This window comes from Dickeya fangzhongdai (genome assembly GCF_002812485.1).
GTDB lineage: Bacteria > Pseudomonadota > Gammaproteobacteria > Enterobacterales > Enterobacteriaceae > Dickeya > Dickeya fangzhongdai.
This window is the reverse complement of sequence record NZ_CP025003.1, coordinates 1,035,316-1,092,986: the sequence shown is the minus strand read 5'-3', so window position 1 is coordinate 1,092,986 and position 57,671 is coordinate 1,035,316. Positions and strand designations below refer to the sequence as shown.

The window sequence follows — 57,671 nt, the reverse complement described above, 5'->3', positions numbered from 1 at the left end:
CGTTGTATCATCGACATCAATATCCGCTGGGTAAGGAATAAAGATGGATGCTAGTTTTTTAGCCTGTTTCTTATGTGCATCCAGTTTGCTCACGAGGTGTGTTGCACGAAGGTGGGTATAGCGTTTCAACATATTCATTGATTTATGACCTGATATCGCAGCCACTTCCATAACATTTAACGTTCCCAGTTCAAAGAATCGGCTGATTGCCTCATGTCTGAGATCGTGAAAATGTAGATCGTCGATAGCCAGAGCCTTCAAAGCCACACGCCATGCGCTTTTAAACCCACTCGACGTGTAGCTAAAAATATAGCCATTCTCATGATGTGGCCGTTCACCCAAGCCACACAGAATTTGCCGTGCTTTTGATGATAATGGAACGTCTCGCGATGTCCCATTTTTCGTCAAAGGCAAATGGGCAACACCAAGGCGAAGATCGGTATATTCCCATCTCAACGACAAAATTTCGCCTTGCCGCATTCCCGTTTCCAATGCGATCTGAAAAATAGCCAATAATTCAGGATTTTTATCTTTGAAGTATCTGGTTAGCTGTCGTTCTTCCTGAGTGGTTAACCTTCGGGTACGGCCTGACGATACGGTAGGCTTACGAACATTTTCAACAGGGTTTATAGAGCATGTGCCCCACTCAACTTTTGCCAGATTATAAAGCGCCGATAACAATGCTAATTCCAGTCGCACAGTATTCGCACTTATAGGCTTTTGCGTTCTGGCGTTAAATTCCGATAATCTATTATCTCTATATTCCGCAATGTCTATGGATGAAATTTCATCCATATTTCTATTAGCCAAACGCGAACGCTTGATAACATTGATTCGATAGAACTCCTGCAATTGTCCTCGTTTATGTCGCGAAACCGTGGAAAAATACTTATCCAACGCTTTACTTAACAGTATCTTTTTTATACGTTTTTTCACTACTATTGTCTTCCCTATTGGTCAAAGGGAAAGACAATACAACAAATTAGAGCGCACATTTAGGTCTCTGCTCGCATGAACCTTCCAATGCGGCGTGGGGTGGCTCAGGGGCTGAGCTCATTTTTTCTGTTCCCACGGTGCAAGTGTTTGCATGGTGTTGCAAAGTGAGGCATTTGGTGCAGGAGGCTGACCCAAGCGGACGAGGAATTCCTGATAAGCATCTGGACCTGCCATGATAATCGGCTGATCGATCAACGTCTCCTCAGTAACGGCTTGTTCATCAGGCTCGGTACGTAAATTTAATGCCACGCGTTTAGCAGAAACGTCTTTTGATGCCGACATAATGTCATCCCTCGCGGTTCCTTCTGGATAATAATTATACAGTTTGCATAAGGCTTATATCATTACGATTTGTAGCTTGGGAATCGAACCGAAGGAGCGAGCCGGGCGTTTTTCGCATATATGCATCCCATCATTCTGATCTATCTATGAAAATACGGGTCAACCTACGGGTCTTGACAACAACCACGGTTAAAATTTATGCTACATTTCAACTTAATAGAAAGCTGAATGATCCCGAGTCCGGGCACCACTTATTCAGAAAAACCAGCCTACAGGCTGGTTTTTTGCTTTTCAGCTTGCGGACTCTCCATCGAACTACGTTCGATGACTCGCTTCTACGAAGGGATTATTGCGTCTCCCCTTCCCCATGATTCTGGCCCATATCCTGATAGCGTGACGGCCAGATATCCTCCGGCTGCTTTCCCAATGCACCAGCAATTAATCTCTCACCTTTCGGCCAATGTCTTATCAATGCGTTAGCGAGTGTTGAAGATGCTAATCCAGATGCTCTTGATACCGCCGCCAGCGTTGTTCCTTTCTTTCTTAACCCGGCAATGATGTCTGCCGGATGCCAATCGTGCTTATCCATTTATCTAACCTCTCCCTCTAGATGAACCGACCCAATTATCCCATTTTGGGATAAAAAAGAAAATGGTTGATATTCGATTTTGGGATATCAATCAAGGTCACCAAAATGGCATCAATTTATTCATTAGAATATCAATCAGTTATAAAAATTTTGCGGGAAGCCAGAATCAAGCAAGGCATAACCCAAGAAAATTTAGCCAATGCTTTAGGTCGACCTCAGTCCTTTGTAGCCAAAATCGAGAATGGGGAGCGCAGGCTGGATGTTGTCGAATTTGCCCACATAGCTCACCTGCTATCTGTAGATGCATCCACAGTTTTAGAAAAAATAGTGCATAAAATACAGACAGATAATATTAAGTAATCAACGCAAACATCTATTTATCCCATTTTGGGATAAAGCGCTAAGCAACTGATATTTGATCCCAAATGTTATGGGGTTGAATTGATGGCTTCTATTTACTCTGATGAATATCAAATCGTTATCAAGGCATTACGTGAAGCACGGATTGCCAAAGGCATCACACAGGGAAACCTGGCGCTCGCGCTAGATCGTCCTCAATCGTTCATCGCTAAAGTTGAGAATGGAGAAAGAAGGTTAGATATCGTGGAATTTATCCATATCGCCCGTTTACTTTCTCTAGACCCCTCCAGCATTATTGCTAAGATCCCTATAAAATACAAAGCGCTTGGATAAAGAAGAGCACGGCAATGAAACACCGGATTAGCATTGTCGTATACAACGACGATTATCAGGTTCCTAATGGTAATGAGATAAATATTTCTGTTCTGGAGAATAACGTCATAGATGAAGGAGCCAGTCATCTAAAGGCTGAGGCGTGGAAGAAGGAAAACCGCGAAGGAATGGAGGAAGTCGCCAAATTTATCGCACAGCATAGTCCTCTCTCTGATGAAAACAGGAACTGGTGATCGTGTAGTTTCTTGTTTATCCATACAAACAAGTCAGTCATTACAAAATATTTGTCGATGTGCAAAGCGATATTGTTGAAACACCAAAGCGGCGCATGGTCATTCTGTAAGTATCCCACTAAACCAAACCATTCACTTTTAGCGATCTTCCGACATACTGATTATGTCCCTCTGAGGAGATCGCTATGCGTAAAGCTCGATTCATTGCACACCCGGTCATCGCTGTTTTGAAGTCCACCGAAGCAGGACGTACCATAAAAGATGTCTGCCGCGAAGCGCTGTTATCTAAAAGTAATAATTCTACAATTAATGCCTACTTCACAAATCAGGAATAAACCCTTCCTCCCTCAGAACCTTAATCACCCCACGAATCAAATATGAGTTAGAAAACTTCGCCGTATAGGAACGAGCGCCCTCTTCCACTGGCTGGAGCAGTCCCCGGTCGATCAGCTTACCAAGTTGATAAGTCACCTGTGCCGGTTTTAGGTCAGGTAAAGCGGTACGGAGATCACCCGCTTTTATCGTGCCTAGCTCAACGGCGCGTTTCAGAACTTTAGATTCCAGCGGGTTTATCAGCCCTCTTTCAGATGAGAAGTCGAGCGCCGGATACAGTATTTTTGTACTCAAAAAAGCATGGTTTGTCAGTTGATCGACTTTCTTCAACTCAGATGAAATACCCGAAAGTACATACAAACACCATTCTTCTAAACCCTGCTCAGTTCCTTTATCCGCTAATGAAAGCATGGCGTAATAACGCTCGCGATCATTACAAAATACCGCTGTCGGATTGAGAACCCGGCCACCTGCCTGCACATTAAAACCATACTTGATCAATAACGCATAGGTCAGCAGTCTGACCGTTCTGCCATTACCGTTGCCAAATGGGTGTATCCAGCCAAAACGATGGTGCACCAGCGCAATCTTCATCAGATCATATTTTGGTTTATCAGCACGGTTAATAAAGGCGGTCAGTTCTGCCATATAATCAGGAACGCGGATGTGATCCGGCGGTAAATGGTCAGACTGAGCGATGCTGACGTTATGTTGTCGATAGGCACCGGGAGTTTTATCACCTTCCTGTTGCAACCCGACAACCGCCAGACTATGTAGCTCGCGGATAAAATATTCCGTTATGTCATCACCATTATTTAGATGCACGTCGATGAATTCCATCGCAGCTTCAATATTGTTGATTTCTTTCAGTTGATCCGTCGAACTTTGCGTCCCTTCGACTTTGCTTTCAACATAATCGGCAAGCGTGGTGTGGTTTCCCTCAATCCTCGCAGAGCCCAGACTTTCCAGCATGTGGAAAACGGCCTTCAACTGCGCAAACAGGATAGGGTGAACATCCGTTTCCAGCCTCAGATGCCGGAGTAACTCCAGTTCCGTCAGCGCGTCGACTAAAGGGGAGTCAAAACTGGGGTTCAGAAGCGAGAGTTCAAAGTGATTAAATTGAGCCATGATATGTAGTTATCTCAAACCGAGCATGACGACATCTCAAAATGATAGCAAAAATATCAATATAATCCATAAATTACAAATCACATTATTTATGATTATCTCAAAAAATACAAAGCCGACATATCAAATCTACGTTTAAAAGATGTTCAATATGGAGAGAAACAGGCCGTTGCCTGTGCAAATATCCCACTAAAACAAACCATTCATTTTTAATGATTCACGAGCACAACATCAATTTCAAATTGATAAACTCCCCAGCAAATCCCCCAACGTTACCATCAGCATCATCGGGTCTATCGGTGAAGGCTCAAACCCCACTCGCAGATAAAATTCCCGCGCATCATCAGACAACGCATGGACCAGCATCCCGCGAATGCCGATAGTTTCAGCAACCTGAATTACCCGCAGCCCGGCATCGCGCACCAGCGCCCGACCAATGCCCTGACCATACAATGATGTATCTACCGCCAGACGCCCCAGCACCACCACCGGGATCGGATCGGGCATGTTGCGGCGAAAGCGTCCGGGAGCGGCATTCGTTGCTACAGCACGGAGGCCAATGAGTAATACGCCAGTACCTTAGCGTCATCGCAGCAAACGAATGAACCGAAGGAACGAACTGGGCGTTTTTTATCGTATGCATCCCATCATTCTGACCTATCTATGAAAACACGAGTCACGCCATGATTCTTGACAGCAAAGCAGGCGGGACCAAACGGTTTCGGTCCCCCCTCCCCCAATGGCCCGACAACACCTGTTCCTGTCACGACGATGCGCACAGCGTTTCCCGTACTCATGGCGTATATCTCTAAGGTGCTGATGGGTTGAGGACTAACTGGATTTTCAACTGAGCCCGAAGGTTTTGCGTAAACTGGCGTCGACAGGCCCGGCAGGCATAAAGCGGCGCAATTTGCGCAATAGAGAGGCTTGCCCCGCCGGGGTACGGCGCATCTGCCACGGCCCCAGAGCAGCATCAACAATCGTGGTTGCCACCCCCTCAGGATCGGGAGCACTTTTGACACTGTTGACGATGGTTTGTGATGCCTGCCCCCGCTCGCGATCGTAGCTGTCGATTTTGGCGCTGGCCTGCGACGCATTGATATCCAGGTTGGTTCGGGTGAAGGACGGTTCCACCAGCGTGACGCGGATACCAAACTGGCGTACTTCGTGATCCAAACTTTCCATAAGTCCTTCCACCGCATGTTTGGAGGCGGAGTACAACCCCATGTACGGCGCCGGGAGGAAACCGAGTACCGAACTGACATTGACGATCCTCCCGCTACCCTGTGCCCGCATATGCGGCAACACCGCCTGTACCGTGCGCAAAAGACTGAACACGTTGGTATCGAACAGCGCGGCGGCCTCCACTATCGATGTCTCTTCCACTGCGCCGACTAAGCTCGTTCCTGCGTTATTGATAAGCACGTCAATGCGTTGAGTTCGCTCAACGATAGACTGAATACCGCGCTGTACGGCGTCATCGTCACGCACATCCATGTCGATAAGCTCCACACCGGGCAAGGTATTCGCCGTATTGATGTTGCGCACAGTACCGAAGACGACACAGCCCTGGCTGGCAAATTTCTGTGCTACGGCACGTCCTATGCCTGATGACACCCCGGTAACCACCACAACCTTTTGTTTTGACATAGCAAGTCCTCTCAAATCAGATAATAGGAGTGAATTTATGGATCATTAGTGACGGACCGCCTTGATCCTGAACCAGATGGAATACATGGCCGGCAGGAACACCAGTGTGAGGATCGTTCCGGCCAGGGTGCCGCCAATCAGCGTGTAGGCCAGCGTTCCCCAGAACACCGAATGGGTGAGCGGGATAAACGCCAGAATTGCCGCCAGCGCCGTCAGGATTACCGGTCGAGCCCGCTGCACGGTGGCTTCGACGACTGCACGGAACGGATCCAAACCAGCCTGTTCGTTGTGGTGAATTTGTCCAATCAGTATCAGCGTGTTGCGCATCAGGATCCCCGACAACGCGATAAGACCAACCAGTGCGTTGATGCCGAATGGTTGCTGGAACAGGATCAGCGTCGGCACCACGCCGATCAACCCCAGCGGGCTGGTCAGGAACACCATCACCATCGCCGAGAGTGAGCGCACCTGTAAGACGATGATGAGCAGTGTGATAGCCAGCATGATGGGGAAGATCGGCAACATGGCAGCCGTTGCCTTACCTGACTCTTCAATCGACCCTGCTTCTATGATGTGGTAGCCACTCGGCAGCTTTTCGATGATGGGCTGAAGCCGGCGGGTTATCTCGGTTGATACATCCGGCGGCTGTAAACCGTCGGCGATGTCGCCCCGGACGGTGATGGTCGGCATGCGGTCGCGCCGACGCATAATCGACTCTTCCATACGCACATCCACCGCGCCCACTTGAGATAGCGGGATGCGCTGCCCGTTAGCGCCTGCCAGCGTGAAGTCGCCAATTTGAGCCGGGTCGAGTCGGGTATTTCCTGCCGAGCGCGCCACAACCTGCACGGTGCGGATATCCTCTCGTACCGAGGTGACAGGCACGCCGGTCAGCAAGAATTGCAGTTGCTGCGCCACCGCGCTGGAGGTCAGCCCGACAGCCTGCAATCGATCCTGCTGCAAGGTGAAGTGCAGCGTAGGCGTGCGTGTGCCCCAGTCGGCGTTGACGGTGCGCATCATCGGGCTGGCATCCATGACCTGCTGCACCTCAGCGGCGATGTGGCGTAATTGGTCAGGATTCGGCCCCGTAACCCGATAAGCCACCGGGAACGGTGAATAGGGCCCGAATACCAATTGAGTGACGCGTAAGCGGGCCTCAGGGGCCAGGCCATCGGCGATAGCCTGACGCAGCCGGTATTTCAACGCTTCGCGTTCATTCTGGTTGTCGGTGCGCACCACAATTTTGGCAAACGACGGATCAGGTAACTCAGGTCCCATTGAGAAATAGAAGCGTGGCGCTCCCTGGCCGATGTAGGTGGTGACGATCCTGGCCTCCTTTTGTTTGGCCAGCCAGGCTTCCACTTTCGCCGCGCTGGCGCTGGTTTGGGTGATCGCCGTGCCGTAAGGCATCTGTACCTCGACCAACACTTCCGGACGATCAGAGATCGGGAAGAACTGTTTCTTGACCACAGACATACCGAGTATGGCCAGGGTGAACAGGCCTACGACTGAACCGGCAACCAGCCACTTGCGGGTGATGACGCGTCCCAGCAGTTGACGGAAACGGTTATAGCGCGGCGTATCGTAGAGTGCCTCATGGCCGCCTTCGACCTTCCTGAAATCGGGCAGTAGTTTGACGCCGAGATAAGGCGTGAACACCACCGCGACCACCCATGAGGCAATGAGCGCGATGCCGACGATCCAGAACATGTTGCTGGTGTACTCACCCGCAGTAGATCGGGCGAAACCATTCGGCATGAAGCCGACGGCCGTGACCAGCGTGCCGGAGAGCATGGGTGCCGCGGTATGGCTCCAGGCATAAGCAGAAGCGGCGATGCGACTGTAGCCTTCTTCCATCTTCACCACCATCATTTCAATAGCGATGATGGCGTCATCCACCAACAGTCCCAGCGCCAGAATCAGCGAGCCCAGGGTGATGCGGTCGAAGTTCTTGCCTGTCGCCAGCATCACCACAAACACCACAGCCAGCGTCAACGGCACGGCGGCAGCAACCACAACACCCACACGCCAGCCCATGCTGAGGAAACTCACCAGCATCACCACCAGCAGTGCGGCGAAGAATTTCATCATGAACTCATCGACCGCAGAGCTGATGTTTACCGCCTGATCGGTCACTTTGGTCAGGCTCATGCCTAAAGGTAAGCCAGCGTTGATCGTTTTGACCTCGCCATCCAGCGCCTTGCCCAGATCGAGCCCGTTCCAGCCGTCGCGCATGATGATGCCGAGCAGCAGGGCCGGTTCGCCTCCGCTGCGAACCATGAAGGTAGCCGGGTCTTCATAGCCACGCTTGACGGTGGCGATATCCGACAGTTTCAGGGTTCGACCTTGCGTCACCACCGGCGTATCACGGATTTTCCGTAATTCATCGAACGCGCCGTCCAGACGAATAAACACCTCCGGACCGTTGGTCTCAATGGAACCAGCAGGTGTCAGGGCGTTCTGGTTATTGAGCGCGGCGAACACGTCCTGCGGGCTGATTCCCAGCGTTGCAAGCCGCTCATGCGAGAACTCAACATAGATGCGTTCCGATTGCTCGCCGATAATATTGACCTTTTTTACGCCGGGAACATGCAGCAGCCGCTGGCGCAGCGTCTCCGCGTCGCGCACCAACAGCCGCTGTGGTTCGCCTTTCGCCTTGAGTGCAAACAGGGCGAACGTCACATCGGAATACTCGTCGTTCACAAACGGCCCGACTACGCCGGGCGGCAGATTACGCACCTCGTCACCGACCTTTTTACGGGCCTGATAGAACTCTTCCTGCACGTCGGACGGCGGCGTGCGGTCCTGCAATGTCAGCGTGGTGAAGGCAAGACCGGGGCGGGTGTACGTCTCGGTACGGTCATACCAGCGCAGTTCCTGCATGCGCTTCTCGATCTTTTCAGCGACCTGATCCTGCATCTCCTGTGCGGTAGCGCCGGGCCAGGCCGTGATGATCGTCATCACCTTGATCGTAAATGCCGGGTCTTCGGCACGGCCCAGTTTGACGAAGGAGATCCCCCCCGCCAGCGAGATCAACAGAATCAGGAACAGGGTGATGGCGCGTTCGCGTACAGCGAACGCCGACAGGTTGAAACGGCTTTCGCTCACGGGCGACCTCCAGCAACAGTCGTAGCGGCAACCTCAGCGACCCGCACCGCTTCACCTTCGCGCAGCAGATGTGCGCCGAGCGCAACTATCCGTTCACCCTGCTGTATCTGCCCAGTGAGTCGGATGTCGTCGTCCCCCATGTGCTGGACGGCTACCGGACGCCAGGTTACCGTCGCCGGTTCACCACGAATGACCCATACGCCCGGCCCTTTGCCGGCGTCAAATAAGGAACCTATCGGCACCTGCAAGCTATCTTGTGTGGAGGCCTGTTCTTCTGGTACCTGGATCGTAACCGTTGTTCCCAACGGGGCGTCGGCCAGTTCACCTTGCAGTACATAGCGCGCTTCGAATGTGCGCGTCAGCTTGTCTGCCGTGTTGGAGAGTTGTCGCAGGGTGGCCGGACTGCCGTTGCCTGCTTTGCCGAAACGTGTCGCCAGCCCGGTTGATCCGAGCGAGGGGCGCAACGTTTCCGGTAACTGAATAACCGCTTCACGCTGCCCAGCCTGAGCCAGGCGAACCACAGTCTGCCCGGCATTGACCACCTGGCCCGGCTCGGCCAGCGTGTCCATGACGATGCCATCACCATCGGCGATCAGGACGGCATAGCGGCTGGCATTGCGGGCAACGTCGGCCTGCGCTTGTGCCGCACTGAGCTGGGCTTTGGCCGCATCTGCCGCCGCTTTCACCTGGTCATAGGCTGATGCCGATATCGCCCCGGTTCCGCGCAGGCCGCGATAACGGGCTTCATCTTCGGCAGTTTGCAGCGCTCGCGCACGGGCGGCGGCTACCGCCTCCTGCTGCGCACGCGCGGCGAGATCCAGATCGACAGGGTCAAGACGCATGAGCGGCTGACCACGTTTGACCGCTTGCCCCGTATCCACCAGCCGCTCCAGCACTTTGCCGGAGACACGAAATCCCAGCTCACTCTCTATCCGGGCAGCCACAGTCCCCGTGAAAGATCGTGATTCAATCCCTGCTCCCCGGACGATTGCGGCGCGCACCAGCGGTGCTTCAGTACGTGGATCGGATGGTGCTTTTTCACCGCAAGCGGCCAGGGCGAGCGGCAATGTGCAGATGACTGCAAATGAAAGGAAGCGGCGACGAGCCATAGTAGAGTCCCCTTGGCTGATTAATCAGGAGACTCATCTTTAATCACGTGACCAATTTAGTCAATAGTCACTTAATGGCATCGTAACCGCTGTACTATGGCGATAAGCTGCGGAGTATCAGGCTGGACAATTGCGCCGGCGCCTCATCGGTGTGGTCAAAACTATGCTGCAAAATCAGTGGATTAAGATAAGGTCGCATGACGAGATAAATCGCTGCTGTCGTTTCATCAAGAGGGGTCTTGCGTTCAAAATCCCCGCTCTTCCGACCTTCCTGCAAGATGTCCTGCAGTAATATCTGGATGCGTTCCTCATAGGCGCGTGCTGCCTGCCAGCGTTCGGTTGCGGCCGAAGCTGCAATTTCATAAAGCTTTCGATCCTTGAAGAACAAACGAAGGCTCGCTTCAACGATGGCCTTAAACATCCGCCGCAACTTCTCCGGCGGCCGCCCGGCTTCCTCAACAGCAGCACGCACTTCAGCTTCGATCTCTCGCAGGCAGTTGGCGCAAATCATCTCACCAATCACCTGCTTAGATGAGAAGAACTTATAAATATAGGCCTTGGAAAAACCGATGGCTTTGGCGAGGTCAGAAACGGTGGTCTTTTCGTAGCCATACCGGCTGAAGTGTTCGGTCGCTGCGCTAACTATTTGATCTCGAACATCATGGTCAGCCGGGCCCCGGTTCGAAACGGGATAAGGGTTTTCTTTACTCATGGTCTGCAATTTACCCCTGACGTAATACATAGGGGGCAGTTTACCCCCCTGACCTACCCGTTGACAACGAGTGACTATTTTGTAATATGGTCACAACTCAGCACTGTGCCTACATGGGAAAAATATGTTACCCAAGCCTCCTTTTATCGTACTTATCGTGGCTGGTCTGTTAGCCGGTTGCGCCGTCGGCCCTGATTACAACCGGCCCGATACGCCAATGCAGGAAAAATACCTTGGTCAGGCGGCAGTCAATCAACGACATACTGCCACCCGTGCTGAGCTTCTTACATGGTGGGAGGGATTCGGCGATCCGCAATTAACCCGATTTGTCACCCTCGCGCAGGAACAGAATCTCGATCTCGCGCAGGCATCCGCACGGGTGCTGCAGGCTCGTGCCGGTCTTGGTGCGGCGAATGCCGCACTACTGCCTTCCGGCAATATTTCCGGTCAGGCGAGCAGAGCTTACCAGTCTGTCGAAACCCCGTTGGGGAAAGTATTGAATTCGACACCTAATTTTGACCGCTACGGCAATGCTTACGAGGCCAATCTCGGCGCCAGTTGGGAACTGGATGTGTTCGGCGGTTTGCGCCGTGGACGAGAAGCCGCACTCGCTGAGTATCAGGCATCTGAAGCGGGGGCGGTAGCAACGCGTCTGGCGGTAGCCGCACAGACCGCCGACATCTACATCACCATTCGTGGATTGCAGGCTCGTCTGAACGTTGCCCGTCGGCAAGTACAGACGGAACAGGAACTGCTCTCGACCGTTAATCGCTTGTATGACCAGGGGCTGGCGGCGGAACTTCAGGTGAGGCAAACCGAAGGCGTACTGGCGCAGGTGCAAGCATCGGTACCCGTTTTACAAACGGCGCTGGATGCGGCCATGAACGCACTGGATGTGATGCTGGGTTCTGTACCCGGTACGCACCGGGCAGCGCTGGCTGACGCGGGATCCATTCCAGCCGCTCCGCAAATCGCCGCGACCGGATCGCCGGGCGAGCTGCTTCGGCGCCGGCCAGACCTGATCGTGGCTGAACGTCGCTTAGCCGCATCCAACGCGCGTATTGGCGTCGCCGTTGCCGAATATTACCCCAAATTTTCCCTGAGTGGGCTGCTTGGCAGCACGACGACGGTATCCAGCGGCAACCTGTTTACCGGTGGCGCGAGCCAATCGTCCGGTGTGATAGGCCTGCGCTGGCGGCTATTCGACTTTGGCCGCATCAACGCACAGATCAACCAGGCCAAAGGCCAGGAAGCCGAGATGCTGGCAGCCTATCGGCTGGCGGTACTACGGGCCGCTGAAGATGTGGAAAACGCCTTCTCGGCGCTGGTTAACCATGAAGAGCAAGCCCGTGTGCTTATGCGAGGAGTTGACTCATTGAGCCGGGCGCGGGATGCCGCGTTTACGGCTTATCGGCATGGCACCCTCAGCCTGATAGAGGTGCTGCAAGCCGACGAAAATATGCTGCGGGCTTCCGATGCGCAACTGCAGGCACAAACCGAATCCGCACGCGCGGCGGTAGCGGCTTTCAAAGCGCTCGGCGGCGGCTGGCAACCCGGTGAAACGGGAACGGTCGCGCCCGGTCAGCGCGGCCATAACGGCGTTTAAATTTTATACATAACACTGAGTGTCGGGCCTGAATGATGACTAAGTTATTACCGAACGTAAACCGAAGCCATGAGCCGACCGCAAGACAATTGACCACGGATATGCTGGCCGGACCCATCCTGCCGGTCATGCTTCGTCTGGCGTTGCCGACGGTTGCGGTTATGGTGGTGCAGACGCTGGTAGGCGTGATAGAAACCTACTTCGTGAGTTCGCTTGGAGCTGATGTTCTGGCTGGGGTGGCTGTTGTATTTCCCGTGCTGATGCTGATGCAAATGATGACGAACGGCGGCATTGGCGGCGGATTATCATCGGCGGTGGCGCGGGCATCCGGCGCGGGTCAATGGCAGGATGCTCAGGCGCTGGTGTGGCATGGCGTTATTATTGCTGGTGTTATGGGAGCCGCCTTTGCCGCCCTTGTCCTCATTGGCGGTAATACCTTGTATCACTTGATGGGCGTTAAAGGGCCAGCGCTTGCGGCGGCGGTTACCTATTCGAGCGTTGTCTTTGCAGGGGCGCCGCTGATCTGGGTAGTTGCGTTGTTGTCAGCCGCGCTACGTGGAGCGGGCGATACTAAGACTCCTGCGCGTATCACCCTGTTGGGTGCCGCGATCCTACTGCCTTTGTCACCAGCCTTGATTTTAGGGTGGGGGCCAATACCATCATTTGGCGTCGCCGGGGCTGGCCTGGCGATTCTGGTCTATTACCTCTTCGCCACCCTATTGCTGGCAAAGCACATGCGGTCAGCTAAAAGCGTTATCAGGCTATCAACGGCGCCGCTGCGCTCACGGTTGTTCAAGGATATTCTTGGCGTTGGTCTGCTATCCGCTATCGGTACCGTGCAAATCAATTTGACCGTTGCCGTAGTGACCGCCGCGGTAGGTCGGTTTGGACCTGATGCTATTGCCGGGTATGGCATCGCCTCAAGGCTGGATTATCTACAAATCCCTCTGCTGTTTGGTCTTGGTACGGCCATCATGACCATGGTCGGCGTCAATCTTGGAGCGAAGCAAGTGCGACGCGCGCAACGCATTGCCTGGGTTGGCGCAGCCGTCGCGTTTACGTTTACGGAGCTAATCGGACTTGGCGTGGCGGCCTATCCACACCTCTGGCTCACTCTTTTTAGCGCAGATCAGCCCATCGTGACGGCGGGAACCCGCTACCTACAGAACGTAGCGCCGTTCTATGGCGCTATAGGCATCGGCATGGCACTCTATTTCGCCGGTCAAGGTGCGAAACGCGTGCTCTGGCCCGTATTAGCCGGAACCGCACGCATGGCTATCGCGGCTTTGGTGGGATGGCTGGCTGTTACACAGTTTGATGCTGACTTGTCATCGCTTTTCAAGATCGTCGCGCTGAGTGCTTTTGTTTATGGCGCCATAACTGTAGCGGCCAGCTTAGGCATTGGACGGTCAAACCGTTTGGCCATATCGACTGGGGCTTGATTTGGCAAAGTAACATCAAGCTTATCGGGGTAGCCTAATACATCGCCACGGGTTTACAGACACCTCAAAGTCATTTGAAATGACTTAAAAAAAGAGGTGCCTATGAGCGGTAAACGTTATCCCGAAGAGTTTAAAATCGGAGCGCTGAAACAGGTTGTTGGTCTCGGCCATTCTGTTTATAGCGTGGCAACACGCCTTGATATCACCACCCATAGCCTTTACGCCTGGGTAAAGAAGTACGGCTCGGGCTCTTCCACCAATAACGTTCAGTCAGATGCTCAGGCTGAGATCCGACGGCTCCAGAAGGAACTAAAGCAATTTACTGACGGGGCTAATTAAGCAGTTTTGGCTTGAGTCCGGTTGCGTATATGGCTACCGCACGATCCACCTCGAACTTCAAAAATAAGGTAAATACATCTAATGATTTGGCTATTAGAAATAGTAACTTCATTGAAACAAATTTTACCTTTATTAAAGTAATTCCATCTCATCTAATAGAAAAACAATGATATCATCAATATGTTACTATATACGTTTCATTATCGTTTATAAAATAAACCATCACCCACCTATCCGATTTTTAATAAATTACGTAATAACTTCTTCTTGATAATGATTTTTCGATAGGAGAAAATCATCTTGAAATTACTCATAAAAATATTCATCCTTATATTAATATCGGGCTGCACAAATCTAGTAAATAATAAAGCAAACAAGCCGGTAGCTATCTCGCGCAGTACTGATGCTATAGCGGTGGCATCAAGAATATCTCTTCCCGTGATGTCTAAGGTAGTAGCAGGAAATCGTTTTTACTATGTCCGGCTGCGGATTGGAGACGGCCCGGAAACTAATGTTATCCTTGATACAGGTTCTATCGGGCTCCGGGCTATATCTACGGTAGTACCCCATAGAAATCAATTTGGCCGAACTATTGTTTACAGCTATGAGAGCGGCAACGAATTACACGGTAGTGTTTCAAATGAGCGTATTACCGCAGGTGAACATCAACTTGGAATCATACCGATTCAAGTTGTCGATCAATTAAGATGTAGTGCGCAGGTGCCGAATTGCACGGTAGCCAAGCTTGCCCCTTCCACCCCATTTGCACAAGGCATTGACGGCCGTAGTAGCCAAGAATTTGGTGGCATCATGGGTATTCGGCTCTATTCACATGATCGATTGATACCCAATCCTTTAAGAGCCGCGGGCTTTAAGGGGTGGATTGTGCAACTTCCGCGCCCTGGAGAAGAGCAAGGAGCACTTATTCTCAACCCATCAATGGCAGAATTAAAAGGGTTTACTCGAAGCAAAGTAGATAAAAACGGGTCTGTTCCCGCTTGCCTTGATAGTGGCAACGCTACGCAGATCCTATGCCTTCCAACTGTGCTAGATAGCGGCGATCCGCATGTTTTTATTTTTGAACGCAATGTTAAGAACCATGTGATGTCACCGGGCACTTTAGTAAAACTGAGTCTATTTGATGGCGATAGAGACGATCAAAAAGTGGTCTTAAAATTCACTTCAGCCCAAAATCCAGGGAAAGAATCAAAGGAATTATTGCACTACAATCCGGCATTGATTTCTTTTAAATCGCTTAACAGGGTATATGACACACCATTTATTAATTCTGGGTATTTACCGTTTCTTGATTATTTAATTTATTTTGATGCTAAGGATAGCGTTATAGGCATGCAGGAACGAAAAATCGCTAATCCCTCAGGACAACAAACCGTAGCGAATTGACCCTTACTCGAAATGATGTTAATTCCCCTGAACGGAGGTGGTGCCGATGAAAAGTCGCGATTCACCGAAGAACATTGCCCTGACGCAAGAGTAACTAAGCACGCCGGTAGCCAAGGTCTGTCGATGCTATTTCCTTTTGATGGCCGACACAGAGCGTGTCATCGTCCAGAACCCGTCTCATCTCGGAATTAAGCTGCGAACGGCGTAGCGTCGTAGATCACCTCAGTTTCCAGGGCCTTGTTACTCATTTTGGTCATGATAGTTTTCCTTCGTTATGAAAAGAAAACGTAGTCTGGAGCAGCGTAGTGACAGATCCTGTCACCACGGTTAGAGGGATGGCCACCGTCATGCGTGACGTTGAAGAAGCCGTTGAATTTATCGATGAAGAACTGAAACCATTTCCACACTGATCATAAGATTAATATTACAAAGAAAACATATGCCTTCGCAGAAGGCGATTAAACAGTAGCAATGATCGCAATTCAAAACCGGACGACAATTAAATCAGAACAAGAAATTAAAATATTAATCCACTGAAAATATAGAAACAAAAAATTAATCCGCTAAAAATAATCAACAATTGAAAATCTAAAAAATACGAATGCAATGGCAGATGCCATCTATAATTAGTTGGCATTGAAAAACTGAAAGGAAAAAACATGAAGAGAAATAATAAGCGAGTTAACTCTGTTGCTTGCATTATATCGCTGGGCGCATTAATACTTAGCTCATCCGTAACGTTTGCCTGCACACGGCTAGTTTATCTGGGTGATAATAATGAAACGATCACCGCTCGCTCGATGGACTGGAAAAAAGATGTGGGAACAAACTTATGGGTATTCCCACGCGAGTTACCTCGTTCTGGCGAAGCGGGACAGCACTCGCTTAAGTGGGTGTCTAAATATGGCAGCGTCATCGCATCGGCTTACGATATCTCGACAACAGATGGCATCAATGAAAAAGGGTTAGCCGCCAATTTGCTGTGGCTGGTAGAATCAAAATATCCCACTACTGCGCCTACCGCTGAAAAACCGGGGCTAAGTATCGCCGCCTGGGCGCAATATGTGCTGGATAACTTCGCCACCGTCGATGAGGCGGTTCAGGCGCTAAAGCAGGATAAATTTACGCTGGTCACCGCCAATGTTCCTGACGAAGAACGGCTGGCAACGCTGCATTTGTCATTATCCGATGCATCCGGCGATAGTGCGATTATTGAATATATCGACGGCAAACAGGTCATTCACCATAGCCGGGAGTATCAGGTAATGACCAATTCGCCGGTTTTCAACCAGCAATTGGCGCTCAATGCCTACTGGAAAGAAATAGGTGGAAGCGTCATGTTGCCGGGCACGAATCGGGCGGCGGATCGTTTTGTGCGCGCCTCATTCTATGTGGATAATATTGCCAAAAATGAAGGGCATGATAAAGCTTTAGCCAGTGCATTCAGTGTGATACGTAATGTTTCCGTTCCCTACGGTTATACTCTGAAGAATGAATCGGACAAACCGAACAAACTGGATAAATTGAATAAGCCGGCTGGACCAAATGAACCTGATCAACCGAATATCGCCTCAACCCGGTGGCGTAGCGTAATTGATCATAAATCCATGCAATATTTCTTTGAATCGGCCTTATCTCCCAATATCTTTTGGGTCGACCTGAAAAAGATTGATTTCTCTCCACGTGATGGCAGCGCCATGAAACTGGATCTGGGGCCGAACCAAAGTACGATCTACTCCGGGCAGGTTTCAGAGCAATTTAAGAAAGCAGAGCCCTTCAAGTTCGCCGGAATATAAGGTATCACACCAGATTATCCCTTCTCTATGGAGGGATAATCATCTGGCGGATGATATATCAATAGCATGTCAGATAGCCAATTGGTATGAACCAGGAATATACCAGAAAGTATTTAGCGTGCTGGTCAGCGATAGCTGCCAACGCCACTAAGATACTTTTCCACCGATAACGCGAATTAACACGAGCAGTTTTACATCCTGAAGCCGCAAGAGAGAATCTCGCACTATTTTGATATGAGGATATTATGCCGACATATTTCGCTGGGTTTGATTCTTCTACATTCCCCGGTAATGAACTGATGGGCTGGTTCCAAGAAAATACCAACCTGACATGGTGTGGGTATTATCTTGCCGCAGCGCCGAGCCATGAAGATACGAGCTGGATGGGACAACGAGCAACCCTGCAGTCTGACGGCTGGGGATTAGCGCCAATATACGTTGGGCAGCAAGTCACCGGTCCGGGTTCTCATGAAGTAACGCCGTCGCAGGGTTCAGAAGACGGCCAACACACGGTGCAACTCATGAATAGCGAGGGCTTTCCCGCCAACAGTTGGGTCTATCTGGATCTCGAAAATGGCCCGCCTTACCCAACTGCGCAATCCGGCTATGTACAGGCGTGGGCAAGCGCGGTGCAAACCGGAGGATATCTCGCAGGAATTTACTGCTCTCATGACCTGGCTGCCGCGGTACAACAACAATTACCTGCCAGCCGTATCTGGGCATTCAGGGTAAACACAACCGAACAGGAACCCTTTCCTGGCACAGATTTTCCGACGGTAGCGCCGGATGGGTGTGGATATCCGGAAGCCACAATGTGGCAACTGCGACAAAACTGTGTAGTTACCGCTGGTGATGACGCCTGTTCTCTGACGGTGGACCTCAGCAGCAGTACGGTTAAGGATCCTTCCTGCTAAAACGGGCAATCACTCATAAACCGTCCCTGTCATCAATCAGGTATGACATAAACCAATACAACCGGTAGGTTCAGATGTTTATGCAAAATTCATGTTTCAGCCGCTTTTTATCTGCTTTTTTCCGTCGGCACAGCCTGCTGGTCATGTTGATGGTCGGTCTGGTCTTGCCCGCGTTGGTACAGGCGGCAGAGACGAATACGGCATCCCCTCTTCCCCCGGCGGCGATATCGTTGCCGCCGATGTCCAGCCCGGCCAGCGTATCCGGAATAGCCGGCTCCGGACAGTTGCTCCCACCAACACCGGTGAATCCATTGCCTTATATCGCCGTTAGTCCATTACCCAAAACTTTGACGTATTTGATTCTGGCCGGCATCACGCTGATATGGGTGTGCGCGCTTGGCGTAGTGACAAAAACACTGCGCAAAGATCAATGGAGTTTGAAGAATGCGCTTGAGGAGGAAGTCGAGCTGCCCGCCGGCACGCCGCCGCCGGCATCCGGCGTCATGCCATTGATGGTAGCCAGTACCTCGAGGCTGATCGCGTTGATAGGGACTATCATTCTCGGGACGTTTTTTCTGGCGATTGGCTATTATGTGGTCTGGCAACTCTGTAACGGTCAACCCATCCAGGATGCGCTCGATGCCTGGCGCTATTTTCTGGCTGGTACAACATTGTTCCTGCCCTACGGCTTTAACAAGGCATCGTCATTATTTAAGTAACCGAAAAAGCCATATGGATAGCGCACACAGGCTGGCCCGGTAGCTATCATCCATTGATAAACTGATTAAAATTAATATCTATCGCACGTATTCTGATCGGTATTGACGTCGAAGCCAAAAGTCAGATATGCAGAGCGCCTGTACAGAGTGGAAGCAGATCCAGTCTCATGCCGCAGCCATCAGCAATGCGCAGACAACGACACAGTTTGTGACGGTGTGATTGAAATATAAAAAAATAATAATTTTCCTTATACCATAGGGGGAATGAGACATTCGCTGTGGCGGCGGCGCCCGGCCGTGCGCTCACCTGGATACCAGACCCGGCGCTGTAGGGAGAAGACGATGAAGCTTTCAGATTTAGGAGACAGAATTTGCATTATGGGGCCGTCAAACAGCGGCAAATCTACCCTTGCTAATGCGATTTCGCAGAAACGTAATCTGGAAGTGATCCATCTGGACCAACTTTTTCATGTCCCCCATTCAAACTGGCAAGAACGCCCTCTGAATGAGTTTATGTTATTGCATGAGCTGGCAATAAATAAGGAAAGCTGGGTCATCGATGGCAATTACAAAAGATGCCTGCCGCAGCGTTTGTCCCGCGCCACGGGACTGATTCTGCTGGATGTCTCTACGCTGTCGAGCTTGCTGCGTTATGTAAACCGGACGCTATTTCAATATAAGCGCTATGGTGGTCTGGAAGGGGGGCAAGACCGGCTTAACTGGAAAATGTTCCATCATATTGCTGCCGTCACGCCTAAAAACCGAAAACACTATGCTGAACTCTTTGACACGTTGACCATACCAAAAATCAAACTGACCTCGATTAACGACATTAATAAACAGTTTGATGAATGGGAGCTCACGAGATAGCCATCTCAATCATCAGCCATATTGGCCCGTCATAACAGTCCACCATAAATAATCCGCCATAATCCCCCGTTATTGATAAGCGTCGTTTTCAATACGTGGATATCGCGACCGGCCCGGCCTGTAAGCTGCTTTCATCCGGACGTGATGCATCAATCGGCTTCATTCAGCAGCGCCGCTGCTGTTCGTGATTTCGACGTACCCTGGTCCGTCAGGCAGACCCTTCACTTCCACGCCTTGCGGCACCGCCACGCCCGGCACCACCGCACGTTGCTGCGGCACGCTGTCGGCATCCTGACGGAAGAGAACATAGCTGTTGCCGGCCTCGTCCGTGTGCAATGCCTCGACGGGAACGGCGATGCCGTGCTCATTACGATACGTGACCACCGACAGCCGGGCGCTCATCCCCAGCCGCAGACGCTGGCGCTGTTCCGCCGGCGGAGTAGCAAGAGTAACCAGCACATCGTAGCGGGCGCTGGCGGCGGCCATGTCGCCAGCGCGCCCTTCAATACCGATGGTCTGGATATGGCCGTTCAGCGTCAGCCCGGCAAAACCGTCGCCGCTGATCTCCACCGCCATCCCTTCGTGCAACTGATGCAGGTCGGCCTCTTCGAGACTGGCTACGACCTGTAGGCGATCAGGATTGATCAGCCCGAACAGCGGCATCCCCTGATTGGCCCGCATCCCCGGCTGCAATGGCTGGCGTTTATCGGTTTCCGGCGCGGCGGGGCGCACCAGTACGCCCGCAAACGGCGCACGCACCACCTGCTGCGCCTGCATCGCCATCAGCGTTTGATGGCGCGACTGAGCGTTAGCCAGTTCCATCTCGGCGATCTGACGGTTTTCGCCACGCCCCCGGTCCAGCGCCGCCTGCAATTCCTCCTGCGCGGCGGACAGATCGAGCCGTTGCGCCTGAGCCTGTTGAGCCAGCGCATCGACTTCCATTCTGGCGACGATGCCGCGCTCAAACAGGGTGCGGGTATCTTTCAGGTTGGCCTCGGTGTTCGTCAGGCTGATACGCGCGTTATTCAGGGTACGTCGCGCCCGCGCCACATCCTGACCTTGTTCCCAGTGCTGCATGTCCTGCACTGTGCGCTGCGCTTTTAGCAAGTCGGCCAGCGCCTGACGCAGTTGGATATCCAGCAGGCCGGTATCCAGCGTCAGCAACGGCTGGCCTGCTTCCACCCGTTGCCCTTCATTGACCAGCACGTCTTTGATCATGCCGTCAAACGGCGCGGAGAGCGTCAACGTGGCGGCGGCCTGAATCCGCCCGGTCAACCCCAGACGGTTTTCCAGCACCTGCGGTTCAACGCGTAGCCATTGCGTCTGCGGCATGGCGCTGGTCGCCGGCGGCCAGAACGTCCAGATAGTCGCCGCCACGCCCAGCGCGAGGGCGACCATCAGCGCCAGGCGCCGGCGCAGCGGGCGTTGCCGGTATCGTGAAAGATTAATCATTGAGTGAGATATCCCAGCTTTGCAGCGTCGTACCCAGCGTTTGATCCAGATCGGCCTGGGTGTTGAGATAGGTAATCAGGGCGCTGAGCCGGGCGTTTTCGGCGTTACGCAGATCGGTTTCAAAACTCAGCACCTGAAAGTTGCTGGAGCGCCCGGCGGTGAGTTTTTCCCGTTCGATATCCAGCTTGCGACGCGAAAGATCCCGCGCGCGCTGGGCTATCTCAAACTGGCGCCAGCGGGTGCCGATATCGCGCACGGCGTTGGTGACGTCGCGCTCCAGTTGCTGGCGGCTTTCGGCGAGCTGAATGCGTTGATTCTGCACGTTAACCCGCGCCTGCACCTCCGCCTGCTGCTGACTCATATCGCCGATGGGAATGTCCACCTGCACGCCGACATAGTTCTCCCAGTTGCGCGACCCGCCCACCGCGCTGTTGCGATCGCGCAGCTGGCTGGTTCCCCCTACCAGCGACACATCCCACAGGCGGTCATTGCGCGCCACCGCCAGACTAATGTCGGCCTGTTTATCGACGATCAGTTGCGTAAGGTAGGCGGGTTGCAGCGCCTCGGCCTGAGACAACGCGGCGGCGGGGCTGACGTCGACGCGGCTGGCCTGCAACCGCTCGGTCGCGCGGACAGGCGTGCGCAAATCCAGCGCCAGCAGTTGCAGCAGCGCCAGGCGGCTGACGTCAAGCTGATTGATCGCTTCTTCACGGGACAGCTCCTGAGTCGCGACATCCGCTTCCGTCTGGATGATTTCGAATTCGGCCATGCGCCCGGCGGCGATCAGAGAGCGGTTGACCTCCAGCAACTGGCGTGAACGCGCCAGCGCTTCATCGGCAATGTTCAATTGCTCCTGCGCCTGCAGCAACGCCCGATAGGCCATGATGACTTGGGTAATAGTCCGGGCGACGGTGGCCTTCAGCGTCAGCCGGTTGATCTGCTCGGACAGCTTTGCCAGCCGCACCGGCGCGGTGGCGATCTCTTTACCTGCACCGCGCAGCAACGGCTGGATAACCGTGATCGTGGCGCCGTCATTGCGGGTACGACCGGCTTCATCCGCCAGCGTGGAGCGGTGCGTCCAGGCCAGACTCACGCGGGTGCCATAAGGCGTCAGCAGCGTGGTGGTGGGCGCGATTTCGCCCTGACGGTAGCGGTCATCCTGATTGCGCGCCGCCAGATAGCTGCCGCTCAACACCAGCTTGGGAGTAAAGCGGTCTTCGGCCACCAGCAGGTCGAATTTCTGCGCGACGCGATCCAGATAGGCGCTACGAATGGCGCGGTTATCGCGCAAGCCAAGATAGATAGCGTCGCTTAGCGTCAGATCGATAATCTGCGCGTTGGGAGACAAGGTGCTGCTGCCCGCACGGGTCGCCTGAGAAGGCAGCAGGCGGTCGGTCAGCGCGGCGGACGCATCCAGCCCAACCAGCAGCAACAGGACGAAGGCAACCGTTCTAATCATCACGCAGCGCCTTTACCGGCTCCAGCCGGGCCGCCGTCAGGGCGGGATGCAGACCAAAGAACACCCCGACCGCCAGCGAACTGATCATGCCCAAAGGCAGCGACAGCGGGGACAAAGCAAAAGTCCAGCCGGACATGTTCACAAACAACCAGGCGGCGAGCAGGCCGACAATCGCTCCGGCCAGCGCGCCGACGATCGCCAACGCCGCCGCCTCCAGCAGAAACAGGCGGCCAATATCTTTTGGGCGGGCGCCCAGCGCCATACGCACACCGATTTCGCGTCGCCGTCCGGCAACGTTCATCACCATGACGTTCATCACGCCCACGCCTCCCATCAGCAGCGACACGCCGCCCAATCCGGCGAGCAGCCAGGTAAAGGTGCGCGACTGCCGCGCCATACCTTCCAGCAGTTGCTGCGAGAGTTGCACCGACACCTCGCGTCCCGGCGCCAATGCCATCATATAATCACGCAGTGCCGCAGCCTCTTGCTGCAACGTTTCACTACGGCGGCTGCGCGCCACCACGCTGCTGATTTCAGGAGAGGAGAGAAGACGGTGCATGCCTTCGATAGGCAGGATGATAGCCTCGTCCACCGGCACCGGAAGCAACGGGTTTTGCCCCTGCTCTTGTAAAATCCCTACTACCTCAAACAGATAACCGCCAAGCTGTATTCGGCTGCCAAGCGTCGCCGGCGTACCGGCTTCGCCCAGTTCGACCGCCGTTTTCGCGCCAAGCACGGCGTAGGTGCTCTGGCGATCGTAACGGGTCAGGAAGCGGCCATGTGCGACCCGCAACGCCAGCACCTGCGCCAGTTCGGCGCCGGCGCCGGCCACGATGGCATTAAATTGACGTCGGTGCAGGCGGGCAGTGGTCGAAGTGAGAATAAGCGGCGCGGCGTACCGGATTCCAGGCAAGGCGCGGGTTAGCGCGTCGATATCCAGCGTGGCGGGCACGCGGCGCTGGCTGGTCTGCGCCGCGTCGGCAAAGCCGGCGACCAGCATATCGCTGCCCATATCGCGAAAGGCGCGGAGGGCATCCGCCGCCGCGTTGTGGCCGATGTTCAGCAACGCTACCACCGCAGCGCACCCCACCGTGATGCCCAGCAACGCCAGCACCGCCCGTCGCCCTAACTGGCGCAGGCTATCCAACGGTTCGGTCAGCATGTAATGCAGAGAAGCGCCGTAGGGAGAACGGGCGACATCAGGTAAGGCCGCGTGCCGTTCTTCCGGCTGTTTCGCGGAATGTATCCCTTTGGCGTAGTCCCCGTCGCGCTTTAACACAAATACCGAGCCTTTATCGCATCAGGAAACAGTCTTTTCCGTCACCACGCGAGAGGCAGCAACCAGACGAGGAAACCGCCCGGCCCATTGTCTCTGCGCCGTCACGGATAAAATTTGAATGTTCACGCTATCCTCCCTGATTCGTGCTGTTAACTGACCCACACCTTTGTGGCAGAAACGGCGTGGGTCATTTCCCTGTCAATTAGTTATTGAGAGGGGATTTATAATTTCCGGTCCAGTTAAGGGCGTTACCGCTGGTATTGCTATTGAAGACAACCAGTTTGTAAGTACCGCCGGTGCTGCCCATCTGATAGGAAACATTGCGGCCTTCACTGACGCTACGCCAGCTTCCACCCACCTGCTGATACAACTTGAGCGTCAACGACAGAGAAACGGAAGAGGAACCAAAATTCGGCGTTAAAGACGCCATCAGGTATGCCGAGCAGTTGTACGTTTTGGAATAGATCTGCACTTCGGTTTGAGGATTAACCGAGCCCGATACCGGAACGGTCACACGGGTCGGGCCGCAACTTGCCGCGTTCGCCTGAGAGGCGGCGCCCAGAGCCAGCGCACTAACAACTAACAATTTTTTTAATGATTTAAGGTGCATGGAAACCTCCCTTGGTTTCGTTTTACGCTGTCATAAAAAAGACAGCATCCTTTATAAAATAAGGCAATAAGTCAGAAACTTTGCCGCTAGTCAATATCGACTCATCCGACCAAACCTTTACAAATAAATTAGTAACCATATAAAAACATTTAACTATTGATGTATTCCTGAACGCGGCCATCGCTCACCTGAATACGACGCTGCATCTGCCGGGCGATGGATTCGTCATGCGTGACCATCACCAGCGTCACCCCTTGTTCCCGGTTCAGCGCCAGCAATAACGACAGAATATCGCCGGCGGTCTGGCTATCGAGATTGCCGGTGGGTTCATCGGCCAGCAACAGTGACGGCTCGCCGGTGAGGGCGCGGGCGATGGCGACGCGCTGTCGCTGGCCGCCGGACAGATCCGCCGGGCGGTAATGGAGGCGCTCGGCCAGCCCAACCCGTTCCAGTTGACGCCTGGCCGCCTGATGGGCATCACGGTGGGAATAACCGCGATAGAGCAGCGGCAGCGCCGCGTTATCCAGCACGCTAAGACGCGGCAGCAGATTAAAGCTCTGAAAAACGAACCCGATAGTCTGGTTGCGTATTCTGGCGCGTTCATCGGCCGAAGCCTGCGCCATGTCACAGCCGTTCAGCCACAGTCGCCCCGACGAGGGTTTATCGAGCAGCCCGATAATGTTCAACAGCGTGCTTTTCCCTGAGCCGGAAGCGCCAACGATGGCGCAACTCTGCCCTGCGTCAACCGACAGGGAAACATTATGCAGAACCGGGTGCGACGCTAACGCGGAGGGATAAGCGTGGCTAACCTGTTCCAGCTGTATCAGACCGGGGGCCGATGTTCCCGGTGGCGTGTCGAACCGGCCTTCCTGCATGACTCCATCCTTTGGTGATGCCCGTTATTTCCGCCTGCCCGGCGCCGCCGGATACCGGGCAAGGCAACATCGCTTGCTCATTCGGGGCCAGATCATTCGCAATATTCAGACAGCGAATCATACACGAAACATAAAAAATGCATGACTAAACCATCATCATTGCCGGTAAAAAATGACGACACCGGCACACGCCTCACTGACCGGCACATCGCTGGAGAATATGCCGCATAACTCCTGAATACGTTGTCTGTTATTCCCGCAAAGGGGCGTGATGTCATCGCGGTAAGGCCATCAACCGGTATGCCGAGCAGGCAACAGCGATGGCATCAAGCCACCGGAAGCGCTCGATGGGGTCGTTCAAAGTGGGAGGGTTCCAGCTGCGGCGCGCAAGTGCGTACCACGCCGTCAGCTATTTCCAGACGCATACCGGAACGGGAAAACCTGAGGGTATCGCGGTTTGATCGCCGCCGGCGCTGGAGCCGGAGCATATTACGTCCGGCTTTATGGCATCCTTGCCATCAGCGAAGACGCGCAATCTTCATTGTTGGTCGTCGTCATTCGGGTCGACCGACTGCCAGATTTCAATTTCCCAGTTTCCATTGCTGCCATCGCATAAATACCGTTCAAAGCATACGCCTCTGGCCGGCCTATACCCATTCTGGGCAATCAGGTCATATAGCTCGCCCCAGGCTTTGGCGAATTCACCGTTGCTGACAATGGTATGCAAGACCGCGAACAATCCCTCTGGAATCGTTTCCTCGCGGACACCCAGCGTATTCTCGCCTATCGCTGTTTCAGCCGGCAGCACCAGCGCCACATCCGCCCGCAGCTGATCTTGTTCCGTTTCTGATGGATCGTCCCAGTAAAACGCCAGCGTTTCCGTCCAGGGCAATTGCTGCTCCTGCGCCCACGCAATCAGTTTCTGAAATCCATCGGGCACCGATTGATGATAAGGCCCGATAACGCGCAGGCAATGCACCTTTTTAGGCTGTGCCACGTCAAAACGCAGTGTCATATTTCCCCCTCATTGCTCGATTAACATTACTGTATATAAACACAGCATCATTAATCACACAACAAAAGCAGGGCTATTTGATAAACGTTTTTGACATTACCGAACCGCGCCGAAAGATGATTTTTTCATAAATAGCGCGACGTGCGGTCATTACGGGGACGATAGCCCGGCGCGAACGCGGCTCACACTACGGGGACGATAGCCCGGCGCGAACGCGGCTCACACTTTGCTCACCCGATACGTCTCAATCAGGTCGGCGTAATACGCCTGCTCCTGTTGAATTCGCTGCCGGATTTTATCGGGATTGTCGTACACCGGCTTCAGGTAATATTTTCGCAGCATTTCCAGATAGTCGTAGCTCACGATGGTGCGTTGCATCGCGTCCGCCAGCGGACGATAAACACTGTCCGGCATGCCGGCGGGTGCGAACCAGCCGTACCAGCCATTAATATTCATCGACGGAATCCCTTGCTCGCGGCAGGTCGGCACGTCATCCACCCCCGGCTGACGCAAACGGCTGGTAGAGGCGATCGCCCGCAGCTTGCCATTCTTATACAGATCGAGCGAGTTACCGGAAATCAGAAACGCCGCCGCCAGATGCCCGTTCAGCAAATCATCCACAATCATGGAAGTGCCATAGTAGGATTGCGGTTGCAGCGCCACGTTCTTTTCGCGCCCGAGCACCAGCTGCGCCATGTGGCCGGGAGAGCCAAACTGGGCAAAGCCGATATTGCTGAACTCCGGGTTGCTTTCCACCCAGCGCACATAATCGTCCAGGCTTTTTACCCTGGCGTCCACTATCGGCCCCAGCGTCAGCAGCAAGGTATACTCGCCGGTTATCGCCAGCGGCTTGAAATCAGTCAGAGGATTGTAGGGTAAGTGGTTGTAGATAGACGGGAAAATAATCAGCTGCGGCGATTGCGCCATCAGCAGCACGCTGCCATCGCCGGGCGATTTTTTCGCCGACATCACCGCCCTGATGCTGTTCTCACCGGGTTCGTTATACAGCCGATAACGGCGTGCACGATATTGAGATTCCAGCAGTACCGACACTTCGTTCGCCACCTTGCTGCCCAACCCGGTCTGGGCATAACCAAACATCACCACGCCTTCCTGCGGCGCGGCGGCCTGAGGTCCACGCGAATACAGCGCGGGGAATAGCAGCGAAGAGCAGCCCGCCAGGAATGTTCGCCGGGTCATAGCCATATGTTCGTCTCCCAATCGATTTGCGGATGTTCCATCAAGGCAGCCTCACCTCAGATCCGGCTGATGTGATAACTGTCAACCAACTCGCGGTAGTACTCCTGCTCATCGCGGATACGCTCCCGAATCCTGTCGGGCGACGACGACGCTACCGGCTTCAGAGAATAACGTTCCAGTACAGAGGCATAATGTTCATGCTGAATGCGCTGTTGTAACGCCTCGGCCAGCGGCGCGTAGACGCGGTCGGGCATTGAGGCCGGTGCAAACCAGCCGTACCAGCCGCTAATCGCCATTTCCGGCACGCCCTGTTCCTTGCAGGTCGGAATGTTTTCCCAGCCGGGATGACGTTCAGTGCTGGTAATGGCAACCGCGCGCAGGCGACCGCTTCGAAACGCGCTGGAGGCATTCCCCGAAATCACCAGCCCGGCGGAGAGGTAGCCATTCAGTAAATCCTCGATCATCATCGAAGAACCAAAGTAGGCCACCGGCTGGATCGCCACTTCTTTCTGGCGCGACAGAATCGCCTGCGCGATATGGCCGGTCGAGCCGAACTGGGTAAAACCGACATTACGGTATTCCGGGTTCCTCTCTACCCAACGCAGGTAGTCATCCAGCGTTTTGACCCGGGGATCCACCAGCTTGCCGACGGTCAGGAACAAGGTGTATTCCCCCATGATCGCCAGCGGCTCGAAATCCGTGAGCGGGTCATACGGCAAACTGCGATAGATCACCGGCAGCAGATTCATCTGCGGCGACTGGGCCTGCAACAGCGTGCGGCCATCGGGGGCAGCGCGTTTAACCGTCGAAACGGCGCGCAGGCTGTTTCCGCTGGGAATATTGACCAGCTTGTAAAGGTTCTGCTGATAAGATTGCGCCAGCGACGCCGCAGTATCGACCGCCAGTGAGCTGCCGATCCCGGTTTTGCCGTACCCGAAGATCAATTCGCCGGATGGCGCGGTTTCCGCGGCTCCCGCTCCCAACCAGGGCGCGACCATACAGGCGGAGGCGCCTGCCAGAAATGCACGTCGAGTCAATGTCATGTCACCCTCCCGCGTTACTGGTTAACTTCGGTTACTGGTTAAGCTCTGAAATAATCAAACGCCACAAACGTTTTCCCGACTGACTGGCCAGGCTCTCCGGCGCCAGCCGCAACACCACTACGCCCTGCGACGCCTGCTGATTGCGCAGGCTGGCGTCGCTAAACAGAAACTGGATTCGGTGCATCGCCACCACCGGCACCGCATCCCCTTTATCATTTTTCAGCGACGCGATCGGCCCGCCATACAGGACGCTCAGGGATTTCGGCGTGATAAATTCGGAGCTGTTCGGATCCAACTGTTCAACCTTGACCGGCAGGGACGGCATCGACAGGTTATTCGGGATAAATTTGCCCGTCAGGTCGGGCGACAGGCGGGAAACAAAGGTTTCATCCACATAGCCGATGATGTCCTGCTTGTCGCCTTCCAGAATCCGACCGATGACCTGATCCGGCGAAAACCACTGCCCCGGCTGCAGATTGGCGATCAAATCCACCACCACACCATCGACAGGCGAACGCCAGACCAGCTGCGCCAGTTGATTATCCAACCCGGCCAACGTTTCTTCCGCTTCCTGCAACTTCTGCCGCAGCGTCACGGTTTCCAGTTTTTCCGCCTCGGAACTGCTGATGCGGTTGAGCCGGAATTGCATCAGGTCATGCTCCATCATCGCCTGCTCGCGCTGAAAGGTGAGCTCCGGCGAGGAAAAACGCAGCAGCACCTGCCCCTGCCGCACCCGGTCGCCATTACCGATAGCGACCGTCTCCAGCCGCGCTTTATCCGGCGCGTGAATCAGGGTTTGCCCCTGGATATTCACCATGGCGGGGATATTGACGGTGCGGGGAAGAGGGCAAAAAAAGGCGATAATCGCCACGAACGGCAGCAATGTCAGCACCAGTTTACGTCTCCAGGTTATTTTCTCCCGGTGTCGAACCATATCTCTCCCCATCAGCAAAAGCGGCTGCAGCACATAGTGATAAAGGATGTAAGCGAATATCAGTATCCCGATGAGCGGAATGAAAAACCGATAAGCCAGGTAACCGATGCCCAGAATCAGAAACATTTGATACGCCAGCACCATCAGGCCATACAGCGCCATCAGCTTGGGGCGCAGGCCGCCGACCGGCTCCGGCTTGTCCAGCACCGGCCCCAGTACCCATCGGTGCCAGTAATAATTGAGCAGCGAGCGTGAGCGCGGCTGCAGGTTTTCCACCCCGGTCAGGTCGTTTAAAAAGTAGTAACCGTCAAAACGGGAAAACGGATTAAGGTTGATAGCCAGCGTCGTCACCCAACTGGTGGTCGCCAGCACAAAGCAGATGGAACGCAGCGTGCCCGGCGGCAGCAACGCCCATCCCGCGGTAGCCAGACCGGCGATCAGCGTTTCGGCCCCCACGCCGCCCAGCGCAATCCACATACGGCGACGCGGCTGGACAACCCGCGCCGCGTCGGTCAGATCGGTGTAAAACATCGGAAAGATAACAAACAGGGAAATGCCCATTTTCCCTACCCGACATCCCTGACGATACGCCACAAAGGCATGCCCCATTTCGTGAAACCACTTCAAAAACAGGATCGCCACGCCAAACCCCAGCACACCCTGCAGCGAATAGAAATCCCGAAAAGTGGCGAGGTAGCTGTCCCACTGTCTGGCCGTCAGATACAACCCGGCCAGCGTGACTACCAGCCAGAGCGTCAACAGCGCTCGGGTAAGCCAGCGAAGATGATGTCCGGCCACCAGGTTCAGCAGCGGCATCGGATCCCATAGCGGCAGTTGCCGGACGCTGGGTTTGCGCAGCAATAGCGCCTTGGGCTTTTCCTCCACCGATTCCGCGTAGTCCTGCGCCATCAGCAGATGCTGCTGGCGCAGAAACAGCGTCAGCGAACCGAACTGTTCAATATTGAAACGCAGCCCGCGCGAATCCAGCAGCGGTTTCAGTTGACCGATGGTGCGGCAGCCGGGCCGGGAAATCAGCATCACATCACTTTCCGGCAACTGAAAGAAACGATGCTGCCAGGGATCGTAAATGCGCCAGCTCATCTCTCCGTCGCTGCCGGGGCTGGATTCGAGTTGCAGTTCCTGACGTAAACGGGGCAGCGCCGTGCTGTCGTCAACCATATTCAGATCCCCAGAAATTGTCTGGCCGACGCAATCGGACGGCGCAACAGCTGAAACCACAGCGGCACGTCTTCCGTGTAGATGCGCGCGGTTCCCCGGGCGCCGATACGCGGGTAGACGTCGTCGCTATCCGCTTCGGCCAGCAGCGTATAACTGCTGACGCCCTCCGGCGTGATCTGCGGGGTATAACTGAACGTGGTCAGCGTGGCGTTATAGGATTTCAACGGCGAACTGTCGAGAAAGATGCGGATCCGGTCGCCGACTTTAAGGTGGATGCTGTCATTGACCGGCAGCGCAATCTGATACTGGATCTTTTGCGGATCCGCCACCTGCATGATCTCCTCGCCCACCCGCACGGTTTTGCCTTCCCAGTCGCGCTTATTGGTATAGATGGCGATGCCGGATTGCGGTGCGACGGCTTTGGTGCGCTGGTAAATGTCCGTCATGTACTGATAGCGCCCCCTCGCCAGCAGGTATTCGGTACTGGCGACCGCCATCTCCTGACGGAATTTTTCATCCTCAAACGCCGAGGCGTTGACCTGGCCGCTGTGCGCTTCCGCGACCGCCAGTTCCTGCCCGGCCAGCACCATTTCGTTGTAGGGTTTCAGATCTTCGAACTGCACCAGCGACGTTCCGGACGCCACCTGACTGTTGGGCGCGACCAGAATCTGACGTACCACGCCATCGATGGGCGCGGTCAGGCGGTAGGGATCGCGGGCGATCACCTCCACCGGCGCCACCACGCTGAGCGGCACCGGAATAAACCCGCCCGCCGCCAGAATAGCCGGCACCAGCCACAGACAGTGACGCAGCAGCCGCGTTCCCTGCGACAGCCGCGGCTCGCGCCGCAACGCCAGCCACGCATGGGTATACGTTTCGGACAGACGCAGCGCCAGCGACTGCTCGGCTTCATTAAAGTCCTGCTCGCTGCGCAGGTAGAGCACCCCGGCTTCCGGCTGCTCTCGATAGCCGAGCGGCAACCAGAGCCCATGTTGCAGCGGATAGTTTTTCAGTTCGACTGCCGTCGCCTGCTGCAGATTCATGACCCGGCAGTCCTCCAGCGCCTGGCCTTTTTTATTGAGAAACCGCTCCAGCGCCAGCAGCAACGGCGCTTTGCGTTCCACGCCCTTTACGTCCGATACCTGCACCACGCGCAATTTGCCGGAGAACTGATTGCGCTGCCAGACAATCGCCTGCTCATAGGGCAACAGCTGCCGCACCGCATTGGCGATATGCGCTTTCATGAGCCGTTCGTCCGCCAGCTTTCTGATCGCGGCTTCAAACTGCAGCAGTTTCAGGGCGGGCAGCGCCAGTTGCCCCAACGGCGCAGCGTTGTTATTGCTTTGTGCGGGGATCGTATTATTCATGACCGTCCCCCTGTGGTTTTAAGGCATTCGGCTGTTTTAAGACATCAGACTGTTTTAAGACGGCCGACTGTTTGAAAATGACCGAGCCGCTCATACCGGGCCCAAACACCTGGTGGTTCAATGCGTCGGCATCGAGCTGGCCGATAATTTTTACCGTCTTGCTCACCGCGTCGATTTGCGGCAACACCTGAGTGACATGGCCCTGATAAGCCGACTGGGTTTCATCCACCATAAACTGGAGCGGAATGTCGGCCTTCAACCAGTTCAGCCACGAAGACGGCACAATCACGTTCAGCTCCAGCGCGCTCGGGTCCACAATGGTCATCAACGGCTGGCTAACCGACACCGCTTCATACGGCGAGACTTTCAGTTCCTGCACCACGCCGGCGAAAGGCGCGCGAATTTCGCAATAACTGATTTGAATCGCCAGCCCGCGCGCTTTGGCGACCGCCTGATTGTATTCCGCCTGTGAGGTGAGCAAATCATAACGCCCCACCGACTGGAATTTATCCAGCTCGATATTGGTATCCCAGGCGTTCTTTTTTACCTTCACTTCTTCATTGGCCGCGTCCGCCTCGGCACGAGGACGCGCGCAATTAAACCCGACCAGCAGGTCGCCTTTTTTAAACGCCATTCCTTCGCGAAACGGAATTTGTAATACCTGGGCGCCCAGTTCCGAAGAGAGCGTGGCCCGATTTATCGCCCGCAAAATACCATGCGCCTGATAAACGCCATTCTCTTCAGCAAAAGCCCGGTTACCCGATAATACCGCGCGGGAATTCCCTTTCATCACCGCCCCATTTTTTTCCGACGCATTGTTTTCCGGCCCGGCGCCGTGGGCGGAAAACGACAGGGCGGCAATCACCAAAATAATAACGAGTCGACAGTTTTTCATGGATTTTCCCGCCTTGATACTTCCGGTAAGGTGGTAATTTCTTCCGTCCAATAAAACTGGAGTTTTTTCGCAATACTGGAGACGGAATCCTTTTCAGTAATGTCAGAATCAAAATTATCGATACCCATTGAGGCATACAGATTGGCGTAGGCATTCTGTAAATCGGCGTAGGCGGTGTCGTAACGCACCTCGTCCAGAATGGTTTTCATCTCAACCTGTACCAGATCCATCTGGCTGATGATTTTTCCCTGAAAACCAGCACGGGTCAGTTCTAATATATTGTCCTGAACCTCATGACTCTGACGCACCGTATTTAACTCCTGAGAAAGACGGATAAAACGCGCCCTGGCGACATAGATTTGCGTAAGAATAGCCATTATCAGCGCATCCTCACGCGCCTGAATCACTTTCGCTTCGGCCTGCACCACCTTATGCTGCATCGGATAACTGAAGACATTCATCAGATTCCAGCTGACCGTGCCGGAGAGATTCGTCCATTCATTGTTATAGAGATATTTATTGGTGTCGTAATTCATGCCCAATAACGTTTTAAATGAAGGCAAATTGCGAACCCACTGTTTCGTCAATTCATTATCATTGATCCGTTTTCGATAACTGGATTCACGCAATTCAGAGCGGTATTTCAACCCAATCAATATCATCTGCTCCGCCGAACCGGGTAATTCCGGCACGACGGCGGTCCGGTCCGGCAGAACCAATTTGAACGGTGTTTCGGGTTTCAGGTTAATCAGCGCCGCCAGCTGCTTTTTGGCAAAAAACAATTCACGCTGCATGCGCTGCACATTAGCCTGAATCTCCAGCAGATCATGCTGATAGTTCAGCACCTTTAGCGGCGACACGTTGCGCCGTTTCGCCAGTTGTTCGGACTGGTACAAGGTTTTCTGCGCCAGCGCTTCCAGCTTGATCAGTTTTTCATGGGTACGGTCGGCGCTGACCGCCCGCCAGTAAGCCGTACGCACATCCTCCAGAATACGGCTGATGACCTTACGTCGCCGCTCCTGGGAGATATATTGCTCGTCCACATTCTGTTTGTTCTGAATATAGGACAGGCCGAAATCCAGAATATCCCAACTGGCCGCTAACTGAGCGGTATAGGTACGCCGTTCGGAAGATGTCGAAGACTGCAACGACTGGCTGCCGTCGATCAATGAACGACTGCTGGAGCCGGAGTCATTGTTGCGCTGACTGCCGCCCACCGACGCCACCACCGACGGAAACATGCCAAGCCTTCCCAGCTCGCTGAGTTTGCTTTTGTATTCCTCATCCATCAGTTCGATTTTCTGGTCGAGGTTGTATTTCAGCGCTCGCGCCATCGCTTCATACAACGAAATCGGCCCCGAAACCGCCTCATCACGGGACACGATCTCATTGATACGGTCATACGCACCCCAGGTTTGTTTATCGGTATCAATCGGTGGCGACGTCACCGCACACCCGGTAATCGTCACCACTCCCCAGACAGCAAAAGACGCCAAAACAGACTGTTTAATAAAATCAGGCATTGTGACATTCCATTAACTCAACGCACGGATAAGATCCCTCAATGCTTGCTGATCACGCATCGCAATGGTCTGCAATTGCTGCTCTACCGTGACAGCGGGTTCATCCTGCGCAGGTATTATCGTGTTATTGTTCTGTGCGGTTTCAGGCCCCATGGGTATGCCTTCACCGAGTGTTGCCGGATTGGTTACGGGCTGATTCTGTGCATCATTCAAAAACTCGAATGTTGCCGTCGGTTCAAAATCGCGGACAACCTGGTTAATACTCCCTTGCGACAAATCAAGTCCACTGCTGGTGCCAAGCGACTTCACGCCGGCGACAGCCTGGTTACCCGGCTGATTGCCGAGCAATGGCGCGCTGCCGCCCAATCCTTTGATCGCATTCACGGCGTCCAGCAATATGGGGTCATACTCTCTGGCTTCCATTTCCGCGCTCAGTCGTCCTGGCGTGAACGTGGGCGGCAAGCCGGCACTATCCGGCGGTGGCACATAGTTCATCTGCCCGGTCCCACCGCCTGCCGTATTGCCGTCCGTTCCCGGCAACGCGCTGACCACCACCGTCAGCGAGCCACGCACCGTACTACCCTGCGGATCGCTGAGGGTGTAACTGACCACATCCGTCCCGCTGAAGCCGGGGTTGGGTATGTAGGTCATCATGCCGTCGGCGCTAACCAGCACCCTGCCGTTGGTAACCGATATCGAGGTGACCGTCAGCGGGTCGCCGTCCACATCACGGCTGTTATCCAGCACATTTACCGAGACCGGGGTATTCGCCGACGTGGTAAGCGTTGTCTCGCCGATCACTTCCGGCGCATCGTTCACCGCCGTCACCGTAATGGTCAGCGTGCCGGTGACCACCCCACCCACGCCGTCGCTGACGGTATAGGTCACGGTGTCGGTGCCGTTAAAGTTGGCGTTCGGGGTATAGGTCAGCGTGCCGTCAGTGTTGATGACGACAGATCCATTGCCCGCCGTCGCGGCGGTCACCGTCAGCGGATTGCCATCGACATCGCTGTCATTCGCCAGCACATCCACCGTCACCGGGGTGTCTTCTGCCGTGGTGGCGCTGTCGTTACCGGTGACCGGCGCGTCATTCACTGCCGTCACCGTAATGGTCAGCGTCCCGGTGACCACGCCACCGGCGCCGTCGCTGACGGTATAGGTCACCGTATCCGTGCCGTTAAAATTGGCGGCCGGGGTGTAGGTCAGCGTGCCGTCAGTGTTGATGACGACAGATCCATTGCCCGCCGTCGCCGCAGTGACCGTCAGCGGGTTGCCGTCCACATCGCTGTCGTTCGCCAGCACGTCGACGGTCACCGGGGTGTCTTCCGCGGTGGTGGCGCTGTCGTTACCGGTGACCGGCGCGTCGTTCACTGCCGTCACGGTGATGGTCAGCGTGCCCGTCGCCACCCCGCCGGCCCCGTCGCTGACGGTATAGGTCACGGTATCGGTGCCGTTAAAATTGGCATTGGGCGTATAGGTCAGGGTGCCGTCGGCGTTGATCACCACCGTACCGTTGCCGGCCGTCGCCGCGGTGACGGTCAGCGGATTGCCATCGACATCGCTGTCGTTTGCCAGCACATCCACCGTCACCGGGGTGTCTTCCGTGGTAGTGGCACTGTCGTTACCGGTCACCGGTACGTCGTTCACTGCCGTCACGGTGATGGTCAGCGTGCCGGTGACCACGCCACCGGCGCCGTCGCTGACGGTGTAGGTCACGGTATCGGTGCCGTTAAAGTTGGCGTTGGGCGTATAGGTCAGGGTGCCGTCGGCGTTGATCACCACCGTACCGTTACCGGCGGTGGCCGCGGTGACGGTCAGCGGGTTGCCGTCCACATCGCCGTCGTTCGCCAGTACATCGACGGTCACCGGCGTATCTTCCGCCGTGGTGGCGCTGTCGTTACCGGTGACCGGCGCATCATTCACCGCCGTCACCGTGATGGTCAGCGTCCCGGTCACCACGCCGCCGGCGCCGTCGCTGACGGTGTAGGTCACCGTATCCGTGCCGTTGAAGTTGGCATTGGGCGTATAGGTCAGCGTGCCGTCGGCGTTGATCACCACCGTGCCGTTGCCCGCCGTCGCGGCAGTCACCGTCAGCGGATTACCATCGACATCGCTGTCGTTCGCCAGCACATCGACGGTCACCGGGGTGTCTTCCGCGGTGGTGGCGCTGTCGTTACCGGTGACCGGCGCATCGTTCACCGCCGTCACGGTGATGGTCAGCGTGCCGGTGACCACGCCACCGGCGCCGTCGCTGACGGTATAGGTCACGATATCGGTGCCGTTAAAATTGGCATTGGGCGTATAGGTCAGCGTACCGTCGGCGTTGATCACCACCGTACCGTTGCCGGCGGTCGCCGCGGTGACGGTCAGCGGATTACCATCGACATCGCTGTCATTCGCCAGCACATCCACCGTCACCGGCGTGTCTTCCGCGGTGGTCGCCGTATCCGCGCCAGCTACCGGCGCGGTATTGGTGCCCGTAACCGTCACAATCAATGTCCCGGTAGCGATCCCACCCTGCCCATCACTGACGGTATAGGTCACCGTATCGGTGCCGTTGAAGTTGGTGTTAGGCGTATAGGTCAGGGTGCCGTCGGCGTTGATCACCACCGTACCGTTGCCGGCGGTCGCCGCGGTGACGGTCAGCGGATTACCATCGACATCGCTGTCATTCGCCAGCACATCCACCGTCACCGGCGTGTCCTCGGCAGTGGTCGCCGTATCGGCCCCAGCCACCGGCGCGGTATTGGTGCCCGTAACCGTCACAATCAATGTCCCGGTAGCGATCCCACCCTGCCCATCGCTGACGGTATAGGTCACCGTATCGGTGCCGTTGAAGTTGGTGTCAGGCGTATAGGTCAGGGTGCCGTCGGCATTGATGACGACAGATCCATTGCCGGCCGTCGCCGCGGTGACCGTCAGCGGATTACCATCGACATCGCTGTCGTTCGCCAGTACATCCACCGTCACCGGGGTGTCCTCGGCGGTGGTCGCCGTATCCGCCCCAGCCACCGGCGCGGTATTGGTGCCCGTAACCGTCACAATCAATGTCCCGGTAGCGATCCCACCCAGCCCATCGCTGACGGTATAGGTCACCGTATCGGTGCCGTTGAAGTTGGTGTCAGGCGTATAGGTCAGGGTGCCGTCGGCATTGATGACGACAGATCCATTGCCGGCCGTCGCCGCGGTGACGGTCAGCGGATTACCATCGACATCGCTGTCGTTCGCCAGTACATCCACCGTCACCGGGGTGTCCTCGGCGGTGGTCGCCGTATCCGCCCCGGCCACCGGCGCATCATTCACCGCCGTCACCGTGATGGTCAGCGTGCCGGTCACCACGCCGCCCGCGCCGTCGCTGACGGTATAGGTCACGGTGTCGGTGCCGTTAAAGTTGGCGTCAGGCGTATAGGTCAGCGTGCCGTCGGCGTTGATGACGACAGATCCATTACCGGCGGTGGCCGCGGTGACCGTCAGCGGATTACCATCGACATCGCTGTCGTTCGCCAGTACATCCACCGTCACCGGCGTGTCCTCGGCGGTGGTCGCCGTATCCGCGCCCGCCACCGGCGCATCGTTCACTGCCGTCACCGTGATGGTCAACGTCCCGGTGACCACGCCACCGGCGCCGTCGCTGACGGTATAGGTCACCGTATCGGTGCCGTTAAAGTTGGCGTTGGGCGTATAGGTCAGCGTGCCGTCGGCGTTGATCACCACCGCGCCGTGGCCGGCGGTGGCGGCGGTGACCGTCAGCGGGTTGCCATCGACATCGCTGTCGTTCGCCAGTACATCCACCGTCACCGGGGTGTCCTCGGTGGTGGTCGCCGTATCCGCGCCCGCCACCGGCGCATCGTTCACCGCCGTCACGGTGATGGTCAGCGTGCCGGTGACCACGCCACCGGCGCCGTCGCTGACGGTATAGGTCACGGTGTCGGTGCCGTTAAAGTTGGCGGCCGGGGTGTAGGTCAGGGTGCCGTCGGCATTAATCACCACCGTACCGTTACCGGCGGTCGCGGCGGTGACGGTCAGCGGATTACCATCGACATCGCTGTCGTTCGCCAGCACATCCACCGTCACCGGCGTGTCTTCCGTGGTAGTGGCGCTGTCGTTACCGGTGACCGGCGCATCATTCACCGCGGTGACGGTAATGGTCAGGGTGCCGGTGACCACGCCGCCGGCGCCGTCGCTGACGGTATAGGTCACGGTATCGGTGCCGTTAAAGTTGGCGTTGGGGGTATAGGTCAGGGTGCCGTCGGCGTTGATCACCACCGTGCCGTTACCGGCGGTGGCCGCGGTCACCGTCAGCGGATTGCCATCGACATCGCTGTCGTTTGCCAGCACATCGACGGTGACCGGGGTGTCCTCGGCGGTGGTGGCCGTATCCGCACCGGCCACCGGCGCATCATTCACCGCGGTGACGGTAATGGTCAGGGTGCCGGTGACCACGCCACCGGCGCCGTCGCTGACGGTATAGGTCACGGTGTCGGTGCCGTTAAAGTTGGTATTGGGGGTGTAGGTCAGGGTGCCGTCGGCGTTAATCACCACCGTACCGTTACCGGCGGTCGCCGCGGTGACGGTCAGCGGGTTGCCATCGACATCGCTGTCATTCGCCAGTACATCCACCGTCACCGGCGTGTCTTCCGCGGTGGTGGCGCTGTCGTTACCGGCCACCGGCGCATCATTCACTGCGGTGACGGTAATGGTCAGCGTGCCGGTGACCACGCCGCCGGCGCCGTCGCTGACGGTATAGGTCACCGTATCGGTGCCGTTAAAGTTGGCGTTCGGGGTGTAGGTCAGGGTGCCGTCGGCGTTAATCACCACCGTACCGTTGCCCGCCGTCGCGGCGGTCACCGTCAGCGGATTGCCATCGACATCGCTGTCATTCGCCAGCACATCCACCGTCACCGGGGTGTCCTCGGCGGTGGTCGCCGTATCCGCACCGGCCACCGGCGCGTCATTCACTGCGGTGACGGTAATGGTCAGCGTCCCGGTCACCACCCCGCCCGCGCCGTCGCTGACGGTGTAGGTCACGGTATCGGTGCCGTTAAAGTTGGTGTCAGGCGTATAGGTCAGGGTACCGTCGGCATTGATGACGACAGATCCATTGCCCGCCGTCGCCGCGGTGACCGTCAGCGGGTTGCCATCGACATCGCTGTCGTTCGCCAGCACATCCACCGTCACCGGCGTATCCTCGGCGGTGGTCGCCGTATCCGCACTGGCCACCGGCGCATCGTTCACTGCGGTGACGGTAATGGTCAGCGTGCCGGTCACCACCCCGCCGGCACCGTCGCTGACGGTATAGGTCACGGTATCGGTGCCGTTAAAGTTGGCAGCCGGGGTGTAGGTCAGCGTACCGTCGGCGTTGATCACCACCGTGCCGTTACCCGCCGTCGCCGCGGTGACGGTCAGCGGATTGCCATCGACATCGCTGTCATTCGCCAGCACATCCACCGTCACCGGCGTGTCTTCCGCGGTGGTGGCGCTGTCGTTACCGGTGACCGGCGCATCGTTCACTGCGGTCACCGTAATGGTCAGCGTCCCGGTCACCACGCCACCCGCGCCGTCGCTGACGGTATAGGTCACCGTATCGGTGCCGTTAAAGTTGGCGGCCGGGGTGTAGGTCAGCGTACCGTCGGCGTTGATCACCACCGTGCCGTTGCCGGCGGTCGCCGCGGTCACCGTCAGCGGGTTGCCATCGACATCGCTGTCGTTCGCCAGCACATCGACGGTCACCGGGGTGTCTTCCGCCGTGGTGGCGCTGTCGTTACCGGTGACCGGCGCGTCATTCACTGCGGTCACGGTGATGGTCAGCGTGCCGGTGACCACGCCACCGGCCCCGTCGCTGACGGTGTAGGTCACCGTATCGGTGCCGTTAAAGTTGGCGGCCGGGGTGTAGGTCAGGGTGCCGTCGGCGTTGATCACCACCGTACCGTTACCGGCGGTCGCGGCAGTCACCGTCAGCGGATTACCATCGACATCGCTGTCATTCGCCAGCACATCCACCGTCACCGGGGTGTCTTCCGTGGTAGTGGCACTGTCGTTACCGGTGACCGGCGCATCGTTCACTGTCGTCACGGTGATGGTCAGGGTGCCGGTCGTCACCCCGCCCGCGCCGTCGCTGACGGTATAGGTCACGGTGTCGGTGCCGTTAAAGTTGGCTGCCGGGGTGTAGGTCAGGGTGCCGTCGGCGTTGATCACCACCGTGCCGTTGCCCGCCGTCGCCGCAGTGACCGTCAGCGGATTGCCGTCCACATCGCTGTCGTTCGCCAGTACATCCACCGTCACCGGCGTGTCCTCGGCGGTGGTGGCCGTATCCGCGCCCGCCACCGGCGCATCGTTCACCGCGGTCACGGTAATGGTCAGCGTCCCGGCCACCACGCCACCGGCGCCGTCGCTGACGGTATAGGTCACCGTGTCGGTGCCGTTAAAGTTGGCGTCAGGCGTATAGGTCAGGGTGCCGTCGGCGTTGATCACCACCGTGCCGTTACCGGCGGTGGCGGCGGTCACCGTCAGCGGGTTGCCGTCCACATCGCTGTCGTTTGCCAGTACATCCACCGTCACCGGGGTGTCTTCCGCGGTGGTCGCCGTATCCGCCCCGGCCACCGGCGCATCGTTCACCGCGGTCACGGTAATGGTCAGCGTACCGGTGACCACGCCACCGGCGCCGTCGCTGACGGTGTAGGTCACGGTGTCGGTGCCGTTAAAGTTGGCGTTCGGGGTGTAGGTCAGCGTGCCGCCGGCGTTGATCACCACCGTACCGTTGCCGGCGGTGGCGGCAGTCACCGTCAGCGGATTGCCGTCCACATCAGCATCGTTCGCCAGCACATCGACGGTCACCGGCGTATCTTCCGTGGTAGTGGCACTGTCGTTACCGGTCACCGGCGCATCGTTCACCGCCGTCACGGTAATGGTCAGCGTGCCGGTGACCACGCCACCGGCGCCGTCGCTGACGGTATAGGTCACGGTGTCGGTGCCGTTAAAGTTGGCATTGGGGGTATAGGTCAGGGTGCCGTCGGCGTTGATCACCACCGTGCCGTTGCCGGCGGTCGCCGCGGTGACGGTCAGCGGGTTGCCGTCCACATCAGCATCGTTCGCCAGTACATCGACGGTCACCGGCGTATCTTCCGCCGTGGTCGCCGTATCCGCGCCCGCCACCGGCGCATCATTCACCGCCGTCACCGTGATGGTCAGCGTGCCGGTCACCACGCCGCCGGCGCCGTCGCTGACGGTGTAGGTCACGGTATCGGTGCCGTTAAAGTTGGTATTGGGGGTGTAGGTCAGGGTGCCGTCGGCATTGATCACCACCGTGCCGTTACCGGCGGTGGCGGCGGTGACGGTCAGCGGGTTGCCGTCGACATCGCTGTCGTTCGCCAGTACATCCACCGTCACCGGGGTGTCCTCGGCGGTGGTCGCCGTATCCGCACCGGCCACCGGCGCATCGTTCACTGCGGTGACGGTAATGGTCAGGGTACCCGTAGCCAATCCGCCCTGGCTATTGCTGACGGTATAAGTCACGGTGTCGGTGCCGTTAAAGTTGGCGTTGGGCGTATAGGTCAGCGTACCGTCCGCGTTGATGACGACAACCCCATGACCCGCCACAGCCCCTTGAATTGTCAAAGGAGGGCCGTTTGCATTGGTATCATTCGCCAGTACATCCACCGTCACCGGCGTATCTTCCAATGTACTTGCGCTATCTGGATTTGCCGAAGGAGCACTATTCACCGGCGCGATAGTCACCGTTAACGTCCCCAGGGCAGTGCCGCCGGCGCCATCGCTGACGGTATAGGTCACCGTATCAGTACCGCTGTAATTCGTATTTGGCGTATAGGTCAGCGTACCATCAGCATTGATCACCACCGTGCCGTGCCCGGCGCTGGCGGCGGTCACCGTCAGCGTGTCGCCGTCCACATCGCTGTCGTTCGCCAGCACATTCACCGTCACCGATGTATTTTGACTGGTGGCAGCCGTATCGGCCCCAGTCACCGGCGCATCATTCACTGCGGTGACGGTAATGGTCAGCGTGCCAGTCGCCACGCCGCCTGCCCCGTCACTGACGGTATAGGTCACAGTATCAGCACCGTTAAAGTTGGCGTTGGGCGTATAGGTCAGGGTGCCATCGGCATTAATTGTGACGGAGCCATGCCCAGCCGATGCTGAGGTGATCGCAAGCGTATTACCGTCCACGTCGGTATCATTCGCCAGCACATTGACGGTGACCGGGGTATCTTCAGCGGTGGTCGCTGTGTCATTGACCGCCACCGGCGCATCATTGACCGGCGTGATGGTCACCGCCACGGTGGCCGTGGCGGTGCCGCCCTGCCCGTCGCTGACGGTATAGCTGATGGTGTCGCTGCCGTTGTAGTTGGCCGCCGGGGTATAGGTCAGCGTGCCGTTGGCGTTGATCACCACCGTACCGTGGCCGGCCGTCGCTGTCGTCACCGTCAGCGTGTCGCCGTCCACATCGGCATCATTCGCCAGCACGTTGACGGTGACCGGGGTGTCTTCGGCGGTAGTCGCCGTGTCGTTCGCCGCCACCGGCGCGTCATTGACCGGGGTGATGGTCACCGCCACCGTGGCGGTGGCGGTGCCACCGTGGCCGTCGCTGACGGTGTAACTGATGGTGTCGCTGCCGTTGTAGTTGGCGGCCGGGGTGTAGGTCAGGGTGCCGTTGGCATTGATCACCACCGTACCGTGGCCGGCGCTGGCGGCGGTCACCGTCAGCGGATTGCCATCGACATCGCTGTCGTTCGCCAGCACATTGACGGTGACCGGGGTGTCTTCGGCGGTAGTCGCCGTGTCGTTCGCCGCCACCGGTGCATCGTTGACCGGCGTGATGGTCACCGCCACCGTGGCCGTGGCGGTGCCGCCCTGCCCGTCGCTGACGGTATAGCTGATGGTGTCGCTGCCGTTATAGTTGGCGGCCGGGGTGTAGGTCAGCGTACCGTTGGCGTTGATCACCACCGTACCGTGGCCGGCGCTGGCTGTCGTCACCGTCAGCGGATTGCCATCGACATCGCTGTCGTTCGCCAGCACATTGACGGTGACCGGGGTGTCTTCGGCGGTGGTGGCCGTGTCGTTCGCCGCCACCGGTGCATCGTTGACCGGCGTGATACTGACCGCCACGGTGGCGGTGCCGCCGTGGCCGTCGCTGACGGTATAGCTGATGGTGTCGCTGCCGTTGTAGTTGGCCGCCGGCGTGTAGGTCAGGGTGCCGTTGGCGTTGATCACCACCGTGCCGTGGCCCGCCGTCGCCGTCGTCACCGTCAGCGTATCACCGTCCACATCGCTGTCGTTCGCCAGCACGGTGACGGTGACCGGGGTGTCTTCCGGCGTGGTCGCCGTGTCGTTCACCGCCACCGGTGCGTCATTGACCGGGGTGATACTGACCGCCACGGTGGCGGTGGCGGTGCCGCCGTGGCCGTCGCTGACGGTATAGCTGATGGTGTCGCTGCCGTTATAGTTGGCGGCCGGCGTGTAGGTCAGCGTGCCGTTGGCGTTGATCACCACCGTACCGTGGCCGGCGCTGGCCGCCGTGACCGTCAGCGTGTCGCCGTCCACATCGGCATCATTCGCCAGCACATTCACCGTCACCGGCGTATCTTCGGCAGTGGTGGCCGTGTCGTTCGCCGCCACCGGCGCATCATTGACCGGGGTGATGGTCACCGCCACCGTGGCGGTAGCGGTGCCGCCCTGCCCGTCGCTGACGGTGTAGCTGATGGTGTCGCTGCCGTTGTAGTTGGCCGCCGGGGTGTAGGTCAGGGTGCCGTTGGCATTGATCACCACCGTGCCGTGGCCGGCGCTGGCCGCCGTCACCGTCAGCGTGTCGCCGTCCACATCGCTGTCGTTCGCCAGCACGTTGACGGTGACCGGGGTGTCTTCAGCGGTAGTCGCCGTATCATTGACCGCCACCGGCGCGTCATTGACCGGCGTGATACTCACCGCCACGGTCGCGGTGGCGGTGCCGCCCTGCCCGTCGCTGACGGTATAGCTGATGGTGTCGCTGCCGTTGTAGTTGGCGGCCGGGGTGTAGGTCAGGGTGCCGTTGGCATTGATCACCACCGTGCCGTGCCCGGCCGTCGCTGTCGTCACCGTCAGCGTATCACCGTCCACATCGCTGTCGTTCGCCAGCACGTTGACGGTGACCGGGGTGTCTTCAGCGGTAGTCGCCGTGTCGTTCACCGCCACCGGTGCGTCATTGACCGGCGTGATACTGACCGCCACGGTGGCGGTGGCGGTGCCGCCGTGGCCGTCGCTGACGGTATAGCTGATGGTGTCGCTGCCGTTGTAGTTGGCCGCCGGGGTGTAGGTCAGGGTACCGTTGGCGTTGATCACCACCGTACCGTGGCCGGCGCTGGCGGCGGTCACCGTCAGCGTGTCGCCGTCCACATCAGCATCATTCGCCAGCACGTTGACGGTGACCGGGGTGTCTTCCAGCGTGGTGGCCGTATCATTGACCGCCACCGGTGCGTCATTGACCGGGGTGATGGTCACCGTCACGGTGGCGGTGGCGGTGCCGCCGTGGCCGTCGCTGACGGTATAGCTGATGGTGTCACTGCCGTTGTAGTTGGCGGCCGGGGTGTAGGTCAGCGTGCCGTTGGCGTTGATCACCACCGTGCCGTGGCCGGCGCTGGCCGCCGTGACCGTCAGCGTATCGCCGTCCATATCGCTGTCGTTCACCAGCACATTCACCGTCACCGGCGTATCTTCCGCCGTGGTCGCCGTGTCGTTCACCGCCACCGGCACATCGTTCACCGGGGTAATGGTCACGACCACCGTGGCCGTGGCGGTGCCGCCCTGTCCGTCGCTGACGGTGTAGGTCACGGTGTCGCTGCCGTTGTAGTTGGCGGCCGGCGTGTAGGTCAGCGTGCCGTTGGCGTTGATCACCACCGTACCGTGGCCGGCCGTCGCCGTCGTCACCGTCAGCGTGTCGCCGTCCACATCGCTGTCGTTCACCAGCACGTTGACGGTGACCGGGGTGTCTTCCAGCGTGGTCGCCGTATCATTGACCGCCACCGGCGCGTCATTGACCGGCGTGATACTGACCGTCACGGTGGCGGTGGCGGTGCCGCCGTGGCCGTCGCTGACGGTGTAACTGATGGTGTCGCTGCCGTTGTAGTTGGCCGCCGGGGTATAGGTCAGGGTGCCGTTGGCGTTGATCACCACCGTACCGTGGCCCGCCGTCGCTGTCGTGACCGTCAGCGTGTCGCCGTCCACATCGCTGTCGTTCGCCAGCACGTTAACGGTGACCGGGGTGTCTTCAGCGGTGGTCGCTGTGTCATTGACCGCCACCGGCGCGTCATTGACCGGCGTGATGGTCACCGCCACGGTCGCGGTGGCGGTGCCGCCGTGGCCGTCGCTGACGGTATAGCTGATGGTGTCGCTGCCGTTGTAGTTGGCCGCCGGCGTGTAGGTCAGGGTGCCGTTGGCATTGATCACCACCGTACCGTGGCCGGCGCTGGCCGCCGTCACCGTCAGCGTGTCGCCGTCCACATCGCTGTCGTTCGCCAGCACATTCACCGTCACCGGCGTGTCTTCGGCGGTAGTCGCCGTGTCGTTCGCCGCCACCGGCGCATCATTGACCGGGGTGATACTGACCGCCACGGTGGCGGTGGCGGTGCCGCCGTGGCCGTCGCTGACGGTATAGCTGATGGTGTCGCTGCCGTTGTAGTTGGCGGCCGGGGTGTAGGTCAGGGTGCCGTTGGCGTTGATCACCACCGTACCGTGGCCGGCCGTCGCTGTCGTCACCGTCAGCGTGTCGCCGTCCACATCGCTGTCGTTCGCCAGCACGTTGACGGTCACCGGGGTGTCTTCCAGCGTGGTCGCCGTATCATTGACCGCCACCGGCGCGTCATTGACCGGCGTGATGGTCACCGTCACCGTACCCGTCGCGCTGGCTCCCAGTCCGTCACTGATCTTATAGGTAATGGTGTCGGTGCCATTGTAGTTGGCCGCCGGGGTGTAGGTCAGCGTGCCGTTGGCGTTGATCACCACCGTGCCGTGGCCGGCGCTGGCCGACGTCACGGTCAGGGTATTACCGTCCGCATCGGTATCGTTGGCCAGCACATTCACCGTCACCGACGTATCCTCCGGCGTGGTGGCGGTGTCCGGATTGGCGACCGGCGGCGTATTAATGTGGATGGTGACGGTGGTGGTTTCCGTGGTGCCATTACTGGTAACGGTATAAGTAAACGAGTCGTTGCCCAGATAACCGCTATTGGGGGTGTAGACCGCGTTGCCGGTGCTATCAATCACCACCGTACCGTGTGATGGCGTGCTGTAAGACGTCACCCTGGCATTGATGTTTTCAAAGGTATCGTTCGCCATCACGTTGAAGCTGACCGGCGAGCTGACGTTGGTGATGACGGAATCACTGACAATATCCGCCACCGGCGCAATGCCGATTGGCAACGAGGTAGTAATCGGTATCGCCAGCAAGGTGTCGGTTAACCCGATAGTGATGGTCACCGGGCCGTTATAGTCCGCGTCCGGGGTATAAATCAGGCCATTCAGCGCGGCGTTGATATCAACAATGCTACCTTGCATGGTGATATTGCTGTCGTTGATGCCGTCGCCCTGGCTAAACGACAGATTGGCGGTCTGGGATAGCGTCAGCGAACCTATCGGCACCGACAACGAGATCCTGGCAATGCTGCCGTCAAGGTCGCCAATGCTGATCTTGGTGCCCAGAATATCAGCGAATATTATCGGCGTATCTTCATTGAACAGGTTGACGAGCACCGGCAACGACAATGTCGGCAAGCTATTGACCGTTACGGCTACCGTACCCGGCAGCAACGCCGACAGCCCTTTACTGTCAGCAATGGTGTAAGTGATGGTATCAACACCAAAATAACCAGCATTGGGTTGATAAGTCAGCGTATTATCGGCATTGACCGTTACCTTGCCAAAGAGCGCGTTAGCCCCGGTTACCTTGATGGCATCGCCTTCCAGATCGATATCGTTCGCGGTCACATTAATGATGGTCGAGCCGTTTTGGCTGACCAGCGCCACATCGGCCACGGCGGTAGGCGCGGTGTTTATTCCCAGCAACAGATTGGCATGCCAGCCTGTCGGATTGATCGATTCGGTTTCGATACTGCCGACATGGCTTTCCAGCACCCAGTCGCCATCAATACCGGTAATATCGGATGACGCCGCCACGTCCGAATCCAGCGACGACGACAGCGCGCTCAATAACTGTTGCCCCGCGGCATCCCCGACATTACAGCCATAAATTAAAACATCGGCAGAACTGTTTAGAGATAAATTTATTTGCTCCAATATAGTTTGATAGCTATCGATATTTTCCGCCGAGATTAAGGCATTGCCTAATTCAATTTGTCCACTATCACCGTGGGAAATAATATGAATCGCATCGACATTTTTATAATTAGAAAGAATATCAGCAATTTGATTCAGCCCATCCTGATTACTATCCAGAATATAAACCGAAGCATTAGCCGGTAATTGTGAGACCAGCGCGTCTTTATTTGGCAACGCGCCGTCAATAAAGAAAACCTCAACGCGGGCGGGCGGCGTCTCGATCTGGCTAATTGCCTGAATTAAATCGGTATTGGTATGCTCCTGCGCTGCCGAATCGGCACTGCCGTCATGGCTGGCGGCGTCAGGCTGGTCATTGGCGACCTGATCTGCCGTGGCGACAGCCGCGGCATCAAACATCAAACGGCGCTCAAGCACCATGCGGGTCGCGTTATACAGAGTTCGTTGCTGGGCCATAAGCATCACCGATATTGACAGGTTTGAAAAACAGGCAGCCGCCCCTGCGCCAACCGGCAGGATATCCATGGCAAGAATCTGTTATTAATTTAAAAAATCAAACCTGGTGTAAAAATCGATAACGCTAAATAAAAAAAATGCGAAAGCATTAACTTAAAATTAAACACAGCTTTCTGGTTTTATCAACAATAAAACCGGTAGAAATCATTAGGCTGTGATCATTCACTAACGCGTGAAAAACGCTAACTGAAGGCGGAAATCCGGCCTGATTCCCGCCGCGTTTCAGACAGACGTTTTCCGTGATCGCGTCGTCCCCGACTCGCTCCAGTGTTCAGCGATGCGCGGCATGCTGCCTTCAATCCAGTCAACCAGCACCCGCACCTTCTCCGCGGCTTCTTTCCCCAGCGGGGTCAGGCTATATTCCACATGCGGCGGCACCACGTCATAGGCCACCCGATTGATCAGGCCGTCGCCTTCCAGACATTGTAATGTCTGGGCCAACATACGTTCGCTGACGCCATTGATCAGACGGCGCAGTTCGCTGAAGCGGAGCGTTTTCGATTCCAGCACAATCAGAATCAGGATGCCCCAACGGCTGGTGATGTGCTGTAGCACTTCACGTGACGGGCAAGCTGCCGCCAGCAAGTCGCCGCGCTGAAATTTTTCGATTGTCCGCATACCTTACCCTTATGCCGTTCACTGATTACCGCTCACTGAATCGCATTGCGCCTGAACTTTCAGGGTAAGGAGGCTCCCCTAAATAAGCAATCGCTTTATAAGCACTCGCTTTCGCGCACCAGTCTCTTCGGCCGTATCAGGCATCGACAGGCCATATCAGCATAAAAGAATCTGATGGAATAACGGTTGATTGAATGACGCCGAATACCGTCGAGGGAAAAAACATTGAAAGAATCCGGATCGCCGCAAAATGAATATTCGCGTTATCTGATGAGGGCTATGGTTTAAAAATAGACATAACCCCCTCAGCAATTCAAGAAATTCATTCACTCAAATAAGCCAAATTAAACCCCTTTATTCACTCAATCAATAAATGCAATAAATTCAATCCGCTAGGAAATCATTATGCCTGTGCATGCCTGAAACCGGGTGAAGGGCTATCGCCGCCAGAAATGAAAATGCTAGGCTGTGCCACTATTGTCGCAAGACACGCCGAAACGCAGTCTCAGTTTGACGTGAGATATTCATTCCTTTCAACCAAGGTATGTTTTTGCTCAGCCTGCATAAGGGTGTCCTTGGGTTTTATTTATTTTAGTTACCGCGTTTGTACCCTAAATAATTCGAATTGCAGGAAGGCGGCAACGCAGCGAATCCCCTGGAGCTTACTCAAGTAAGTGACTGGGGTGAGCGAGGAAAGCCAACGCACCTGCAATTTTGAAGTATGACGGGTAAATATTTATAAAAAACTACGAGCACACAGCAAAAAGGAATTTTTTCCTCAATACCTTCGTTGATAAAGGAATGCTCGTATGCATAAAAAATCACTTGTCCGCGCCATGACGGTAGCGGGTCTGTTTTCTCCTGCCGTGACTCTTGCCGCCGGAACCTGGTCTGATGCCAGGAACGACGCTATGGGCGGAACCGGGGTCGCTTCATCGCACTACGGCTCCGCCGCGCTGACCAACCCGGCGCTGCTGACCAAAGCGCAGGCCAGCGACAACGTTAGCCTGATTCTGCCTTCGGTAGGCGCTGTGGTATCCGACCCCAACAAAGTGGAAGATAAGTTCGACCGCATCAAAAGCAGTTGGGATAGCATCAAAGACCTGCTGAACTCCAGCAGCGGCATCACTAACCCGCTGTTGCGGCGGCTGGCGCTGCAACAAGGCATCTCCTCCTTCCAGTCGCTGAGAAGCGATTTGCACAGCATCAATGGCGACCGCGCTTACGGCGATGCCGCTGCCGCTACCGTGGTGGCGGTTCCTAACGAAACGCTGCCTTTCGCCGTCGTCGTCAAAGGCTGGGGCGTGGCGAATGCCAAAGCCGTGGTGACCGACCGCGATCTGACCTATCTGGATAGCGTGGCGGCGGGCACCACCATTCCTACCTCGGCCGACCTGAACAGTTTCACCTCCCGGGCCGAAGGCGCGGGCGCGCTGGTGACCGAATACGGCGTCGCGATGGCGAAATCGTTCAGCATCGCCGGTCAGCCGGTTTCCGTGGGTATCACCCCCAAGCTGCAACGGATCGACACCTATAACTATATTGCGTCGATCAATAACTACAGCACGTCTGATTTCCGCAATTCGGAATTCAAGAAATCCAGCTCCGGCGCCAACCTGGATCTCGGTTTCAGTACCGACCTGACATCGCGCTGGAGCGCCGGGCTGGTGGCGCAGAACCTGATTGGCCGCCGCATCGACACCAAAGAGGTGCAGGGTATACAGAGAACCTTTAACCTTCGGCCGCTGGTCACCGCCGGAACGGCCTGGAACACCGACAAGCTGACGCTGGCGACCGATATCGACCTGACGCCCGCCAGCGGTTTTGACTCGGAGAAGAAAAACCAGTACGCCGGCGTCGGCGCGGAATATCGCGTACTGTCCTGGGCGCAGCTGCGCGTCGGTTACCGCGCCAATATGCGCGACAGCGATAAGAATCTGGTCACCGCCGGTCTTGGCCTGTCGCCGTTCGGCGTGCATCTTGATCTGACCGGCATGGTCGGCACCGAAAGCAAGCACACCTACGGCGCCGCCGCCAAACTGAGCTTTACCTTCTGATCCCGCGCCCCCGGCATCGTGACGGATGTCGGGGCACCGTTCGGCGATTCATCCCCTCACCCGCTTTACCCCTGCGCTTTGGCGCGCGTTTCCCATTGCATCACCAGACTGATCGCCGCCGGCAGCACCGTCAGCGTCAGCAGCGTGGCGACGATCAACCCGCCGATGATGGCGTAGGCCATCGGCCCCCAAAACACCTGGGTGGCGATCGGGATCATCCCCAAAATCGCCGCCAGCGCGGTCAACAGAATCGGCCGGGAACGGTGACGGGCAGCATGGATAATCGCCTCGTCGGCAGGCATGCCCGCCGCCGTGTTGGTGTCCACTTCGCTGATCAGGATCACCGCGTTACGGATGATCATTCCCGCCAGCGCGATCACTCCCAGCAAGGCGACGAAGCCCATCGGCGTACCGGTCGGCAACATCGCCGCCACCACGCCAATCAGCCCGAACGGCGCCATCAGCAGCGCCAGCATCATGCGCGAGAAGCGCTGCAACTGCACCATCAGCAAAATCAGCATCACCAGCAGCGTCACCGGCAACACCTGATACACCGAGTTGTTGCCCTTGTTGGATTCCGCCACCGAGCCGCCTTCCTCAATGTGATAACCGGCCGGCAACGCCGCCTGATAGGCCGCCACCTGCGGCGCCAGCGTTGTCGATAAGGTCTGGGCGCGCACGCCCGGCGCCAGGTCGGTCTGCACGGTGATAAACGGCAAACGCTGGCGACGCCAGATGATCGGCTCATCCACGCCGTACCCGACGGACGCTATCTGCCCCAGCGGCACCCGCTGACCGTTAGCGGCGCGCAGTTGCAGGCTGGCGACGGTATCCAGATTCTGGCGCTCCTCATCCCGGGCACGCACCACCACCCCCACCATTCGATTGCGATCGCGCACGCTGGTGACGACCGAACCGGAGAAAATGGTCGCCAGCGCACTGGCCACATCCTGCGAGCTGATGCCTACCGCCCGCGCCTCGGTCTGGTTGACGTCGATGCGGATGGCGCGCTCCGGCTCACCGGCGGTCAGGTTAACTTCGCGCGCGTCGGGGTTGTTGCCGATCAACGTCGCCAGTCCGGTGGCGTACTCGCGCACCTTGTCGATATCCGGCCCGGTTACCCGGTACTTAAGCGGCCAGCCGACCGGCGGCCCCAGTTCCAGCGGCGACACGCGGGTCACCAGGTGGCTGAAATCCTGCTGCAAACGTTTTTCCAGCCGGGCGCGTAGCACATCGCGTTCCTTTAATCCTTTCGCCACCACTACCAGCTGTGCAATGTTTTCATTCTGCAACAGCACATCCATCGGCAAATAGAAACGCACCGCGCCGGACCCGACATAGGTGGAGAAATGATCCAGATCCGGATCGTTTTTCAGCGACTGCTCCAGCCGCGCCACTTCCCGCTCGGTGGCCTCCTGCGAGGCATTGCGCGGCAGCGTCAGGCTGACCAGCAGTTCCGGTCGGTCCGACGCCGGAAAAAACTCGCCCTCCAGCCGACCGGCGGCCACGACCGCCAGCGCCAGCAACGCCACCGATAGCAACAGCGTGCGGCCGCGATAGCGCAGCGCCGCCGACAGCAGGCGGGCATACGCCCGCGACAGACGGCCGGCGTTGTGATCATGAGCTTTCATCGTCTTCGGCAGCAGCCAGACGCCGATCAACGGCGAGAACAGCACCGCCACCACCCAGGAGCTGAGCAGCGAAATCAGCACCACAATAAACAGCGAGTAGCAGTACTCGCCGGCGCTGGAAGCGGCAAACCCGACCGGAATAAAACCCGCCACCATCACCAGCGTACCGGTCAGCATCGGAAACGCAGTGGTTTCGTAAGCGCGGGTGGCGGCCTGTTCGCGGGCTTCGCCCTTCTCCAGGCTGGACACCATCGCCTCTACCGTGATCATGGCGTCGTCCACCAACAGCCCGAGCGCGATGATCAACGCGCCCAGCGAAATGCGCTGCAAACCGATACCGGCTATCTCCATGCCGGTGAACGTCATCGCCAGCACAATCGGAATCGACGCGGCCACCACCAGCCCGGCGCGGCTGCCCAGCGACACGAACGACACCGCCAGCACGATGACCACCGCTTCCAGCAGCACCTTGACGAAGCCGTTAACCGAGGATTTCACCACCGATGACTGGTCCGCCACGTTGACGACCTCGATACCGTGCGGCAGCGATGCGCTAATCGCCGCCATTTTACTGCGCAACGCCTGACCGAAATCCAGCATGTTGCCGGTCGGCGCCATCGAGATCGCCAGCCCGATGGCGGGTTGGCCGTTGACGCGAAACGTCGGCGCCGGGGGTTCCGCCGCCTGACGATGAACCGTCGCGATATCGGTCAGCGGGATAAAGCGCCCGCCGATGCGCAGCGTTACCTGACGCAGGCTCTGTTCGGAAACAAACGCGCCGCTGACGCGCAACGCCACCTTGTCGTTATCGGTCCGAATGGTGCCGGTCGGGCTGACGGCATTCTGCGCCTGCAGCGCCGCCGTTACCTGTTGCAAGTCCAGCCCCATGCCGGCCAGTTGCCGCGGGGAAAACGCCACCACAATCTGCTCTTCCTGCACGCCCAGCACATCGATTTTGCCGACATCCGGCGTGGCGAGCAGTTCGGTACGGATATCATCCACCTTGTCGCGCAGCTCGCGCGGCGAGTAGCCTTCGGCGGTAAAGCCATAAATGGTGCCGAAGGTATCGTCGAACTCGTCGTTGACCGCCGGCTCGCTCACCCCGTCAGGCAAGGTGGGGGTAATATCCTTCATTTTTTTGCGCAGGGTGTACCAAATGCCCTTTACCTCGGACGGCGGCGTACTGTCGCGCAGGTTGACGAAAATCACCGCTTCGCCGGGGCGGCTGTAACTTTCGATAAAATCAAGGTAAGGGGTTTCCTGCAGTTTCTTTTCCAGCACATCGGTCACGAAACTGACGGTGTCCTGCACCGTGGCGCCCGGCCAACTGGCGGACACCACCGCGGTTTTGATGGTAAAGGCCGGGTCTTCGTTGCGCGGCAGACGTTCATAGCTCATGACGCCCGCCGCCACAATCACCAGCATAAAAAAGGCCACCAGTTGCTGATGGGCCAGCGCCCAGGCGGAGAGGTTCCACTTCTGTTTGAATGCGGATGACATTACTTCGCCTCCGTCAACATAACCTTCTCGCCCGCCCGCAGCTTGCTGACGCCGGCGGTGACCACCTTGTCGCCGGCGACCAGACCGTCGTCGACAACGATCTGCGAGTCGCTGTAATTACGCAGGGTGATCGGTTGCAGCCGCAGCGTCTGCGTTTGCGGGTCGACGACAAACACCGCCGGGCGATCGCCCTGACGGGTCAGCGCCGACGCCGGCAGCTCGATGGCATTGCCGCCCGGCAGCGTGACCTCGCCCTGTACGGTCGCGCCCAGCACCATTTCTTGCGGCGGTTCGACGAGTGAAACCCGCACCCGCCAGGTGCGGGTTTCACTATCAGCCAGCGGACTGACGTCACGCACATGCCCTTGCGTTTTGACAGCCGGGTTGGATAACAGCGAAACCGTCACCAGCGGATCCTTCAGGCCGCTGGTGATAAGACGCTCGGAGATATTGAACACCGCGTCGCGGCCGGCGAAGGTCGCCAGCCGCACCACTTCCTGACCCGCGTTCACCACCTGACCGGGGTTGGCGCTGACCGCGGTGATCACCCCGGCGACCGGCGCAGACAAGCGGGTATAGCTCAGACGATCCTGCGCGCTTTTGACGCTGGCCTGCGCGCTTTCACGCACGGAAACCGCCGAGGCCCAGTTCGACTGCGCCTCATCCAATTGCGAACGGGAAATGGCGCCGTTGGGCGCCAGCTGTTTCATCCGGTTAAGGTTCTGCTCCGCCAGCCGTTCCGAGGCCACCGCGCGGGTCAGGTCCGCTTTGGCGCTCTGCAGCTGGTTTTCGCTGTCGCGGGCATCCAGCGTGGCGATCACATCGCCTTGCTTCACGATGGCGCCCACATCCACCACACGCGAAACCACCCGCCCATCCAGACGGAAACCCAGAGCGGTCTCTTCGGCCGGGCGGATCTCCCCAATCTGCGACAACACCTCACCGGTGGCGGACGGCGCGACGGTGACGGTGCGAACCGGACGCGGCGGCGCAGGAGCCGGCTCGCTGCCGGCGTCGTTACAGCCGGACAACAGGCTCGCGGCCAGCAGCAAGGCTCCCAGCCCACCGGCGCGAAAAAGAGTGTTGCCTCCGCGACAGGCTACGTGATGAAGGGCGCAAAAGGTGGACTCTGTATTCGTCATGATGGGCTTCCTGTTACCGATTAGTAACTATTACACCGTACACATTTCCAGATTGTTTCCACACTTCATCAAGAAACCATCAAGAGCGCTGAAAAATCGGTTTTATCCCAACCGCCACGCCCTGAACGCGGTCATACCGCCGGCAGTTCAAGAGTAAAACACATGCCGCCCTCCAGGTGATTTTCCGCCGTCAGGCTGCCGCCGAGCGCTTCGCAAATCGCCAGCGCGATCGACAGCCCCAGCCCGCTGCCGCCTGAATGGCGCGCCCGCGAAGTATCGGCGCGGGAAAAGCGCTCGAAAATATACGGCAGGAATGCCTCGCTCACGCCGGGGCCGTAGTCACGAAAACGGATCAACCAGCGATTATCGCGCCGCGCCACATCAATACGCTGCGCCTTACCTTCCACCGCGTAGCGCAGCGCGTTATCCATCAGGATGGTGAATACCTGCCCCAGCCGGAGCGGATCCGCCAGGCAATATCCCTCCTCGTCGGCATGCAGCGTGATGGTAAAACCGGCCGCTTCGGCATTCGGCTTCATCCAGACGATACGGTCGCGCAACAGCTCCACCGGGTTCAGCCGGGTCTTATCGATAGCTAACTGACCTGCGCTAACCATCGACAACAAATGCAGATCCTCAATCAGGCGGTTGAGGTTGAGCATCTGGTTCATCACCATCTGCAACTGCCGATCGTCAGGAGAAAAAACGCCGTCCAGCATGCCCTGCAATCGCCCCATCGCGGCGGTCAACGGCGAACGCAGCTCGTGCGCCATCGCCACATGCGAAGCGTGCAGTTCGCGCTCATAACGCTCCAGCTGGGAGGTCATGGCATTGAAATCGCGGGTAAGCAGCGTCAGCTCCGCCGGCGCGCCCGGCACCATACGTGCGCGGGTGGTGAACTGCCCGCGCGCCACCGCGCGCGCCGACATCGCCAGTTGGCTAAACTGTACCGACAGCGGTCGCGCAGCCCACAACCCCAACATCACAATCAGCGGAATGGCGACCAGCACCAGCACCCAAAGGATCAGCCAGTCTTCAGAGGCGATGGACAGGTCGAAAGACTTAGGGCCGTACCAGGTATCCAGAATCTCGTAGTAACGGGCGCGGTTCAGATTGGGGTTGCTCTGTAATGTGGTGAACTCATGACGCACCGCTTCCGGCATTCGATGGATAACCCACAGATTCCAGATGGCAAACCGCAGCCACATACAGGTGGCGATTAACACTATCGAGCCAATCGCCAGCGACAAAATGCGGATACAAAGCCAGCGCCACAGCGAAAGATGAGGCATGTTATTCATGGCTAACGGAACCTGTAACCAAACGCGCGCACCGTCAGCAGCACCCCGCCAATGCCGACCGCTTCCAGCTTTTTGCGCAGATTATAAATATGGGTATCCACCACCCGCTCCAGCGCGTCGCTGTCCGGCAGACACGCCTCCAGCAACTCCTGGCGGGAAAACGCGCGGGTCTGGGCGCGCAGCAGGGTCGCCAGCAGGCTGAACTCCGTCGGCGTCAAGTCCAGCGGCTGGCGCTCGCCCTGCGCATCGGTCACGGAGGCGACCATCGCATCCTGATCCACCTCCAGCGTGCCGAAGGTCAACAAACGCCCGGCCGTCATCGCGCCGCAGGTACGCCGCAATACCGCCTGCACGCGGGCTACTACTTCGCCGGGATGATAGGGTTTGGTCACGTAATCGTCCGCGCCGTACCGCAGCGCGCCGATCTTATCGGTGTCGTCCCCCATAGCGGTGACCATAATCACCGGCACATCGCTTTTGCGACGCAGGGCAGCCAGCACTTCGGTGCCGTTCATTCCCGGCAGCATCACATCCAGCAAGATCAGATCCGGTTTCAGGCGCTGTGCCATATCCAGCCCGCTCAACCCATCTCCCGCCAGCAAAACCTGAAAATTGTCACGTTTCAGATAGGCTTCCAGCACGCTGGCAGCATCCGTGTCATCTTCGATTATCAGAATGCGTTTCGGACTCATCGTGGTTCTCTTGATAATTTCTTCATGATTTGCTGACAGTACATTGACGCTGATGCGTATACTAACCAGCTCTCGTACAGGGATGCACGAAAACGCCTGTTGCAGGCAACACATTTACCCGTCTAAGGAGTCAGTCAGGATGATAGTGCGACATATTCCCTTTTATATAGCTACTCTTTTCT

At 57.0% G+C, this 57,671-nt stretch carries 39 protein-coding genes and 3 pseudogenes (2 of these 42 only partly in view); 15 read left to right on the top strand and 27 right to left on the bottom strand.

What is annotated here, in order from left to right; genetic code table 11:
- The 3 genes from CVE23_RS05055 to CVE23_RS05045 form a co-directional block, all read right to left on the bottom strand.
- Positions 1 to 936, bottom strand: partial view of a site-specific integrase gene (locus CVE23_RS05055; RefSeq protein ID WP_100849032.1) — the 5' portion only. The gene continues 189 nt to the left of window position 1, outside the view; the window shows 936 of its 1,125 coding nt (coding positions 1–936); its start codon is at positions 934 to 936; its stop codon lies off the left edge, out of view.
- Positions 937 to 1,053: 117 nt separating this feature from the next.
- Positions 1,054 to 1,278 carry a type II toxin -antitoxin system TacA 1-like antitoxin gene (locus CVE23_RS05050; protein WP_038903497.1) on the bottom strand — a complete coding sequence of 75 codons (225 nt, stop codon included), beginning with the start codon at positions 1,276 to 1,278 and terminating at the stop codon, positions 1,054 to 1,056.
- Positions 1,279 to 1,624: 346 nt separating this feature from the next.
- Complete coding sequence (locus CVE23_RS05045; protein ID WP_100849031.1) at positions 1,625 to 1,867, bottom strand: helix-turn-helix domain-containing protein; 243 nt, start codon at positions 1,865 to 1,867, stop codon at positions 1,625 to 1,627.
- Positions 1,868 to 1,972: 105 nt separating this feature from the next.
- On the opposite strand from CVE23_RS05045, the gene CVE23_RS05040 reads away from it, so the two are divergent.
- The 5 genes and pseudogenes from CVE23_RS05040 (at position 1,973) to CVE23_RS22855 (ending at position 3,128) form a co-directional block, all read left to right on the top strand.
- Positions 1,973 to 2,227 carry a helix-turn-helix domain-containing protein gene (locus CVE23_RS05040; protein WP_100850409.1) on the top strand — a complete coding sequence of 85 codons (255 nt, stop codon included), beginning with the start codon at positions 1,973 to 1,975 and terminating at the stop codon, positions 2,225 to 2,227.
- 84 nt (positions 2,228 to 2,311) lie between these two features.
- On the top strand, positions 2,312 to 2,560 hold the full coding sequence (locus CVE23_RS05035; protein WP_039691666.1) for a helix-turn-helix domain-containing protein: 249 nt from the start codon (positions 2,312 to 2,314) through the stop codon (positions 2,558 to 2,560).
- A 14-nt stretch (positions 2,561 to 2,574) separates the two neighbouring features.
- Positions 2,575 to 2,793: a type II toxin-antitoxin system CcdA family antitoxin gene (locus tag CVE23_RS05030; protein ID WP_049854444.1), complete on the top strand. Its 219-nt coding sequence runs from the start codon at positions 2,575 to 2,577 to the stop codon at positions 2,791 to 2,793.
- An 8-nt stretch (positions 2,794 to 2,801) separates the two neighbouring features.
- A pseudogene (locus CVE23_RS23025) lies at positions 2,802 to 2,897 on the top strand (type II toxin-antitoxin system toxin CcdB); the annotation flags it as partial.
- Positions 2,898 to 2,978: 81 nt separating this feature from the next.
- Entirely contained in the window at positions 2,979 to 3,128 is a 150-nt protein-coding gene (locus tag CVE23_RS22855; RefSeq protein WP_167389533.1) for a hypothetical protein, read from the top strand.
- Here the strand turns inward: CVE23_RS22855 and CVE23_RS05020 are convergent.
- The 6 genes and pseudogenes from CVE23_RS05020 to CVE23_RS04995 all read right to left on the bottom strand — a co-directional run bounded on the left by CVE23_RS05020 (position 3,112) and on the right by CVE23_RS04995 (position 10,833).
- Complete coding sequence (locus CVE23_RS05020; protein WP_100849030.1) at positions 3,112 to 4,254, bottom strand: Fic family protein; 1,143 nt, start codon at positions 4,252 to 4,254, stop codon at positions 3,112 to 3,114. The genes CVE23_RS22855 and CVE23_RS05020 overlap by 17 nt on opposite strands.
- A gap of 237 nt (positions 4,255 to 4,491) precedes the next feature.
- A pseudogene (locus CVE23_RS05015) lies at positions 4,492 to 4,859 on the bottom strand (GNAT family N-acetyltransferase); the annotation flags it as partial.
- Positions 4,860 to 5,097: 238 nt separating this feature from the next.
- The gene (locus CVE23_RS05010; RefSeq protein ID WP_100849029.1) at positions 5,098 to 5,904 is read right to left on the bottom strand and encodes an oxidoreductase; all 807 of its coding nucleotides are present in this window, start codon (positions 5,902 to 5,904) and stop codon (positions 5,098 to 5,100) included.
- Between the two features lie 45 nt (positions 5,905 to 5,949).
- The gene (locus CVE23_RS05005) at positions 5,950 to 9,012 is read right to left on the bottom strand and encodes an efflux RND transporter permease subunit (protein ID WP_100849028.1); all 3,063 of its coding nucleotides are present in this window, start codon (positions 9,010 to 9,012) and stop codon (positions 5,950 to 5,952) included.
- Positions 9,009 to 10,121 (bottom strand): efflux RND transporter periplasmic adaptor subunit, encoded by a 1,113-nt coding sequence (locus CVE23_RS05000; RefSeq protein ID WP_038918029.1) that lies wholly within the window; start codon positions 10,119 to 10,121, stop codon positions 9,009 to 9,011. The genes CVE23_RS05005 and CVE23_RS05000 overlap by 4 nt, the downstream gene beginning before the upstream one ends.
- Positions 10,122 to 10,215: 94 nt before the next feature.
- Complete coding sequence (locus tag CVE23_RS04995; RefSeq protein WP_100850408.1) at positions 10,216 to 10,833, bottom strand: TetR/AcrR family transcriptional regulator; 618 nt, start codon at positions 10,831 to 10,833, stop codon at positions 10,216 to 10,218.
- Positions 10,834 to 10,957: 124 nt separating this feature from the next.
- On the opposite strand from CVE23_RS04995, the gene CVE23_RS04990 reads away from it, so the two are divergent.
- The 8 genes and pseudogenes from CVE23_RS04990 to CVE23_RS04955 all read left to right on the top strand — a co-directional run bounded on the left by CVE23_RS04990 (position 10,958) and on the right by CVE23_RS04955 (position 19,923).
- Positions 10,958 to 12,439, top strand: a complete 1,482-nt coding sequence (locus CVE23_RS04990; RefSeq protein ID WP_100849027.1) for an efflux transporter outer membrane subunit — start codon at positions 10,958 to 10,960, stop codon at positions 12,437 to 12,439.
- A gap of 32 nt (positions 12,440 to 12,471) precedes the next feature.
- Positions 12,472 to 13,881 carry an MATE family efflux transporter gene (locus CVE23_RS04985; protein WP_100849026.1) on the top strand — a complete coding sequence of 470 codons (1,410 nt, stop codon included), beginning with the start codon at positions 12,472 to 12,474 and terminating at the stop codon, positions 13,879 to 13,881.
- Between the two features lie 102 nt (positions 13,882 to 13,983).
- Positions 13,984 to 14,208, top strand: a pseudogene (locus CVE23_RS04980) (transposase); the annotation flags it as partial.
- A gap of 312 nt (positions 14,209 to 14,520) precedes the next feature.
- Positions 14,521 to 15,624 (top strand): hypothetical protein, encoded by a 1,104-nt coding sequence (locus CVE23_RS04975; protein WP_225622640.1) that lies wholly within the window; start codon positions 14,521 to 14,523, stop codon positions 15,622 to 15,624.
- 659 nt (positions 15,625 to 16,283) lie between these two features.
- Positions 16,284 to 17,420: a linear amide C-N hydrolase gene (locus CVE23_RS04970; RefSeq protein ID WP_038918025.1), complete on the top strand. Its 1,137-nt coding sequence runs from the start codon at positions 16,284 to 16,286 to the stop codon at positions 17,418 to 17,420.
- A gap of 245 nt (positions 17,421 to 17,665) precedes the next feature.
- Complete coding sequence (locus tag CVE23_RS04965; RefSeq protein ID WP_071605159.1) at positions 17,666 to 18,334, top strand: glycoside hydrolase domain-containing protein; 669 nt, start codon at positions 17,666 to 17,668, stop codon at positions 18,332 to 18,334.
- A 74-nt stretch (positions 18,335 to 18,408) separates the two neighbouring features.
- Entirely contained in the window at positions 18,409 to 19,053 is a 645-nt protein-coding gene (locus CVE23_RS04960; protein WP_100849024.1) for a hypothetical protein, read from the top strand.
- A 342-nt stretch (positions 19,054 to 19,395) separates the two neighbouring features.
- Positions 19,396 to 19,923: a P-loop NTPase family protein gene (locus CVE23_RS04955; RefSeq protein ID WP_038918018.1), complete on the top strand. Its 528-nt coding sequence runs from the start codon at positions 19,396 to 19,398 to the stop codon at positions 19,921 to 19,923.
- 159 nt (positions 19,924 to 20,082) lie between these two features.
- Here CVE23_RS04955 and CVE23_RS04950 read toward each other — a convergent pair whose 3' ends face one another.
- The 14 genes from CVE23_RS04950 to CVE23_RS04885 all read right to left on the bottom strand — a co-directional run bounded on the left by CVE23_RS04950 (position 20,083) and on the right by CVE23_RS04885 (position 49,166).
- Positions 20,083 to 21,375, bottom strand: coding sequence for an efflux RND transporter periplasmic adaptor subunit (locus tag CVE23_RS04950; protein WP_100849023.1), 1,293 nt, complete (start codon positions 21,373 to 21,375; stop codon positions 20,083 to 20,085).
- A complete protein-coding gene (locus tag CVE23_RS04945; protein WP_100849022.1) occupies positions 21,368 to 22,834 on the bottom strand; it encodes a TolC family protein in 1,467 nt (488 codons plus the stop codon). Before CVE23_RS04945 ends, CVE23_RS04950 begins: the two co-directional genes overlap by 8 nt.
- Complete coding sequence (locus tag CVE23_RS04940; protein ID WP_100849021.1) at positions 22,827 to 24,113, bottom strand: ABC transporter permease; 1,287 nt, start codon at positions 24,111 to 24,113, stop codon at positions 22,827 to 22,829. The genes CVE23_RS04945 and CVE23_RS04940 overlap by 8 nt, the downstream gene beginning before the upstream one ends.
- Positions 24,114 to 24,315: 202 nt before the next feature.
- On the bottom strand, positions 24,316 to 24,723 hold the full coding sequence (locus CVE23_RS04935) for a hypothetical protein (protein WP_038918013.1): 408 nt from the start codon (positions 24,721 to 24,723) through the stop codon (positions 24,316 to 24,318).
- A gap of 149 nt (positions 24,724 to 24,872) precedes the next feature.
- Positions 24,873 to 25,598 (bottom strand): ABC transporter ATP-binding protein, encoded by a 726-nt coding sequence (locus tag CVE23_RS04930; RefSeq protein WP_100849020.1) that lies wholly within the window; start codon positions 25,596 to 25,598, stop codon positions 24,873 to 24,875.
- 538 nt (positions 25,599 to 26,136) lie between these two features.
- Positions 26,137 to 26,613 (bottom strand): GyrI-like domain-containing protein, encoded by a 477-nt coding sequence (locus CVE23_RS04925; protein ID WP_038918012.1) that lies wholly within the window; start codon positions 26,611 to 26,613, stop codon positions 26,137 to 26,139.
- A gap of 219 nt (positions 26,614 to 26,832) precedes the next feature.
- A complete protein-coding gene (locus CVE23_RS04920; protein ID WP_100849019.1) occupies positions 26,833 to 27,819 on the bottom strand; it encodes a Bug family tripartite tricarboxylate transporter substrate binding protein in 987 nt (328 codons plus the stop codon).
- Positions 27,820 to 27,869: 50 nt separating this feature from the next.
- Positions 27,870 to 28,856, bottom strand: coding sequence for a Bug family tripartite tricarboxylate transporter substrate binding protein (locus tag CVE23_RS04915; protein ID WP_072093963.1), 987 nt, complete (start codon positions 28,854 to 28,856; stop codon positions 27,870 to 27,872).
- Between the two features lie 31 nt (positions 28,857 to 28,887).
- The gene (locus CVE23_RS04910) at positions 28,888 to 30,969 is read right to left on the bottom strand and encodes a biotin/lipoyl-binding protein (protein WP_049854429.1); all 2,082 of its coding nucleotides are present in this window, start codon (positions 30,967 to 30,969) and stop codon (positions 28,888 to 28,890) included.
- 2 nt (positions 30,970 to 30,971) lie between these two features.
- On the bottom strand, positions 30,972 to 32,336 hold the full coding sequence (locus tag CVE23_RS04905; protein WP_049842530.1) for an efflux RND transporter periplasmic adaptor subunit: 1,365 nt from the start codon (positions 32,334 to 32,336) through the stop codon (positions 30,972 to 30,974).
- Positions 32,329 to 33,231: an efflux RND transporter periplasmic adaptor subunit gene (locus tag CVE23_RS04900; RefSeq protein ID WP_100849018.1), complete on the bottom strand. Its 903-nt coding sequence runs from the start codon at positions 33,229 to 33,231 to the stop codon at positions 32,329 to 32,331. The genes CVE23_RS04905 and CVE23_RS04900 overlap by 8 nt, the downstream gene beginning before the upstream one ends.
- Complete coding sequence (locus CVE23_RS04895; RefSeq protein WP_100849017.1) at positions 33,228 to 34,754, bottom strand: TolC family protein; 1,527 nt, start codon at positions 34,752 to 34,754, stop codon at positions 33,228 to 33,230. The genes CVE23_RS04900 and CVE23_RS04895 overlap by 4 nt, the downstream gene beginning before the upstream one ends.
- A 12-nt stretch (positions 34,755 to 34,766) precedes the next feature.
- Positions 34,767 to 48,488 carry an Ig-like domain-containing protein gene (locus tag CVE23_RS04890; RefSeq protein ID WP_167389540.1) on the bottom strand — a complete coding sequence of 4,574 codons (13,722 nt, stop codon included), beginning with the start codon at positions 48,486 to 48,488 and terminating at the stop codon, positions 34,767 to 34,769.
- Positions 48,489 to 48,770: 282 nt separating this feature from the next.
- Positions 48,771 to 49,166, bottom strand: a complete 396-nt coding sequence (locus CVE23_RS04885; protein ID WP_100849015.1) for a winged helix-turn-helix transcriptional regulator — start codon at positions 49,164 to 49,166, stop codon at positions 48,771 to 48,773.
- A gap of 809 nt (positions 49,167 to 49,975) precedes the next feature.
- On the opposite strand from CVE23_RS04885, the gene CVE23_RS04880 reads away from it, so the two are divergent.
- Complete coding sequence (locus CVE23_RS04880; protein ID WP_100849014.1) at positions 49,976 to 51,223, top strand: conjugal transfer protein TraF; 1,248 nt, start codon at positions 49,976 to 49,978, stop codon at positions 51,221 to 51,223.
- A gap of 65 nt (positions 51,224 to 51,288) precedes the next feature.
- Here CVE23_RS04880 and CVE23_RS04875 read toward each other — a convergent pair whose 3' ends face one another.
- From CVE23_RS04875 to CVE23_RS04860, 4 genes are all read right to left on the bottom strand, one after another.
- Positions 51,289 to 54,354, bottom strand: coding sequence for an efflux RND transporter permease subunit (locus CVE23_RS04875; RefSeq protein WP_100849013.1), 3,066 nt, complete (start codon positions 54,352 to 54,354; stop codon positions 51,289 to 51,291).
- Entirely contained in the window at positions 54,354 to 55,496 is a 1,143-nt protein-coding gene (locus CVE23_RS04870; RefSeq protein ID WP_082170918.1) for an efflux RND transporter periplasmic adaptor subunit, read from the bottom strand. Before CVE23_RS04870 ends, CVE23_RS04875 begins: the two co-directional genes overlap by 1 nt.
- 131 nt (positions 55,497 to 55,627) lie before the next feature.
- Positions 55,628 to 56,797, bottom strand: a complete 1,170-nt coding sequence (locus CVE23_RS04865; protein ID WP_038918005.1) for a sensor histidine kinase — start codon at positions 56,795 to 56,797, stop codon at positions 55,628 to 55,630.
- A gap of 2 nt (positions 56,798 to 56,799) precedes the next feature.
- Positions 56,800 to 57,489: a response regulator gene (locus CVE23_RS04860; RefSeq protein WP_038918004.1), complete on the bottom strand. Its 690-nt coding sequence runs from the start codon at positions 57,487 to 57,489 to the stop codon at positions 56,800 to 56,802.
- Positions 57,490 to 57,628: 139 nt separating this feature from the next.
- Between CVE23_RS04860 and CVE23_RS04855 the strand changes: the two genes are divergently transcribed.
- Positions 57,629 to 57,671: the start of a MipA/OmpV family protein gene (locus CVE23_RS04855; protein ID WP_038918003.1), read on the top strand. It continues 743 nt past the right edge of the window; the window shows 43 of its 786 coding nt (coding positions 1–43); it begins with the start codon at positions 57,629 to 57,631; its stop codon lies beyond the right edge, outside the window.

What these genes read in the sequence shown, in the direction of transcription:
- CVE23_RS22855 (WP_167389533.1), top strand. Translation starts at nt 2,979, where the DNA reads ATGCGTAAAGCTCGATTCATTGCACACCCGGTCATCGCTGTTTTGAAG.
- CVE23_RS04905 (WP_049842530.1), bottom strand. Translation starts at nt 32,336, where the DNA reads ATGAATAATACGATCCCCGCACAAAGCAATAACAACGCTGCGCCGTTG.
- CVE23_RS04890 (WP_167389540.1), bottom strand. Translation starts at nt 48,488, where the DNA reads ATGGCCCAGCAACGAACTCTGTATAACGCGACCCGCATGGTGCTTGAG.
- CVE23_RS04875 (WP_100849013.1), bottom strand. Translation starts at nt 54,354, where the DNA reads ATGTCATCCGCATTCAAACAGAAGTGGAACCTCTCCGCCTGGGCGCTG.
- CVE23_RS04985 (WP_100849026.1), top strand. Translation starts at nt 12,472, where the DNA reads ATGATGACTAAGTTATTACCGAACGTAAACCGAAGCCATGAGCCGACC.
- CVE23_RS04915 (WP_072093963.1), bottom strand. Translation starts at nt 28,856, where the DNA reads ATGACATTGACTCGACGTGCATTTCTGGCAGGCGCCTCCGCCTGTATG.
- CVE23_RS04895 (WP_100849017.1), bottom strand. Translation starts at nt 34,754, where the DNA reads ATGCCTGATTTTATTAAACAGTCTGTTTTGGCGTCTTTTGCTGTCTGG.
- CVE23_RS05035 (WP_039691666.1), top strand. Translation starts at nt 2,312, where the DNA reads ATGGCTTCTATTTACTCTGATGAATATCAAATCGTTATCAAGGCATTA.
- CVE23_RS04970 (WP_038918025.1), top strand. Translation starts at nt 16,284, where the DNA reads ATGAAGAGAAATAATAAGCGAGTTAACTCTGTTGCTTGCATTATATCG.
- CVE23_RS04870 (WP_082170918.1), bottom strand. Translation starts at nt 55,496, where the DNA reads ATGACGAATACAGAGTCCACCTTTTGCGCCCTTCATCACGTAGCCTGT.
- CVE23_RS04990 (WP_100849027.1), top strand. Translation starts at nt 10,958, where the DNA reads ATGTTACCCAAGCCTCCTTTTATCGTACTTATCGTGGCTGGTCTGTTA.
- CVE23_RS04950 (WP_100849023.1), bottom strand. Translation starts at nt 21,375, where the DNA reads ATGATTAATCTTTCACGATACCGGCAACGCCCGCTGCGCCGGCGCCTG.
- CVE23_RS04960 (WP_100849024.1), top strand. Translation starts at nt 18,409, where the DNA reads ATGTTTATGCAAAATTCATGTTTCAGCCGCTTTTTATCTGCTTTTTTC.
- CVE23_RS04865 (WP_038918005.1), bottom strand. Translation starts at nt 56,797, where the DNA reads ATGAATAACATGCCTCATCTTTCGCTGTGGCGCTGGCTTTGTATCCGC.
- CVE23_RS04885 (WP_100849015.1), bottom strand. Translation starts at nt 49,166, where the DNA reads ATGCGGACAATCGAAAAATTTCAGCGCGGCGACTTGCTGGCGGCAGCT.
- CVE23_RS04925 (WP_038918012.1), bottom strand. Translation starts at nt 26,613, where the DNA reads ATGACACTGCGTTTTGACGTGGCACAGCCTAAAAAGGTGCATTGCCTG.
- CVE23_RS05045 (WP_100849031.1), bottom strand. Translation starts at nt 1,867, where the DNA reads ATGGATAAGCACGATTGGCATCCGGCAGACATCATTGCCGGGTTAAGA.
- CVE23_RS04945 (WP_100849022.1), bottom strand. Translation starts at nt 22,834, where the DNA reads ATGATTAGAACGGTTGCCTTCGTCCTGTTGCTGCTGGTTGGGCTGGAT.
- CVE23_RS04995 (WP_100850408.1), bottom strand. Translation starts at nt 10,833, where the DNA reads ATGAGTAAAGAAAACCCTTATCCCGTTTCGAACCGGGGCCCGGCTGAC.
- CVE23_RS04955 (WP_038918018.1), top strand. Translation starts at nt 19,396, where the DNA reads ATGAAGCTTTCAGATTTAGGAGACAGAATTTGCATTATGGGGCCGTCA.
- CVE23_RS05050 (WP_038903497.1), bottom strand. Translation starts at nt 1,278, where the DNA reads ATGTCGGCATCAAAAGACGTTTCTGCTAAACGCGTGGCATTAAATTTA.
- CVE23_RS04860 (WP_038918004.1), bottom strand. Translation starts at nt 57,489, where the DNA reads ATGAGTCCGAAACGCATTCTGATAATCGAAGATGACACGGATGCTGCC.
- CVE23_RS05020 (WP_100849030.1), bottom strand. Translation starts at nt 4,254, where the DNA reads ATGGCTCAATTTAATCACTTTGAACTCTCGCTTCTGAACCCCAGTTTT.
- CVE23_RS05010 (WP_100849029.1), bottom strand. Translation starts at nt 5,904, where the DNA reads ATGTCAAAACAAAAGGTTGTGGTGGTTACCGGGGTGTCATCAGGCATA.
- CVE23_RS04965 (WP_071605159.1), top strand. Translation starts at nt 17,666, where the DNA reads ATGCCGACATATTTCGCTGGGTTTGATTCTTCTACATTCCCCGGTAAT.
- CVE23_RS04910 (WP_049854429.1), bottom strand. Translation starts at nt 30,969, where the DNA reads ATGGTTGACGACAGCACGGCGCTGCCCCGTTTACGTCAGGAACTGCAA.
- CVE23_RS04880 (WP_100849014.1), top strand. Translation starts at nt 49,976, where the DNA reads ATGCATAAAAAATCACTTGTCCGCGCCATGACGGTAGCGGGTCTGTTT.
- CVE23_RS04935 (WP_038918013.1), bottom strand. Translation starts at nt 24,723, where the DNA reads ATGCACCTTAAATCATTAAAAAAATTGTTAGTTGTTAGTGCGCTGGCT.
- CVE23_RS04920 (WP_100849019.1), bottom strand. Translation starts at nt 27,819, where the DNA reads ATGGCTATGACCCGGCGAACATTCCTGGCGGGCTGCTCTTCGCTGCTA.
- CVE23_RS05030 (WP_049854444.1), top strand. Translation starts at nt 2,575, where the DNA reads ATGAAACACCGGATTAGCATTGTCGTATACAACGACGATTATCAGGTT.
- CVE23_RS04930 (WP_100849020.1), bottom strand. Translation starts at nt 25,598, where the DNA reads ATGCAGGAAGGCCGGTTCGACACGCCACCGGGAACATCGGCCCCCGGT.
- CVE23_RS05000 (WP_038918029.1), bottom strand. Translation starts at nt 10,121, where the DNA reads ATGGCTCGTCGCCGCTTCCTTTCATTTGCAGTCATCTGCACATTGCCG.
- CVE23_RS05040 (WP_100850409.1), top strand. Translation starts at nt 1,973, where the DNA reads ATGGCATCAATTTATTCATTAGAATATCAATCAGTTATAAAAATTTTG.
- CVE23_RS04900 (WP_100849018.1), bottom strand. Translation starts at nt 33,231, where the DNA reads ATGAAAAACTGTCGACTCGTTATTATTTTGGTGATTGCCGCCCTGTCG.